Genomic DNA, 56,404 nt, shown 5'->3' on the forward strand with positions numbered 1-56,404 from the left:
TTTTAATAAATGATGTAGAATATATTGTAGAAGAAGGCCTGAGCCATATGAAATTAAGAAGGCGTGACCCCGTGTCGGGTATGAAAGTGGAAAATGTTTTCATACCCGTGCCCGATTCCAGGGAACGCATGGTAAATTTCAAAGCTAAAGCGGCCCAACTTATTCTGGAGGAAATCACGAAGTAGGGGTGCTTTCCATGACCATTCCGGTAGCATCATTATACAGGGTATCGACCGCAAAGCAGTTGAAAAATAACGAGGAAGACAGCATACCGCTTCAGGCAAGCGTAATACGCGAATTTGTTGCACAACATCCGGAATGGGAACTTGTGAAGGAATACGCGGAGGAAGGCGTTTCAGCATTTAAGTACAGCAAAGACGACAGAGACATCCTGCAGAACGTTCTCGCCGACGCGTTAATGGGTAAATTTAAGATTCTGCTTGTATTTAAGGCCGACCGCCTCTCACGCAAAAGCCTGGAGTACCCGATAGTCTTATGGCAGTTTCACCGTGCCGGTGTCGAGGTTATCGCCGTCGCCGATGTACCTGGAGGTAAAAAGCTGGAGCTTAAGGACCAGTATGACAAGCTCCTGCGGTTTATCGAAGGGTGGCAATCGGAGACGGAAAGTGTGAACACCAGAATTCGCGTGTCTCATGTTATGCGGCAGAAAGCCAAACAGGGATGCTGGACCGGTGGCCGCCCTCCATACGGGTTCAGGCTATCCGAGTCCAAAAAAGGTTTGCCGCTGGAAGTGGATCAGGAAGAGGCCGCGGTGATTAAGGAAATGTGCAGACTCTACCTGGAAGAAGGCTTGGGAAGCAAAAGGATAGCCGCTGCGTTGAACGAACAGGGGTACCGCACCCGGGAAGGCAGGTTGTGGACCGACACCCGGGTGCGACAGGTGCTGCAGAACCCAATAATCTGCGGGCTTCCGGCCTATGACAGGACGAAACCGGGAAACACTCCCACTTCCAGGGTTCGCATCAAAGGATATACGGACCTGAACAATTTCATCATTCCCCGGGATCAGAATGGAAACCCGAAGCCGATACCCGAATACTCCATTATTCCCCTGGAAACATGGCAACGGTTGATCCGCAAGATGCAGGAAAATTGTACGTCTAAAACACAAAAGGGAGGAACTCCCAATCCCCGCGCCATGTCCAGCAGTGCACTCCTGACCGGCTTTCTTGTGTGCGGTTACTGCGGCCGCGGCTTTATCAGCTCCGGCCATAACTGGCGCAAACGTAACGGCAAGGTTTACCCCTGTCAGAAAAGGGTTTACCGGTGTGTTACCCACGCCCGGGTAGGTGGGGGAGAAAAACTGTGTGAAGGGCAGGGTTCGTATTCCCAGAAAAAAATAGACCGGATTTTCCTGCAGGAACTTGAAAATTTTCTGTCCGGGTTGAATTATGAAGATCTTTTACAGTATGTTGAACAGAAGCAGGTGGACTACCTGGCTGAAGCGACAAATCGGGTAAAGACCCTGGAGAAGGAGTTAAGCAAAAACAGGAAAATCTATAATGCCTGGGTAAGACGGTTGGATGATTATTTCGCCGATCCGGACGGCAGTTTGTATTCGGAGCAACTGCTGGCTGAAAAAGTGAACGAATACGGCAGGATAGTAGAATCACTTGAGAAGGAACTTGAAGAAGTAAAGTCGCAGGCGCGCGTGGAGAAGCATCGGAGAAGCCAGCTGATGGAATTTTCCATGCGTGCCCCTCATTGGTTCAAGCTGTTCATGGAGGCCCCGGTCGAGACGAAAAAGCAGATGCTCGCCCAGATTATCAGCAAGGTGGTTTTGTACCGGGATAAGATTGAAATTCATTATAATGTCGACCTCGCCGAATTCCTGGGGCGGGAAGAAAAACTGGAGCAGGAAAGGTTCGAACTCAAGGTACTGGCAACGTTTTAACGGGGCGGAAAGTTTCCGTCCTTCGCTCTTTATCAGGGGGTAGCGACATGGGTAGCATCGGGGTGCCGATAGTGCCCTTGTCGCTACCCCAAAGGTTTAGCCTGGTTCTGTAAGAGGCGGAGGATGTTTTCGTAGTTTTCCGCCGGGCACGTAACCCGGGCATTTGCGCTAAACACAAGCTTTAAAACTTTATGAAAGGAAAATTCCTGAATAGGGTGTAGCCCACATTTTTACCACTATGTTTTATCACCATGGGACCTGGGTATATATTACCTTTTGGCTGCAGGTATTGCGGGCGAAAAAATGCGGGTTTTTATTTGCCTTAAAACAGGGAAAAGTTTCTTTTACGGAGAATATATCCCAATTAAGACCTCGTTTGAAAATAGCTCTCAAATATATTACCCTAAAAACTAGGTGAGACCCAATTATGAACGAGCAGATTAATAATTTATTTGCTGAATTACCAAGTGCTTTAGTAAATGAAGTATTACAATGCACCGAAGGTTTGAGCCAGGCATTACTTGAAGGCTTTGAGAAAGTACATGAGCAAAGGGAGCAATGGCGGAAGAAATTAATGAATCTTGGTATTTTACGCAGGGAGTCAGAACTTCCTTATATGCCAATACCTACCACTTGTGGGGTTGATGGTTCTTACGCGATTGAACATCTATTAACCAGTGATTTAGTTGCAGCAGCAGCTGTAGCCGTTGAGGGTCTTACCCCACCTTCTGAAACTCGATATTGGCCTGAGCCACGCCACAAGGTGTTGGTAGAGATGGAGGTTCATGATTCTGGAACTGGGACCATACTAAGGGCCTTTATGATCGGAATGGAACTTGAGCTTGCATCTAATGCTCCGCACGAGCTCGTCTTTATTGATGGCTCACTTACCACACCTCTAATATACTTTAACCAGGCCATGATTAAGACAAAAGAGGCACAGCAACTCAAGATAACACAATATCTTACAACGGGTATTGTTCGCTTCCTACAAGCCTATAGAGTTATCCTTTCTTCTGTCCGAACCGATCGCGCGTGGGTGGCCATACCCAAATATACAACGCGTCGTGAAATTGGTAAAATAATAGGGTGGCCGGAGACGTACGACGACCGCGGTTTACTAAGTTTTTTACTAGAACCGGGTGAATTTACTCAACCACAAGTGCTCCAGGAGCCACAACAACCCTGGCATCTTAATACAGAAACAGTTGCTTTTGAAGAACGCGAGAAAGCTTCCCGCTTAAGTGAAGAAATTATTGATCTATTAACAAACATACAGGTAATCTATTACCGACCCTATTCCTGGCTTCCCGCTTTAAGGCTGGAAGCAAGTCGAACAGTGGTCGAGAATCCTGCCCGTCTAGCTCTTATGCTCCACGGTATAAAACATCAGTGTGGTGCAGCAGCTATAATGGAACCTTTTCCCCTTTACATGGCTGACAGGATGGTAAAACATTTGCCGAAGTCCATTCCAGCCTTTCGTCAAATAACTAGCCAGCGTTTAGCGGAAACCTACCATGGTAATGTTACAGAGGTTTTTATGGGCCTTCACGGCTATCGCACTGAATGGGGGTTTTAACATGGAAGCTAAAGATAAAAAGCTGAGCCAGTTGGTGGATTCGGCAGAGCGAATCGGTATTATTGGCTCACCTTCGTCTACAAGCGAGTTAACCCTAGATATACTTGCCAGTGCTATGAGCAAAAAACTTGTGGGTGAACTGGCAATGTTCCATTATATGCAGGACGGGCGTGAACACTATGCGCTCGGCCAGATAACCGAAATAACTCTTCGCAATGTTTGGCATGAAGATCCAACCATGCGTAGCCTTATTCGCCAGCGTGGGAAAATAGATGCGGTAAGTGAACGCCAGGACACACATACAGGGGAAATGACGATTAGCGCAGTATTTTCCGCGGGGCCAAGCGGTTACCGTCCGAGCATTTTAGGTTCCGTTCCTTCTACCGGTACTCCAATTCATTTAGTAAACAATGATGTATTGGAGGAGTTGCTTTCACCCTACCGGACGCAACTATTCTACCTCGGACATGTTTATGGTTCCAGGCCTCTCCTGCCACTATGGTTTAAACATTTCGATAAAGGTGCTGATGGTGCTGGTGAGGCGTATCATATCGGTATTTTTGGTAAAACAGGATCCGGGAAATCCGTATTGGCAAAGATGATTTTATTAGCTTATACCCGATATCCGGGAATGGCTCTATTAGTTTTAGATCCTCAAGGAGAGTTTGCTAAAGATTTTCAGGGTCGCCCTACTGGCGAATTTCAATTACCATTAAGGAATATTGTTAAGAATCTAGGGAAGCCCGTATATATTTACAGCGTTCGCGATTTGGTTTTGGACAGGTGGGAACTTTTTGCGAAGATATTATATGAATCGTCGTTCTTTCAAGAACTCAGCATGCCCAAAGGCGAAAATCGGGAAGTGGCTGTAGATACCTTAGTTCAGAGAATGGAGCGGGACGGAATTACTTTAAAAGATCTGTATAAACGGTCCGCCTTTGATAAAGCCTGGAACCTTTTAGGCGATGATAACGTACAGAAAATTTTTTATCGAAGTGAATCTTCCAGAGCACGTTTTAAAGATGTTTTTTCCCAAGCCGTTCCTGACTTGTACTACGAGAAGTATTGGCTTCCGGTAGCTCAACTTTTTCGAGAAGATCGTGCGGGTGCTCGAAAAGTGGAAAGCATTTTATTTGGTCTCTTGAAGCCAAGCCAAAAATCCCGTCCACTAGTAGTAATAGATCTTTCTGGCGAACAACTTAATACTATAACAACTCAAGAGTCGCAGGCAAATTTGTTTGGTGAACTAATTGTAGAAGGCAATAAATCTTCGTTTCTTTTTTGGAATGATACCATCCAAGCCCTGGTTATTAGGCGTCTCTTAGAGGGTATCCGTACTGCTGCGGAAGGAGCATACAAAGAGGAACGCAGCCTAAATACATTGGTTCTAATAGATGAGGCCCACCGCTTAGCTCCACGGGAAGACCCAGGCATTGAAGAAAAGAAAGGCATAAGGCATATTTTGATCGATGCTGCTCGCACTACTCGTAAATATGGTGTAGGTTGGATGTTCATAAGTCAGACTTTATCCAGCTTACACCGGGAGATTTTAGATCAGTTACGAATATTTTTCTTTGGTTTTGGATTAGGTATGGGTACCGAGTTTAAGGCTTTAAGCGAACTGGTGGGTGGTCGCAGTAAATCCCTGGAGTTATATCGGCTTTTTAGAGATCCCCATTCTTCGTTTGATGTAGCATCTCGAGAATATTCTTTTATGACAACTGGGCCGGTATCTCCACTTTCATTCGCCGGGACACCTTTGTTCTTCAATGCCTTTAATACGGTTGAGGAATTTGTACAAGCCAATGGTTTGGTTCTTACGTAAGGAGGGGAGTTTAATTGTCAATCTCGGCAAAGGAATTACATAGATTAGTTTTGGAGAAACTTGAATCTGTAGGATTTGATATTGATCAAGACGGGTACCTGACATACTGCGGCGATACAAAGGATGCGCTTCGTCAGCTTCACGAGCCAGCTCGGCTGCTGGAACTTGCAAGACGTCAAGAGTGGCTTGCTAAAAACTTGCCGCGTTTCATTAATTTTTTTGCTGATGGTGTAGAAGTAGTTCCGGAAAAAATATCCCCTGTACTGGTTGAAGTAAAAAATAGAAAACAACATGCTCTTTTCAGAATCGCGCGCTTACTTTGGTCTTTGCCCTTTTCCAAGGGATATGGCCGCCGCTTAAGGTTTCTAGTGTTTGACAATAATAATGACAAACTAATTGGCATTCTGGCTCTGCAATCACCACCCCTAAGCTTTCCACCTCGCGATCGTCTCTTCCGCTACCCCGAGGGTAAGAAGGTTGAACTGGTCAATCAAACGATGGACATTCAAACGCTTGGTGCTGTGCCTCCCTATAACTATTTACTGGGAGGCAAGTTGGTTGCCATGGCTGCAGCATCTAACGAGATTCGAGAAGCTTACCGGCTAAAATACGGTGATCGTATGACTGAGATGGAGAAGCGTCTGTTGCCAGCACATCTTGTTGCTCTAACTACTACCAGTGCTTTTGGTAGAAGTAGCTTATATAATCGGTTGCGTTATAAATCCTTACATATTGCTTACTCATTGGGATATACCGACGGATACGGTAGTTTCCATCTAATGGAACTTTACCCTTTGTTTAAAGAGTTTCTTGAGTCCCAGGGGATTTCAACAAGGGGAGGCTTTGGTGTAGGTCCACGTATAAAGTGGCAAATTATGGTTAGAGCATTGGAGCGTCTCGGTTTTTCTTCTGATTTATTGCGCCATAATGTTAAAAGAGAAGCTTTTTTATTTCCTTTAGTAGATAATCTTACGGATTACATGGAGGGTCGTACTACTGAACCTGTTTACCGGGATTTGCCTTTTAGTGATTTGGCTGACTGGTGGCGGATGCGATGGTTATTGCCACGAGTCGAGAGGACAAAAGAATGGCTTGGTTGGAGAAAAAGCGATCTTTATAACAAATTAATTATTAATACTCTCGAATTTGCTGATAAACAAGAAATAGCAAGCCCGCGGGCTGTCCAGAAGGACGGCCATTTATTATCCGATTGTTTATGCCAACAGCAGCCGGTAGTTTAAAAGACCATTTTAAAACAACCACCCGCGTGACAAATCACGCGGGTTTTTTTTGTGGGCTTCCGGGAGGGAGGTCCAAAACAAAAATGCCATGCGCTCATGCAAGCGTATGGCAAAAGAAAGGAGTTTCTAAGGGTATGATAGTGGAAACCCCGGGCGTTGTCAAGCAGGAAAATGGAAATCCAAACCGTTTTTACGAACTTTACGGCAGAACGATTGCCGAGCAGGGTGTGGCTCCCATTCCCACCGCTTTGTTCCGTTACCAGAGGGAATTGGGGCTTTCCTTCCAGGAGGTGGCTTTTATCTGCCACCTTTTGAGCTACCGGTGGACCGTTAAGGATCCTTATCCCTCCATCAGGGAACTCAGCAAGTTAACCGGCGTGAGTGAAAAGACCCTGCATTCCTATAAAAAAAGCCTGGTTGAAAAGGGACTGATCATTGTCCGCAACAGGTACGATTCCAGCAACGGCCAGTTGAGCAATGAATATGACCTGGCGCCTGTATTTGAAAAACTGCAGCAGATTATTCAAAACGAGCGGGAAGAAACCTCCGATTCCGGACAGGGGTGTGTAAAAAATACAGACCCCCCTCTTACCCGGGTGGATCATGCCGGGGGGTGTGAAAAAATTTCATACCCCCCACTTTCCGAATTTCAGAGGGGGGTCTGTAAAAATTTCACCCCCCCTCTTACCATGGGTTCAGACGAATTAAATAATAATTTTGTTGTTGTTGATGTTGATGTTGATCGTGACACCGTTGATTACCAAAAACCGGGAGAGAATATGCCCGCAGACAACCGCGGCGAAACGCCGGGCGATCCTGTAACGGGCGCCCATCCCTGCCTTAATGCCGCTGTTCTGGGGGAGTTGCAGGCGACAGTGCTGGTGGCCACCGGCGCCCTGGTGCCTTCAGAGTTCCTGGAAGAACTCCTGCTGGAATTTCCAAAAGAAAAGATCAGGGAGAAAATCAAACTTATCAGTGAAATGGGCAGCAGTACGGAAATCAGGAACGTCCCCGGCCTGCTGGTTGCCGCACTCAGGGAAGATTACAGGCACGAACCCGGGCGGCCGCAGGGCCGGGTCGAAAAGAATAAATCAAAAACAAAGAAAGCGGAAAATAAAACGGGTTCTGAGGAACAGGAAAAGCTGAAAAAACGGGAACTGCTCAAATCCCTTTATCTCTCTTGAGTTATCAGCTTTTTCGTCAGTTTCTGGATTTTTCCGCGTCCTGCCGTAACTTTTCACCCCCATGGCAGCATTTTCCTTGCATTAGAACGGGCTTTGTTTTATAATCCATTAAAACATATGTTTGGGGGTGCGCGAAATGGCAAGAGCGGAGAAAGATAAACCGGCCACCAGGGAGGAAGTGCTTGAAAATGTGCTGGCGAAAATCAAGGGGAAATTTGGCGAGGGGTCCATTATGAGGCTGGGAGAGAACCCCAAAATGATGGTTGAGGCTATTCCTACTGGTATACTGTCCCTGGACCTGGCGACCGGGGTGGGCGGTTTACCCAGGGGCCGCATTGTGGAGCTCTTCGGCCCGGAGTCCTCGGGCAAAACCACGGTTGCGCTGCATGTGATCGCCGAAGCACAGAAAGCGGGAGGCATTGCCGCTTTCATTGACGCGGAACACGCCCTGGATCCGGTCTATGCTAAAAAACTTGGGGTGGACATTGAAAACCTCCTGGTTTCCCAGCCGGACTATGGGGAGCAGGCCCTGGATATCTGTGAGGATCTGGTAAAAAGCATGGCGATAGACGTGGTCGTAATAGATTCGGTGGCGGCCCTGGTGCCAAAGGCGGAAATAGAAGGGGAAATGGGGGAGATCCAGGTCGGCCTGCAGGCACGCCTGATGTCCCAGGCTTTGCGTAAACTGACGGCAATAACCAGCAAGAGCAAAGCGGTTGTCATCTTTATCAACCAGTTAAGAGAAAAGGTCGGGGGCAATAACTTCGGCGGCAACATACCCGAGGTCACGCCCGGCGGGAGGGCGCTGAAGTTTTACGCTTCCGTGCGGTTGGATGTACGGAAGAAGGAAACCATAAAAGACGGTAGTGAGGCGATTGGCAGCGAAGTCAGCATCAAGGTGGTCAAGAACAAGGTTGCCCCGCCCTTCCGGGGGACAATTGTAGAAATGTATTATGGCGAGGGCGTTTCCCGCGAACAGGATGTCCTGAACCTTGCTTTGAAATATGAACTGGTCAAGAAGTCCGGTACGTGGTACTCGTACAATGGGGAGCAACTCGGACAGGGAAGGGAAAATGTTCGAAGGTTTCTGAAAGCGCACCCGGAAATGGTGGCCGAACTGGCTCAGAAGGTGGTCGAGAAAATCGGAGCGGAGGCGGCAAAGGCCGGCAGTGTGGAAGAGAGTGCGGCTGAAAGCAACGTAGTGTACCTGTCGAGGGAATGGGAGCAATAAGAGCGTTGCTCTCTTTTGAAAACCGGGGGAGCTGCGTTTTGAATGTCCTTTTTGCGGTGGGAAAGCGAGAATGCGCATGATCCCCCACCCCTGGCCCGGAACCCCCCGTGGAAAAGTTGTAGCATCCGCATAATGAGGTGAAAAAGGGTCCGTTGCTGTGCGGACCTTTCTCTTTGTACACCCGGCCGGGTGAGGACTGGTATAATTAAAGGGTTTCCATAGCCGGCTTGGATGCTCGATATTCTTTTCTATCTTTCGACAAAATTTCCTATAAACGAAAAAAGCCTTTTCCGGCTTCCATCCCTTGGATTACGGCACCCAATCTTCCGGGTCCGGTACTTTATATCCCAGAGCTTTTAACACCTCAGGCCCCCTGACTTCGATTTCCCTGGCCACCACGTCCGCTGCTTGCGGGGACAGACCGTACTTGTCGGCGAATCTGTGGGGGTCGTATTCGCATTCTTCGAAACCTTCCCTGTCCCACAAAACGGCGTATATCAATGCGAAGAGGTGGGCCTCAAGCTCGTATTTGCCGCAGCTGTACCTTATGTATGCGTGGTCCATGAACCGGTTCGTGCCAGGGTGGAGGATCTTGTGGGCCACTTCGTGGAGTAGGATGCCATAACGCTTGAAGCGGGGCAGCAACGGGCTTACGACGACTATGGCCCCATCCGGAATGTCGATGAAACCACCCCGGAGCCGTTTGGTGGGAACATAAAGGACGTTTACCTCGCAGTAATCGGCAAGTTCCCGGGGGTGGAGAAGACCGCAGCGGGAAATGAGATCTGATACTTGCTTAAAAATTCTGCCGAACATCACGTCCAATCACCTTTTGTGAACATAGGTTTCGGATTAATTCTTTCCATCTTCACTTCTGCCGGAAGCCGCTTTTTGCTTTTTCTTTTTCAGGAATTCCAGGATATGGTCAAGCATCAGTTCCAGGTCCTCGATAATTTCCTCATCGAGTTCACCAATGGGCATGCCATCGAACATGACCGTTTCGGACCTGAGAAGTTCTTTGAACGCCTGCTCCAGCTCGATGCGTCTTTGCTGAAGGGATTTTTCTGTTTTTGCGGGGGGTGGAGAAGGATCATCTGATCGTCCCAAAAGGTAGTCAACTGAAACGTTAAAAATATTGGAAAGTTGTAAAAGTGTATCCTTATCAGGAAAATTTGTCTTACTGGGAGCTTCCCATCCGGCGACAGCAGAACGCGAGATTTTAAGTTTTTCAGCCAAATCTTCTTGTGTCCAGCCCTTTTGCTTTCTGAGAAACTTTATCCTTTGACTGAAGACAGTTGATTTACTTTCCAAGGTTTACCGCTCCCGATGGTCTTTTCAGGTACTTTTCATTTAAGTATAACCAAGATGTTCTCTAAAAGCACGTTGCTAAAAAGAACAAAGTAAAGATGCTTTCTTTGAAAAACTTAATAAAACCCTTGACATTGTTCTTGAAAGAGACTATACTGTTCTTACGGGCAACATTGTACTGTAAATTGTTTTTTATAAGAACAATAAAAACGGCATGCACCCCATCGCACGATGTCCGGTTCAACTAATTCAGTAATTCAATAAACTCATCAACGGACATTTCAGCCTTGCGAATTAAACTGCGCAGCAGGCCACGATCCAAAATTTTGTGATCAGGGATTGATAGCGTTGCCAGCATACCTGCTTTAACCATAATGATATGACTGCCTTTTTGCCGGGCAATTTTCCAGCCGGCCTTTTCAAAAGCGCGAACAGCGCGCTTACCCGAAACAACAGGAAGGGAAGCCATATTAGATGGCCACCTCTATTTCACGGAGAGGTAGCGTTAAGGGCAAGCCAGCTTCCTTCCTGACTTCAAGGCAAAGTTCAATCGCTTCCTTGATGTTTGCCAGAGCTTCTTCCTCTGTTCTGCCCTGGGAGATACATCCTGGTATAACCGGACATTCTGCAACTATAAAACCATCTTCACCCGGGTAAAGGGTTACAGGTAAACGCACGGTATTATTACCCTCCTTTTATGTTAGTTTATCATTATTTTCTTGAACTTCAAAAGGGAACCGGTATAAAAACTCGTAGCAATCCGCCCGGTTGGTTAGAAAACACAGTTCCAGCAACCGTCCGTCTTTATCATAAACTTTCCGGGTGATTCGCACCACCACAGGCACTCCGTAGAGGATCTGTTGCTCCTCCGGCGTAGACCCACCGGCAATCAGCGACTCCTCACAGATGGCAGGTTTCATACCAAGTGATTCCATCGCCCGGTACAAGTCTGTGCCGGGGTCGGAAATAAGTGACTTCAGCTCTTTGAGCGGGACGACCTCCGGAATATAAGCATCGGACAGGGCGACGGGAATTTCATCCCGCCACTGGCGGGTGAGATACCTCAGCACCGGCGGATCCATCTCCTTGAGAACCGCTGCCGGCAGCTTTCTGGGACTGCGTACGATCTTCAGCTCCAGGATCTCCAGCCTGGCCCGCGGCCCGAACTCGGTCAGGAAGCCTCCCCGGCGTACCGACCGCTCCAGCAAAGGCCTGACGATGCGGCGCTTGTTGCCGGGGCCGGAGGTGACGACTAATCCTTCCCTGATGAGGGCGTTTACGGCGTTCTGGACGGTGCTTACATAGACGCCGAATTCGTTTATCAATTCCTTGTTGGTTGGAAAAGGTTGTCCCGGTTTCAGTTGACCCGAAAGAATTCTTTCACGCAGAATTGCAGCTATTTCCTGCCAACTAAGTTGCTCAGCCAATTTCAACAAACTCCTTTACCGTTTTTGCTGTTTCTTCCGCCAGGGCATTCAGAAACATAGCTCCCTTTTCGGCAGAAGCTTTTGAAGGGAACCCGATGACTCCGGTTTCGGTATAAGCCCTCATGCCCAGAGTTTCTAGAAGCTGCCGTTCCGGCTGGTCAACATCCTTCATTTCCTGGGAGCGTACAGCCCCGGGAAACAAATACATGATAATGGACGTCTCGCTTTCACCAGCATGCATGTCCCGGGAAGGGGACGAGGATATTCCGGCCACCCGGTAAGCCCTTTCCCAGTGATGGCGGGATGGAAGCAGCAGCACCCGTGGACGGGGATAATTCAATTCCTGGACGACGTTTCGAAGGAGGTGGTTACCCATGTGACCGCTGACGATGACAAGTTTCTTGATACCGGAAAACGCGAGGGATTCCACCACATCGGAAATGATCGAAGCAATAGTCGTCACTTTAAGGGAAACACACCCCGGAAAACCGGCATGTTCAAAAGAGGAGGAGAAGGGAAGCAGCGGCAGCAGGTAGGCCGGCGCAAAAATGTCGGCCAGCCTGCCGGCCAGCGCCTCTGCGATAATCCCGTCGGTACCCAGGGGAAGGTGCGGCCCGTGCTGCTCCAGGGACCCCACGGGCAGGAAAGCAATTTTTACACCCTTCAGGTCTTCCCAGGTAGAAAAGCGGTCCATAAAAATCACTTCCTGTTTTGGTCTAGATTAAGAATAAGCTCAATACTAGTTTACCCCAAAAAACAAGAAAAGTACAGGGCACAAATAAACTAGGGGCTTGACTTTACAAATGATATTGATCTAGACTAAATGTAAGGCCAGCAGGCCGGGGAGGGATAGTTGTTGAGAAAGCCACCCACCTATGTGATAAATGTGAAGTTTGTTCCTGTTCCCGGCTGGGAGCGCAGGTACGAAGAGGGTATGGCTGCATTCCTGAAGATGCTCCAGTATGCCAGGAACGCCTCCGGCGGTTCGATACCGGTGGAGAAGCGTCAAGAAGATCAGTGCCTGCGCGGGTCGTCGGAGCGGCCTACCAGGTAATCAAGGGATACGTCGAAGAAGTCGGCAAGGGCAACAAGAGTATCCACGGAAGGGGATATTACAGCCTTTTCAAACTGCGTAACAGCTCCCTTGCTCTTTAAACCAAGAGCACCTGCAAGTTTCTGTGTGGAAAGACCGTGTTGCTCACGTAAATACCTTAACCTTGCGGCAAAAATTTTTCTATCGAACATGGTTGATGCCTCTTGACGGTTAGTAATACTAACCGATAGAATATATAGTGGTAGCGGTTAGTGACACTGACCGCTGCTTCCTAACGTGGTGATTGCGTCATATGAAACGGACTCGTTTAATTGAGGCTAGAAAAAATGCAGGTTTATCTTTACGACAACTGGCCCAGCAATTAGGAATAAGCAAGTCATTGGTAGTGTCTATAGAAAACTGTCGTTGCAACCCGTCCTGGGAGGTGGCCCAGCGCCTGGAGAAATTCTTCGGCATTCCCGTCGGCGAACTGCTGGCTGTAGAGCCTGAACAACCCGCGTCGCAGGGGAACAGAAATCAGTGCCTGCGCGGGTCGTCGGAGCGGCCGACTAGGTAATCCAGGGATATATCAAAAAAATCAGCGAGACGGATGAGAACGTCAAGCGTGGGAATATCCTTACCTGCTTCGTAATACGAAATTGCTCTTTGAGATACACCAACCGCATTAGATAGAGCTGTCTGACTGATTTTGCGAGATGTTCTAAGTTCCCTGAGCCTGGCACTTAATTTAAGCATGATAATTTTTCTCCGAGCAGGATTTGATAAAAATACTTGATCAGAAGTATCGCTTCTAATATAATGGAGGTGTCAGAAGTAATGCTTCTGGTTGAACAGGGATGAAGTTTTTATGCGTCGGTACCTGATCAATACAAGAAAAACTCTGGGCTACACCCAAGAGCAGGTTGCAAAGGAGATTGGTATTTCGCAGAGAGCTTACAGCATGATTGAGCTGAACCAAATCAATCCCTCCTGGGAGGTGGCCCAGCGCCTGGAGAAATTCTTCGGCATTCCGGCCGGCGAATTGCTGGCTGAGGAGCCTGAACAACCTGCATCGCAGGAGAACAGGAGGTGGACATGACCGGGCAGGAAACACGCACCTACTTCGCCAGCTTCTCCAGCCTGGCGACCCTGGCAACGAGATAACGGGTGTCTGTTTCGATGCTGTCCAGGCGTTCATCGAGGTGTTTTTGCAGCCGTTCGATCTTGGTCGCCCCTCAATGCGAAACCGTCAAAGAGGGCACGCACCTTGTCGATAACTTCGTTTTCGAGGCGAAGCCCTAGCTTGTCCACCTTGTTGTCCACGTTGTCGAGGCGGGTTGCTAGATGGAGCTGGCCCTCTTCAAGAGAATCGAGACGTTTATTAATCTTTCCAAGCTGCTGAAGCACGAGGCTCTGGAATTCCTCATTGGTCATGGCTGTTCTCCTTTCGCCTACAACTTGTGGCTTTTGGGATTGTCAGTCCGGCCAAGTAAGAAATCGATGCTGACGTCAAAGAAGTCGGCGAGAGCGACAAGAGTATCAAGTGACGGGAGATTAACGCAATTCTCAAACTGACTTATGGCCGCTTTACTTTTTAAGTTGAGCGCTTCAGCCAGCTTTTGCATAGAAACATTGTTTTGTTTACGGAGTTGCTTCAAGCGAATGGCAAATGTTTGTCGGTTGAACATTAAAAACCCTCTTGACAGTTAAGTGTTACTTAACTATATTAAAGATGACAGGGTTAAGTAGGGCTTAACCCAAAGGCGGTGGCAGTAAATGCCAAAACGAACCCACTTAATAGCTGCACGAAAAAGTAAGGGGCTATCTGCAGAAAAATTGGCACAGCTACTTGGCGTCAGCAAAGCAATGATAAGTCACTACGAAAACTGCCGGCATGACCCTTCTGCTGAAGTAATTATCCGTATGGAGAAATTCTTCGGCATTCCCGCCAGTGAGTTGCTGGTTATAAGCCGGGACGAAGCTGGACCCGGTGGAGAATGAAACTGACCTATTTGGCCCGCCTTAATTCCTGGATTACAAACTCCTGCTGAGCTGTTTTTCTCACCAGGTAGTTGATGTCCAGAGCTATTGCATCCAGGCGTTCATCGAGATGTTTCCTTAAGTTCTCAATTTCATCGCCTCTAAGATTGTAACCGTCGAAGAGGGCGCGGATCTTGTCGGTAATTTCGTTTTCGATAAGGGCTTCCATTCGTTCCATGCGCCCGGAGAGCTCCTGCTGGCCCTGCTCCAGGTCGCCGATGCGCCTGACGAGTTCCTGTTGCCCCTGTTCCAGGTCGCCGACACGCTTGACGAGCTCCTGCTGGCCCTGCTCCAGGTCGCCGATGCGCTGCTCCATGTTGCCGACGCGTTGCTCTATATTGCCGACACGCTGATTCAGGGCCTTCAGTTCACCAAGGATTTCTTTCAACAGTTGCTCTGACACGGATTATTCCCCTCCCGTTTGATTTTCTTTCGCCATCTCCTTCATGACGGAGATGATCAATTCGCGTTGCAAAGGGGTAAGTTTTCGAGCTACGTCTATCATCTGGCGGATGTCCGGCGGCAGCTCCGGGGCCTGGTCGGCAAAAAACTCGGCCAGGGTGATGCCCAGGGCGGAGCAGATTTTTTCGAGGGTTTCAATAGATGGGACTTTAATTCCACGTTCTATCTCACTGATGAACGGCTGTGAAAGTCCCGTTTGTTGCGATATGTTAAGTAACTTTTGATTGTTTGCTTTTCTAATCTCCCTGATTCTTCGGCCTATATCCATAAGAGTATATTCCCTTCGTTAGCTATGAGCTAATTTTATCAACTCAACGACTCAGAAAGCAAAGAGCATTTATTAGCTGTTGGTTAAATTTTTATTGACGAAACTTAGCTGTAAGCTAAACTTATAACAAAGGGAGTGAGCCGTGTGTTAAAAAATGGTATCAGCTTTAAGATAAAAACACTAAGGGAGTCAAGAGGCGTAAGCCAAGTAAAGCTGGCAAGTGACAGCAAAATTACGGCAGCTTACCTCTGTGAGCTAGAAAGTGGTGTCAAGACAAATCCGAGCATTGATGTACTATCCCGGATTGCCGCCGCCCTGGGGGTAACCGTAGCCGAATTGCTAGACGAGCAGCAGGCAAAAGCAGCGGGAGAGTGACTCAAAACAATATTTCTGTGAAAACATGGAATGACCTTCCAGAAAACAGAAGAAATTTTGTTTCCCGTCCCAGTCTGCCGGAAAAGTGGCGGTAAGGGAGAGAGGATATCCCTGACCTGGGACTGGCAATGCAGTTTGATCATTGAATTAGATCCGGTGGGGGAACGTCGCCGGGAAGAGATTGAAATTTTGTCATGCCTGGGGCAGGGATGGCTCTCGCCCGGGGGATCGGCATTCTGCAGGTGTGTGTGCAGATAACTCTGAGACCTAATCTTCCACTTTTTTGAACACCGGATCGTCTAGAAATTCCGAAATAGTCATTCCCAAGCCATCGCAGATCTTCTTAATAGTTGTCAGACGGGGGTTGCGGCTCTTCCCTTTTATAATGCTGTCGATAGTGGAGTGGGGCAACCCCGAAAGGGTAGCCAATTGGTTTATGGTGATTCCTTTTTCCCGGCAAAGTTCGTAGATTCGCCTTGCAACAGGTTCAGATGATCTCACGTAAATACTTCTCACATGAAACCACCTGTTCGCCGCGTCGTATCTTAGTAAAACTGCGGAGACAATTATTTAGCTTTAATCCTGTTATATTCCGCCCATTCTTCCATCACTTCCAGGATTAACTCACGCTGGCGGGGGGTGAGAAGACGGGCAACTTCCAGGAAACGTTTAAAGTCGTGGGGCAAATCGCCCCGGTCACCCGGTTCAAAATCGAGCAATTCACGGGGTGAAACACCAAGCGCCCTGCAAAGCTTGAGGATCGTGTCCCAGGTCGGCGATGTCTTGCCCAACTCGATTTCACGAAGCGTGGATTGCGCTATTCCGGCAAGTTTGGCCAGTTTTGTGGTGCTGTAATTCTTCTCTTTGCGCAGCTGTACAATACGGTCGGCAATATCCATGTAAAACATACCCTTCTTAACGAAAATCCGTTATCCCAGAAATATTGTAAAACATATTTTTGCAGGACATCTAACGAAATACCATTGACAGTAAACGATAAACCGTTTACCATATAAGCAGACGGAGGTGAAAGAAGTGGACGCAAAAACCTTTGGGGCGAGGCTCCGTTATCTGCGAAAAGAAAGAAAACTGTCACAGCAAGAGCTCGGGCAGATGATTGGTAAACCACAGACGACAATTTCAGACTGGGAAAACGGTAAATTCTTACCGGATATTGACGAGGCGGTGGAGATTGCAAAAGCTTTCGGCCTGACAATTTCGGAGTTTCTGTACAGTGAAGATTTACCGCCAGCAGCCTGTAAATGACCAATAATTTATTACTTAACTAAACAGGTATAAATTTCCTGTTCGCTGGGTAAAAATTTCGTTTCGTTGCATTATCCCCTGTCCCTGGCCGTCAAGCTCTTGGCGGCGCGGGAGAGGGGATAATCCGGGAACCCCTCTGCAAGTTCTGCCGCATCGACTCCTAATACAGCGGCCCGTAGGGGCGTGGGAGAGTGGTTGCGGCAGCACAAATCAGGGGTGCAGCGCAACGCAGTCCACTTGACCCGACCGGCGGGGGGTGAAACCGCCGGGGGGACGACGACGGTCCGGGAAACAGTCGTACCCGCCAGCGAGGGTTAAACCTGGGGGAAGGCGGCCGCCCTGAAGAGCCGCGCCCGCGGCGGGGATGGCGTCCCGCCCGGGTGAAAGCCCTCCACAGACGTACAGGCTGGTGCGCGAATTCTGTGGCGATGTTCCTTGACATAGCCCTTCCCCCCAGCGGCGGTCCGGTCCTGCCGAGCAGGCGCCGCGGCGCAGTCGGTTGCCGCCGGGCCACCGGACCGGAAAACGGGGACCCCCTTGGGGATAACTGGGAGTGTTCTGCGCGACGGTGCATCCCGTAACCCTGAAACCAGGGAGCCGTGCGAGGGGGCTTCTTTCCCCTTTCCCGTTTGGCGCACCCCGGGCGGGAAAGCGTGAGGGTGGTCTGCTCCACGGTGCGTGAGCGCAGCTCCGGGCAAGGTACCGTACATACCGGCGCGAATTACCGCTGCCTCCACGTTGGCGCGCCGGGGGCGCGCGCATGCTCTCTTTTTGCGTGCGGCGAAAAGCGGGAGAAAGGGTGGGTCTTTTGTCTTTGAGCGAATTGAGAAGATATGCCTGGGAATACCGGCGGCAGTCAACACCGGGAGCCAGGCGGGAAATCATAAGAATAGTATGGAGACATGAGAAAGCGGAAGGATTACAGTTGCTGGCCAGAATGCTGGGTGTTACATATGATTCTTTATACAATGAAGGGGACATAAGGGAATTCAAGAGACAACGGAATATGGCACGGCGGCAACGATCAGCCAGGAAGACCGGGAACATAAATGCAAAGGACGTTTCAAGACTGGCCGCGGTGGAGGCCGGCGGGGGTACAATCGCGAATTGTGGTGGAAAACGGACGAAGTGGAAGAACAGCTCCGGCCGTATAAAGAGTGCAGCCATAGGGCAGGCATGGGACGCAAAGCTGGGGGGACTGGGTTAGGCTCGAGTTTGAAAGCTAGAAACTGTTATTTTACCCCCAAAAATCCGCGAAGCCTTGAAAAATGGGCATTTTGTGTTGTAAAGCACTGCCAGAATGGAAAGCAACTGTCAAAAAACCGGCGATTTTTAAAAATGTAGTGCCACGTTGGTAATATATGGCTAGACACTACCCCTTCTCCTGTGGTAAGATAAATGCAGATATTATCCACAGGATGGGATGCCATGTTCATCAGAAAAAAGACCTTTACAAATAAAGACGGTACTACCAGGGAATACCTCCAGCTGGTGGAATCCTACCGGGTAAACGGTAGATCCCGCCAGCGAGTTATCGCTAACCTGGGCCGGCTTGAAGACCTGCAGGGTGGACAGCTGGATCGCCTGATTGAGAACCTGACCAGATTCAGCGAAACCCAATGGGTCAGAATGAACCTGGATGAAACACAGGCCAGCTGGTCCAAACAATGGGGGCCGGCATTAATCTTCCACAACCTGTGGGAAGAAAAGCTGGGACTGGGTCCCTGTGTGCGGCGTATCCTGAATCGCACGGAAAAGACCTCTCCCTTTGAAGAAGCCCTGTTTGCCATGGTTTTAAACCGGTTATGCGATCCGTTATCTAAATTAGGACTCAACGAAAGGTGGTTGCAAAGCGTTTACCACCCGCCCCTGGAAAAGCTCCAGCTCCATCATTTCTACCACGCCCTGGATTTTGTGGCGGAATACAAAGACGAGATAGAGAGCTTTCTTTTCGACCGGGTGCGCAACCTTTTTAACTGCGAACTGGACCTGGTGTTCTGGGATACCACTTCCACCTATTTCGAAGGCTCCGGGCCGAAAGAACTGGCCAAATACGGCTATTCCAAGGATAAACGGCCCGACCGGTTGCAAATCATGATTGGCCTGTTGATGACCAAAGAGGGCATACCGGTGGCCCACCACATTTTCCCCGGCAACACCGGCGATGTCAGGACTTTTAAGGCCGCCTTTTCTGATTTGCGCCGCCGGTTTAATGTCACCCGGGTAATCATGGTGGGAGACCGGGGAATGGTCAGTAAAAAAGTTTTGCAGGAAATCAGTGCCGCCGGGCTCCAGTATATCGTGGGCGTAAAGATGCGCCGCCGGCCGGACATTGACCGGATGCTCAGCTGGAATGCCCCCTATACCCGGGTAAAAGAAAACCTCAAGGTCAAGGAAGTATGGAGCAACGGGATTAGCCGGTACATCCTCTGTTTCAATCCGGAAGGAGCAGAACGGGACCGCAATGCCCGCCGGGAAATGATCATCAAGCTGAAAAGGAAACTGGACAGCGGCAATATCAAGGGCTTGCTTGGTAACAAAGGCTACCGGCAGTATCTCAAAGCCAGTAAAAACGCCGTAACCATCGACCACGATGCTATCAGGCGGGAAGCCCGCTATGACGGCAAATACATGCTGAAAACCAACACCGACCTTCCTCCGGACCAGGTGGTCCTGGCCTACAAAGAGCTCTGGCGGGTGGAAAGGGCCTTCCGGGAACTGAAATCAGGGCTGGAGTTGCGCCCCATCTATCACTGGACCGAATCCCGGGTCAGGGGGCACGTCATGGTGTGTTTTCTGGCCCTGGTCCTGGAAAGCGCCCTCATCCGTTATCTGAAGGAAAAACAGTCGAAAGCCGGCTATCTGCAAGTGATGGCCGACCTGGCCACCCTGCACGCCATCCAGTTTAGCTTCAATGATAAAGTTTATCTTTTCCGGACCGAGCTACAGGGGGATGCCTATGAAGCATTTCGGGTGCTGGGATTAAGGCCGCCGCTAAAAGCACAGATACTTACCCAATTACCACATACAGGAAATATGTAGTGGTACGTCACCCTTTTGTGCCCTGAAGCCCTTGGGGCGCAAGGGATGGGAGATATTGCCTTTCAAACTCGGGTTAGGGGGTGGCGGTGATTTAAAAAGGATGGACAACACGTCCATCCCGAAAACAATTAATGCATCGTTAAGGTGTTTCTCGCGCGTGTTACTTTAAGCTTATTTTGGTTTCTGTTTTAACCAATCTAAAATGAACCTTGCGCATTCAGGGGAGAAACCATAATCAATTCCCGCTATTTGTCCTCCAAAAATTTTTATGTATCGACGAAATACATCATTGTTTTTATCTACGACCATGATTTCAGGCATTTTCCCCTTTATTGCAAATGCTCTCTTAATAAGTTGGATTACTGCAACATCATTCTCAGGTAATGAATAACCGATAAATACAACTTTATCAACAGTTGATAGTAAATTTAAACTTAATGACCATAATTGCTTGAGGGGTGGAATGTCATAATTTTTAAATAATGTAGGAGTAATAAGGACGGGTTGAGTAAAAGAATTGCCACAAAGAGAACATTTAAGCTCATACCTTGTGTCAAATGGATAATCGTCCTCATTATGTATGTCAATACGTTCGCAAAGTGAGCAATATGACCAGTTCAAAGAACCATGTAGCTTAATGAGAATGGGGAATGTACGTGGTGAGATAAAACCGTAATTAAGTTTATTGCAATCGCTCAAACATTTATCTAAAATACAGTCATAATTTAATGATATAAAAATTGGAGATATGGTTCTAGAACGGAGAACTCCATTAAGTAAAGTTTGGTAGGAATTGGAAGAGGAAATCGTCTTGGTTAATGTCTTGCAGATTAGTGAAATTAAGCTTTTTTTTACGATTGATAAACGTTCAGGATTATAAAAAGGGGTTAAAGAAAGGTTATTAGATATTGCATAGTCAATATTAGTAAATACTTCGTCAAGGGCTGGGATGTTTTCGGCAACCTCTTGAGATGTTCTCAGTGGTTTGTTATAATATTCAATCAAAAAATTCCATATATCGTTAGTTAGATCATCAATTGTGTCTCTCCCAAAATCGGGCGGAAAAAATTCGAATGCCTTTTGAAGGAAGTTTTTTATAACGGGAGCCCCTTCTGCAGCGGAGGCCCCCGCACCAAAAATGAGCCCTACGTATCTACTAGTCATTACTTATCACATCTTTTAGAAGTTTAATTACTTCACGATACATGTCGCCGGCACTTTTGCCTATGGTTTTATTGTAAGCGTATGCCAAGCAAAACATTAACTTAAATAATGTATTATCATTTGAAAAAAGGTTGTTAATAACAAGTGGGTGATCTAAATTATAGTAAATCTGTTTAGATACAATTTTACAAGGTTCCTGATCTGCGCCGAAGTTTGAAAAAGAAATTTCATATTCAACCCCTGACAAAGTGATCTTGCCTATGTTCTCTAATATTTTACTAGGAACTTTAGTTATCCAAGAATTTCCTTCATATTTCACTTGAATATTAGGTTCTGATGTTGGTTGTGCACCTGCCTCTATGAGGATATCCTTCATGCTCTTTTTGGGTATGTTTATAGTATCATCTGAATGCTGTATTTCATTATTTTCAGTTTTATTTTCTTCGTGGTATTTTTGAAGAGTTTTGGAAATATCTTGCGTTAATGATTGAAAAGCTGTAACAGTATTTCGAACTTTATTTGCACTTGAATGTTCTGAAGAGCGATTACGCACTTCTAAGAAAAAACTTTCTAATTCACTATCAAGTTTATTGCAAATTAAATGGATATCTGGTAAATCATAGTTAAAAGAAGTTCGATCTAGATTAATTCCAATATTATCATTTAGGCCAAAAATATGTAATTCCCCTGTTACACGCGCACGTTGAGATTGTGCTCCAACTTTCATTGCTAGAAATCCATTTTCCTCTACAGCAACATTTTTAACTCTTGAAATAAAACCTTGTGTTTCTTTTGGTAATTGCCTTCCAGCGTCTATCGCATACCCAATAACTGTTATTGGTTTGCTGTTATTTTCTTTAATTGTAAAGTTTAACTCTTTAATCGCAATTATTTCCTCATCAGATAAATCGCCATAACAGTATCGCTTTAGATCAATACCGTCAACAATTACTTGGCATGTGGGTAACCAAAAACTACTTTGATTTTTTAAATAGATATTATGAAACTCTTGAGATAATTTAGTAAAAATTTTACTTTTTGGATTATATTTTAATGGCAATATTTTCATCAGTTCGATAATAAAGTCATGATACTGCCCTAAGAAATATTCTTTTGTGGTTGTTCTTAATTGGGAAATTACTATTTCTGTTCCGTTTTGTGCATATTTTACATTTTCCATCCTGCCAATTATTTGCTCATGCATTGGTTTTCTTCTAATAGACTCATCTAATAACTTATCAAAATAAATTTCTGCTTTGAATCCATTTCCTTGGTAGGCAGATTTAATTGTTATGATATCGCCTAAACTAGCTAGAGCTAAGAAGCCTACGCCAATTCTACCGATTTTGTCGACACTAGCTTTTTTTTGACTTCCTCCCAGGGAAAGAAACTCTTCCCGTAAGGTCTCAGGGTCCATGCCAAGGCCATTATCAATAACGCTAATGCAATCATTATTAATATCAATATTTATTATTACTTGCGTAGCGCCTGCATCTATTGCATTTGAGACTAATTCTCTAAACCTTCTAGGATAATTCATATACAGCCGCTCAGATAATTCTCGTGCTAATTCAAGTCGAGGTAATAAGTTTAATTCTTGGTATTCTTTCACAATTGACCCCCCGTTTTTCTAGTGTTAAAAAACTATTTTCTACAAAAAATTAACAATCCCTTCCTTTAAAAGGGATTTTGCCACACATATCGAATATAAAAGCTGGAGGGAGTTGTATTGAATATACTTCTAGTAGAACCAAAATATTACACAAAATACCCGCCCCTGGGTTTGTTAAAAATTGCCTCCTATCATAGAAATAAAGGTGATAATGTCCAACTCGTAAGAGGAGCTCAATGGGTAAATAGTTATCCTGATTTAATTTATGTTACTAGCTTATTTACTTACGCTTGGAAGCCTGTTCATGATGCAATTGAATTTTATAAGCAATGGTATCCAAAAGCTCGAATTATCCTTGGTGGTATTTATGCGAGCTTAATGCCAGAACATGCTGCTACAACAGGCGTGGAGGTTTTTACAGGGGTTTGGGAAGAAGTAGATAATTATATGCCTGCCTGGGACTTAGTACCAAGTTGGAAATCTTCGGTATTATTTTCCTCTAGAGGTTGTATCAGACAATGTCCGTTTTGTGGAGTTCGTATCTGTGAACCAAAATTTGTTGCTTTGCAATCAGTCCGTCATTTGATATACCCAGGTCATAAAAAAATTATTTGTTGGGATAATAATATTTTAGCTTCTCCTTATTGGAGAGATATTTTTCAAGAGTTTATTGAATCTGGACTGGAAGTGGATTTTAACCAAGGGTTAGATGCTAGACTTCTTACTGAAGAGGTTGCACATTGGCTAAAGAAGATGAAAATCAAAATAATTAGATTAGCATATGATGAGACTGTTAGCCGACACTTTTTATCTCAAGCGATTAGGAACTTAAAAAGTGTTGGATTTAGATCTAAAGATATTTTTGTTTATGTTTTGTATAATTTTCAAGATAATCCCACTGATTTCCTTGAAAGAATAAAAGACCTTATGGAGTGGGAAGTTGTAGCCTATCCTATGCGTTACGAGCCTATTAATTCTCTTGAAAAGGGCAAATATATTTCTCCTGGATGGACTGCAATGGAGTTGGAAATGGTGGCCAAAGCAAGAAGAGTTATTGGTTATGCAGGGTCTTGGCCAGCAACTGAGGGATTGAAGTGGAAATTTGGAACTGCAACAAATTTTCAAGAAGCATTTGCATTAAGACCTCCTCGATGATTACAGTGTTTGTAGAGACTACGAAAAAAATAGTATTTCACAATAAAGGCAGAGTTATTTAAGATACCTGGAAACTGCCGCTTTCGGGAGGGGCGGTGGTGGCGGGTGTACCTCCCGATTTTTGCGGCCCGCGGGAATGCGGGCTTTTTTATTGCCATCTTCATATATTAAAAGGGGGAATTTACATGAGCCGAAATTCCAGGTATAAGCAGAAAAAACAAGAAGAAGAGAGGAACGCTATCAAGGAAAGTTTAAAAGAAAAAGAAGAAGAACTTCTGAAAAAGCTACGTCATTATGTTGAACTTATGAAAAAATCTATAGGTAAAGATACATACGTATTTTACGATCAGGTAGTTAAAAAAATATTAGAGTGTCTTCGTGACATTAAATGGGCAATTAATACTGATCCCCAATATTACTCATCTGCGAAAGTAAAAATTGCCATGGATGAATTTAGAATTGCTGTACTGGAAGATGTATACAAAGCCATGGAAGAACAAGCTGCCGGATTGCATGAAAGTGAGTTGGAAGAAATAGAACAGTATCTTAAATCTGTGAGTAGAGAAATATGACAGCAGGCTGGCTTATCTAAGGTGACGAGTTAAACATGCGAATACTATACACCCTAACTCATTTGCCCGGTTTTGACCGGGTTCTTCTTTTTGGAGGTGGTGGTAGAAGCGGAGAAAAAAGGAATTTGTATTTCTAGTTTATAGTAGCAAAGTAAAAATATTAAAGAGGAGATGTTTATTCGTGCATAAGAACCCCGGACTTGCGGCGGTGTTGAGTTTTTTGGTTTGCGGTCTTGGCCAGATCTACAACGGCCAGGTCGGCAAGGGCATTGCGCTTTTCGTAGCGGCAGGTATTACCGGCCTGCTCTGCGCGGTGGTAATCGGATTTATTTTGTTGCCGGTCGTGTGGATATACGGCATCTACGATGCCTACAGGACGGCTGAGATAATTAACAAGGGGGCTGGTGAAAATGTTGGCGGGTAAAGCCGGAATCACCCTTCTGCTTTTTGCCGTGCTGCTGGTTCTGGCAGCACCCGCCCTGGCTGACGACCAGCAGGTTCCGTCGGCGGGTTCCACCGGGATCCAGCCGGTGAGCCCGGACCAGTTTGCACAGAAGGTCAATACCATGATTGACGGCGCCTACAAAGCGGCCGGTCCCGTGACCGACGCCGTGGCCAAGATCATGCTGGCTGTGGCGGGCGTGGCCGCGCTGCTGGTACTCTTCAGCGGGATGAAACTCTTCCAGAGGGTGCTGGGCGCGGTCCTGTGCGTGGGTTTTGGCCTGTTGCTGTTCTATGGCGCGCCGTACGTTGTCGGTTTGATCAAGGGCCTAGCCCAATATGCGACGAGGTAAGGGGGGATGATGAAAATGTTCAGTAAAAGGCTCAAGAAATTTGCAGGTGCGCTTGGTACGCTGGCCGCCGGCATACTTTGGGCGGCTGCTCCTGCTTTAGCTGCCGGATTGCAAGAGCAGAACCCCGACCAACTGACGGACAAAATTATCGAACTGGTGAATAAAGTAGGTGTGCCCGTCGGCGGCGCACTGCTATTCCTCTCCGTGTGCGTGGCGGCCATTGAACTGATCATGGCCCGGGGCAGGCCCGAAGAGCGGGCCAGGGTGATGAGCGGCCTGCTGTACATTGCCATTGGGGGGATCATACTCGGGGGCGCGCTGTTCTTTGCCGGAGTGTTCTTCGGTATCGGTAAGAGTGTTTTTGGCGGTTAGGGGGAGATGGTTTTATGCGTCTTTTCCCTGTCCCCATGGACTTAACTGAAGAGGAAAAGATTCTCGGCGGTGTGCTTTCCCTGCGGCAGGTGGTCTACCTTCTGGGGGGCGGCGTGGCCGCCGTTTTTGCTCTGGTGTTTATGAGGCTGCTTCACGTGCCGTGGGTGCTGGCCTTCCCGGCGGGTGTGCTGTGGTTTGCGGCGGGGATATATTTCAGTTTCGGCTCGCTGGCCGGGATGGGTGCGGACGAGTACCTGTTCAGGTGGTTTCTATACCGGCTGCGGAAGCGCCGGTACGACTGGGGGGATGAGCTATAGTCATAGGCTTCATATTCTTTTTCCTGGCGATAGCCGTTGCGGTATCCCTGCCCTTCATCCTGCGCTGGGTTGACAACCGCGCGGAAAGCGGCAGGTGGCGGAAAAACGCGGGCAAGCATGACACGCAGAAAGAAGAGGGTGAAAGCCGCAGGAAGGGCGGCCCCAGCCTGCGCGACCTCTGGGAGATAAAAGACATCAGGGACGGGGTGGTGCACCTCACCCGCTCGCGCTACCGCATGATCCTGCGCCTGACGCCGGTGAACTTCGACCTGCTTTCCGAAGGAGAGCAGCACGTGATCGAGAACGCCTTGATGGCCGTATGCCAGGGGCTGGACTTTCCCGTGCAGTTTTTGTGCACGGCGGAAGTGGTGGACACCCGGGCGGCGATGGCGGAACTTTACAGCCATGCCGCTGGGGAAATGTCCGCCGTACGGCAAAACTACGCAGAGGTGCTCTTATCCTACCTGGACACCCTCATGTCACAGCGGGCAGTGCTGGTCAGGCGCTCCTACGCAGTTGTCGGCTGCGACGGGCAGCCCTATGAAAAGACCCGCGGGATACTGGAACACCGCGCCGCTGCGCTGGCAGGTGCCCTGTCCCGGGCGAAAGTCGCGGCGGTAGTACTGTCCAGTGATGAGATTGTGGACCTGCTGCACCACCTGCTCAACAGGAACAAGGTCGTGCGGCCGTCCGACCTGGTGGGAGCAGGGGCATTGGACCTGTGCGTGAGCGGAAAGGGGGTCATTACAGGTGTTCAAACGGAAAAAGCAAAAGCAAACCTTGCATCAGAGGGAGTACTCGCTGGATGACGGCATTCCGGCGGTGCAGGACCTTTTCATCCCGGACGGGCTCGAAGAGGAGAAAGATTACCTCTATCTTGGCCTGTCCAGGTACTGCCGGATATTTGCGATATCGAAATGGCCACGGGACGTGCACGTAGGGTGGCTGGACGAAATATTCCAGGTGGGCAACGTTGACCTGGCGGTGTATGTACGGCCCGTGCCCGACAGGAAGGTAGTGAAGGATCTCACCGGGAAGGTGGTCTCGGCGCAGTCGCAGTGGATCGTGGAGAAAAACCGGGGCAGCATCATGCGCCTGCCCGAGCTGGAGAACGTCATCAGGGACCTGGAAACCATCCGGGAGGCCATACAGTGCAACCGGGACCGGATGTTCCACGTCACGGTGCTGATAGCCGTCCACGGTACCAGCGAAGAGGACCTGAACATGCGGTGCGAGCGGGTCGAAGACATCCTGGCCCGCCGGGCAACGGAAGTGCGGGCGCTCACCTTCAGGCAACTGGAGGCGCTGAAGAGCGTTCTGCCTGCGGGCAACCTGTGCATTTACGGCCGGGGTACCTTCAGGAACCTTACCCTGGGCGGCACGGCATCGGTGCTGCCCGTGTCCAGCTCCGCCTTCTCCCACCCGACCGGGGCGTTCCTGGGATACACCAGCGCGGGCAGCCCGGTTTTCTTCGACCCTTTCATCGGGCCGCCGTGGCTGCCCAACCAGCACGTGGCCGTCTTCGGCTATCCCGGCAGCGGTAAAAGCGTGACGCTGAAAATCTTCTGCGGCAGGTTGTCCCTGATGGGAGTGAAAGTGCTGATTTTCGACCCGGAAGGGGAGTACAGGGAAGCGGCGAAAAACCTCTACGGCGGCGAGATAGTGCCCGTGGCGGCCGGTGTCCCGGCAGGCATGAACCCGCTGGAAATAGAGGTTGAGCGTGACCCGGATACGAAAAAGGAGTACATCAACATAAGCGACAAGGTGGCGGACGTGCGGGCGCTGGTGGCCACCATTGTGCGCGGGTTTGCCAACCGGCCCCTGGAGCCTGAAGAGATAGCCGTACTGGAGGAAGCGGTGCGCGAGCTGTACGCCGAGCGGGGCATAACCTCCGACCCGGCCAGCCTGTACGAGCCGGGCGGCAGGAAACTGCCTGACGGTAGTTTCGCGGTGGGAGGCGTGAGGAAGCGGATGCCCACGCTGTCCGACCTGCATGCGAAACTGGGGGAAAAGCCCGGGACAGAAAAACTGTGCCTGATCTTAAAACCCTTCCTTAGAGGAAAATCCCTGGGCATGTTCGACAGCGAGACGGAGAGGGACCTCACCGCGCCGGTGGTGGTCTTCGACCTCTCGCGGATCAGGGACGAGTTCACCAAGTTTTACGCCATGTTCGTCGTGCTGACCTGGGCCTGGCACCGGTTTGCGCTGCGGCACACCGGCAAGAAAATGGTGGTGATCGACGAGGCGTGGATGTTCGTGAAGTGGCCTGACTCGGCGCAGTTCCTGGAGACCCTGGCCCGCCGGGGCAGGAAACACGACACCGCGCTGGTGGTAGCCAGCCAGTACGTGGAGGAATTCCTGGCCCGTGAGGAAGGCCGATCGGTGATAGACGGCTGTGCCACGAACATCCTGCTGGGCCAGAACCCGTCCGTTGTGGACCAGGTGGTGGAGGTGTTCAAACTGCCCAAAGGCATGGGTGAAAGGCTCCAGATTTTTACCCAGGGCAGGTGTATAATAAAAGTTGGTGGTAAAACCTTGCAGGAAGCGGGCGGCAACATGGCGGAAGTGCAGGTGACGGCACTGCCCTATGAAATGCCCTTCGTCCGTACGGGAGGGAAGGGGGAACCGCAATGAGCTACGGTTATGGTTATAACTACAGTTGCTGGGAAACGGACGCCGCAGCCCGGGGCCTGGTGTACGACCCCTACACCGGCGAGTATGTGGAGCCCTGGAATGCGTACGGTAACTACGAGGAGGCCGTGGCGGGCGGCGGTGCGCTGGCCATCCTGGCGGCCCTGGAGCTGGTCTGGGGACTCGTGGTCGGAATTATCCTCCTGGTCTCACACATCGTGCTGAAGATATTCGAGTGGTACGACGCCCGGCTGGAGTACAGGCGCCTGCACGAGAAAAAAGAGCCTCTCGGTTACCAGTACGACGCACAACTGAAAAAGTGGGGCACCGGGGTGCGGGAGAGGCTGGTTCTGACGGAATGGGGACTCCTCCCGGAAGAAGAGTTTCAGCTTCGGATGGACTTTCGGAGTTCACGTCCCCCTTCTACTGGGACCGGTGAAAGGGGTCGCTGGCGGCTCGAAGGGAACGGGATGGTTAGGGATGAGACGTAAACTCACTTGCCTGCTCGCATTGCTTTTTATATTTACTTTCACGCTTCCAGCCTTTGCCGTTGACAGTTTCACCGCCGTCCGGAACGAAGACGGAAGCGTAACGCTCAAGTGGTCCGGCGGCGAAACGGGTAAAAAGCTTACAATACAGCGGACCGTTGGTGATAAGGGGATAGGTTACAGCAATCTTGCGGAAGTGCCCCAGACGGATGGGAACTACACCGACCGGACCGCCGACAGAAATACCACGTACACCTACCGCCTGCACTTCGGCATAGGAGCGTTTACGAACGATATCACGGTGCAGCCGTACTCTCCCAAGCCGTCGTCTCCGGGCGATGCACCATCTGGGTCGCCCGGAAACGACATCCGGGACGAAGGCGGCTTTTTTGAAAGAGCCGTTGCTGCTGTGTTTGATGGGTTGTACAAGGTCTTCACGAACCTGACTGGCAGGTTCGGCTTCAAACCGATAGGGGAACTCATCCTGCAGGTTGAGGCCAACGCATACGACCTCATGGCCCCGGCCCCGTTTTTGCCGGAACAGTGGGACACGCAGGATGGACTCTACGGAGGCATGGCGGGTGTTGGCTTGGCGCTATACCTGATCGCTGTGCTTGTGGCAGCAGGTAGGTTCATAGGCGCCGGAATTTCGAGAAGTCCGGAAGCAAGGGCGGAAGCGTCATTGCAGCTCTGGCGGATGTTTTTCGCGCTTATTATCATCGCCGGCGCGCCTGTTGTCGTGCGCACACTATGCGTCCTGAACAACGCCCTGGTGGAGGCCATCAGGACGGCCGCAGGTGACGGGAGTGGGCACCTGACCGACATTTTATCCGACGCCTGGCTTTCGAACCTGCATACCGGATCCGTGCTCGGCACTGCCCTGGTGAAAGTGGTATTCGCCTGGGCCGGGTTCTGGATAAATATCATCTTCTGGGTGCGGAACTGGGTCGTTTTCGTCCTGTATGTCTTCACACCTATAATGGCGCTACTCTGGGTTATGAATAAGAACGTAACCGCGGCAAGCATCTGGCTCGGTGAACTGCTGACGAACACATTTCTCCAATCGGCGTATGCGCTAGCAGCCGTGGTCATTGTGGTTTCCATAGCGAACAGCAACATAGGCTGGCCTCAAAAAGTCTTGGGTGCGTACATGATAATCACGCTTGGGGGCATGTTGCGCAACGGCCTGCAGGGACTATGGACCAGGTGGGCCGGTATTGAGGAGGAAGGCGTTGCCGCGAAAGCCCTCGGCATGTTCGGGCTGGGCGGCATAGCCGGCGTGGGGCGGCTGGTCGCCGCCAGTATTGCGGCCCCGTCCGTGGCGGGAGCTCCCGGCGGCACGGGTGGCACCGGTACCGCAGGTGGCTCTCCTATAAACCTGCAGGGCACCGCGGCACCTCCAGGAACCGCAGGTTCAACGATTACATCTCCAGGCGCAGGTGCCGCCACCGGGGGGCCTCCGGGATGGACAGTATCGCCGGGAGGTTTGTTCGTCCCCGCGTCATCGAGCACTACGCCCGCAGGTATTGCGTCCGGTGCCGGAACGCAGGCTGCTGCGGGTCTGCAGTCAACTGCTACAACAGGCAGCGGGCTCCCCGTCCACCAGAACCCCCTGATCAGGTCGATGGATTACGGCCGGGTGACCAGGAACGTGGTCCAGGGCGTGGTCTCCACTGTAGGAGCGGCTGGCTCGGCCGTTATGCCCGGCGGCGACCGCGTGCTGCGTGTTGTGGCGAAAGGCGCGGGTATGGCTGCGCAGGTTGCCGCCACTGCAGGCGGCATGATGTACCACTCCTACCAGCGTGCAAAACAGGGCAGTGGGGGAGCCGTGGAAACCGTGCGCAGGCTGCCGGGGGCCGCACTCCAGACCCTCAAGGATGGTACCAACGTACAGCAGGGAGGCGTCTACGGGGCTGCGAAGGCGACCTTCAAAGCGGCTACTGCCGCTACGATAGACGCCGTGTCGCCCAATTCCACGCCGGTGGTGGCGAAAAGATTGACCGGGTCGAGCCTGGATGGGTACAGGTTCAGGCCCTGAGCATTATCGCAAAAGTTGGGGTGGGCCGGATAATGATGTCCGGCCCGCTCTTTTTTTGATCCAGGTAAAAATGCCCTTCAGCCTTACAGCCGCAAGGCTTTCCGGGGAAAGGAGGGTTCCCAGTGGGGAAATTTTTGATGATTGTGGGCATGGCGGGTCTGTTCCTGTCGATTACTGGGATTGCGATCTTGTTTCTGCCCGGATGTCCGTATTCCGCGGCTCTTTGGTCAAAGAAACATACTCTTGTATACATGTTGTGCCTGATATCCTGTGGGCTGTGTATCCTGGGTTTGTATCTGGCTGGTTTATTAATTTAAAGCCGGGGGAGAAGGAGTGTTTCCAATGGGGAAATTTATGACTTTTCTGGGTATAGGGGTCTGCTCCCGTCAAGCGTTGCGCTTGCGTTTTGGATTCTGCTTACCAGATGTCCTCATTCCTATCCTCTCTGGTTAAGAAGATTTTGCCTTGTATGCATGTTGTACCTGGTATCCTGTGGGCTTTATGTCCTGGGTTTGTATTTGGCTGGTTGATCGATTTACAGCTCGGGGGAGGTGGTTAGGTGGAATACCTGAAAAAGGTTGCCGGGAGGGCCGTGAAAAGGGCCGCCCGGGCCGGGGCGAGGAAACTTTTGCTCCTGCTCCTCCCGTACCTGGCACCGTTCATTCCCTTCCTGGTGTTCCTCTTTCTGATAGCGGTGCTGGTTGCCGCGACGTACTCTGCCATGGCTCCCGGCAGTTACCTGACGGGTATCAACCCATCCCCGGAAGACAAGGAAATCCAGCGGAAATATGAGCAGCTGTGTAATAAGTACAACATCGCGGACACCTGGCTGGTCAACCCTGGCAAACCATCCAGGCCGAGGCCGGGCAGTCCCAATTACGAGTCCTCCCCGGACAACCCGTTTTACCCGAACCGGGGCAGGAGGGCGAACATTGGGGCGATGGTGGACAGGTACCGCCAGGACTTCAAATTGAGGCTGACCTGGGGGCAGGTTCACGGGGCGTGCCTCTTCCGAAATTACGTCACGGGAGAACAGGAAATAACGGACGAGCAGCGGGAGAAGACGGCGAAGGACCTGCACCCGTACTTCTACTACAAGGAATCCGAAGTGATAGTCTGCGGCAAGGACGGATGCAAGCCGCACACGGTTTACCTCCTGGTTGAGGCGTACACGGTCCAGGGCCACTACCAGTACCACTACGAGTGGGTTACGGAAACCCACGGCGAAGGGAAAAACGCCTACACCGTCACTTATGAAAGATTGAGGGACGTACAGCAGATCCTACCGGACAAGTGGCAGCGGCTCAAGGACTGGATGAAGCAGGAATATAACCTGGAAAACAACGCCGACGAATTGGAACTGGCCCGCACGTGGCTCTGGGAGGCCACCCGGGGGTTTGACGAGCAGACGGAGTGGCTCAACTGGCTGGTGAACAACGTCAGCTACTCCTCCATTGCCTCTTCGGCCATGATCCCTCCGGAATTGATACCGTTCTTCAAAGAAGCGGAGGAGAAGTACGGTATACCCTGGTGGTTCCTGGCGGCAATGGCCTTCAAGGAATCGTCCTTCAACCCCGGGGCGGAAAACCCGGACACCCACTGCTACGGGCTGATGCAGGTCTCCCCGTCGAACTGGGAGCATTACGCCCCCCTGCTGGGGTTTGACCCGGTGATGGACAGGGACAACCCCCGGGCGCAGGTGATGGTGGGGGCTTACCTGCTGAAAAACTACCTGGGGAACGTGGACTGGGAGGGCGACTGGAAGGAGCAGACCCTGCCGGTTCTGGTCAGGTACGGCGGGTTTGTCGAGGTACCTCCTGACAAACCCTACAGTTCTGTCGAGGAGTGGTGCCGGGCGGAGTACGCGTCTATCATTTGGGAGCTGGCGGAAAGTTTCCGGGACGTGTCGGGTACCTGGCCGGTGCCTGGTTACGAAACAATATCGTCCTATTTCGGCTGGCGCATCCGTTTTACGGGCGAAAAGCAGTTCCATAAAGGTATAGACATACCGGCACCTGAAGGGAACCCAGTGGTGTCGGTTTCCGGCGGCGTGGTGACCTTTGTCGGGTGGGAGAACCCGAACGACCCGGGTCAGGGGTACGGCCTCTACGTGACCGTCCGTGACGGGCAGCACCTGTACCTGTACGCACACCTGAGCCGTACGGATGTGGTAAAAGGCCAGACCGTCCAGCCGGGCCAGCAGGTAGGCGCGGTGGGCAACACGGGTTCCTCCACCGGGCCGCATCTGCACTTCGGAGTACAGGATCTGAGCGGTGGCAATTGGATCGACCCGCTGCTGGTGGTGCAGCCGCAGTAGTTGCCGGGCATACGCCCGGTTTTTCTTTTTGGGGAGGTGCTCGTATTGGGAGACAAGAATCTGAAGCGGATTAAGATCGTAAGTAGATGTACAGGTTTGCTGCGGCGTGCCTGGAACTTTCCGCCACCAGGGATATATCACAAGGAGTATGAGAGAGACTTTGGACCGCGGCTTGGTTTCAGGTTGTTTCTTACTTCAGTAATAGGAATGCCGCTTTGCGTATTGCTTTGGAAAGTTTTGGGTTTAATTTCATGGGTCAGCGCAAACACTCGATTTTGGGTTTGCGTCTTGGCTCTTCTGTTCTGGTGTGGTTTCTATTTTGTTTATTGGGTCTGGAAGAACGAGCCTTAAAATGGAGGTGATGTTTGATGATAAGGCGGAATTTGCGCTTCTCTGGGCTTCTGGATAGTTACCGGTTCTGTGATCTTGACATCTGTTGGTCCCGCGACTCTGACATCTATGGTCTTGCGTCTGAATTGAGGAGTGGAAGCAAAACATGAGAGGATGAGGTCGGTTGACTGTTTACCGTTTACTGGAAAGATTCAACAAACTTCTATCTGAGCTGAAGGCAACAAAAGGTAAGCTGAACAGGGCTTGCAAAACGGCTGGCGTCAGACCGGTGACACCGGTTTGCCGTAATTGTTTGGGAGTCCGGGTCAACCGGGCGCGGTCGAATCTGCCCGGGGGGATGCGCAGGCGTGGGTTTTGAAATAGGAGCAAAGAAACCCGTCCGGCCCTGGGAGCCAATTGCCGGGTATATTCCCATCGCGCACTGAACCGAAAACTTCGCAGGAGTGTTTGATTGGCAATGGACTGTATTCAGAGGCATTTAAGAAGAATGAGGCTGTTGAGAATATCTCTGCTATTGATGGCAACTGGTTTTGGACTTGGTTTTGCAGGTTTGAAACTACTGGCCTTAATAATTCTGATTATGGGGTCGTTTTTGTGGATAGTGGTGACGGTTTTATTAATGTTGAGGTTGTAGATTTCTAACCCGGGCCTGGCATTAAACCATTTTTGGTGCCTGGGGGGGGAGGAGGTGGGCTGATTGCGCGTTCTAACGGCTACGGGTCTTGAAGAACTTGACAGGGACATTTCGGCTGGTTTGTCCGGGCGAGGAAAAGATACCGCCGGTGAGTGCTATTACCGCGAGGGTCTGCTTTCTCTTGCAAAAGACCGCGGGGCGGACGTGGTGGTTCTCTCCTTCCACCTGCCCGGCCAGGCAGACATGGTGGATCTGGTGAAGGAGCTCCGCATGGCCGGCCTGCGCGTTATACTGCTGCCCGGTCGCCGGAACGATAAAAAAGCGGTGGACCTGGCCCGGAAGGCCGTGGCCCTGGGCGTATATGATCTGGTCTGGGATCCGGTAAGTCCGGAGGCGGTAGTTAACCGGGTACTGAACCCGGCCACGCTGGCTGAAGCGGGCTTTGAGCCGGACGAAAATGTTGTCAGTATTCCGGCTGTGAAGGAGCATACCGAAGTGAAAGGTATGCTGGGGAAGCTGGCCGGCAGGTTCAAGCGCGGCCGGAAACGGGGTTTGGAAAAGCACCAGGAAGAACCGCTGTCCCATAAAACATGGAATGGCCCTGAAGGACAATTTATAGAACCCGACCCGGAAATGCTGCATATAAAAACAGCTCTCCCGCAGCTACCTCCGGACTTCGCAGTTCTGGGAAATATCCCCGGTGCCCGGTGTTACGACAATGCTCAGGACATTGTTGCAGCCAGTCCAACAGCAGTGGTAATCCCGGCTGATCGACAGGACCTGGTTGAAACAATTAAATCTCTGCGCCGGGACTTCCGGTTTCTGACATTGCCTGTTGTCATCCTGGGGGATTGTGACACCGCCTGCTGTTACCGGGCCGGCGCGGACGAATGTATTACCGTGCTGGACGGTCCGGCCATTGAGCGTATACGCGCCCGGGCGACAAGAATGAAGGAAATGTGGGCACAGGCCGAAAGGGACCCTTTAACCGGCCTGTATAACCGCCGGTTCCTGGAAAAGTACCTGGCCGAGCAGGAACGGCGCTACCGGGAGACCGGGGTGCCGTTTTCGCTGATGATGGCTGACCTTGATCATTTTAAAGCCGTCAACGATACTTACAGCCATGATGCCGGGGACGCGGTTTTGCGCGAATTTGCCAGCTTCCTGGCCAGCGGCGTAAGACAAACCGATGTAACGGTCCGGTATGGCGGGGAAGAATTCATTGTCGTTTTCCCCGGTACCGGCGATGCCCGGGAAATAACCGAGAGATTATGCCGGAGCTGGGCCGGACGCCGGATAAAGCTGCCGGATGGTCAGGTAATCCAGAGCACTTTTTCGGGCGGCCTGGCCGTGATAGGCCGGGATGGGCAGGATGCAGAGGCGCTGATCAGGGCTGCCGACCAGTCCATGTACCTGGCCAAACAGACCGGGCGAAACCGGGTGGTAGCAGCTGGGGACCGGGTTGAGGTGGTAGAAAAAACGGCGGTGCACCAATCCATTACCTCCCGGGCCGCTAGTTTGCCCAAGCTAGGTGATATGCCCGAAATGGCCTTGCCCCGTCCGGTTCTGCCAGTTAAAAGGAAAGAAAAGATTCATATTAAACTCCCAACATGGCGGCCGGAAATACCTAAACCGAACGTCAGCCGTATACTATCAAAAATCGCCCCGGCTCCCAAAGAAGACATTCCCAACCTGGTCGCCGTGTGGAGCCCGGCCCCGGCCGGCAAGACATTTACGGCGGTCAACCTGGCCGCGGCCTATGCCCTCAAAGGGTACCGGACGGTGCTGGTAAGCCGGGATGCTATTTCCCACTCGGGTGAAGTACACGGGCTCACCGTGCTGGATAAGGGAGAGTACCGCAGGCTGGCTGAAGAGTTCGAAGTTGTGGTGGTAGACGGCTACAGGGACGCTTTACGGTGTGCCGGGCAAATAATGCTCGTTGTGAATGTTACCTACCTGGATGCCATTACGGAGAGCCTGGACCGGGATGAGCTGGAATGGAACAAGGTATGGGTGGTGGCCAACGGTGTACCGGATGAGGAAAGAGGGCGGGTTGAAGCCGCCCTTCAGCTGAAGGTGGACTATATTGTGCCGTACACTGAAGGCAGACCGGCAACAACATTGTCGGGGCCGGGATTGGCCGAGGTGTTCAGAAGTGCCGCAGTGATTTAAGATGATGTTGTGGGATTATTGCCTGGTATTTTCCAGGCTTTTTCTTTTTTCAAGAGAATGCTACAGGCCGTCCAATAACAGAACGGCGGTCATTTGGCATTTATAAGCGATTTTTTGAACATCTTTTGGTTTAAATAGTTTATAGCTGAATCTGGAGAAAACTAAAGTCCATATTATTGTAGCAAATATAAAAAACCCAGCTATTATCGGTTTTCTTAATAAAATTTCACGTATAATTTCAAATAAAAGAAACAAGGCAATAACTGTACCTGAAAAATGAATCATTCTTTTTGTCAAATAAATAACACCACCTTGAAAGGAGGTTAAACACAATGGATAATGTTCCGAAAATTGGAGCCGTAGTACTAGCTTTGCTTCAAATTGGTATATTTGCAGCCATGAAAATAAAAGCATTTAATTTATTTTTGAAATCTATTCCCCTGTTTGATAAAATTAGTAGTTTTGGTAATAACCAAATGTTTACAGTGGTAATGATTATTGCTACAGAGATTTCTGCGGCAATAATTGTTATAGGTTTAGGCGGATATCTTCTACATTCTGTAATACGTCATAATTCCAGAAGATAAGAAAAAATCCTCTTTTCCTTATAGTATGTATTCCGACAGATCTCGCGCTTACTCGACGTTCAGAAGGGCGGCAGTGCTTTGAAAGGGATAACCAATACTGAAAGGGATAACCAACAGCCCGGATACGTCCATCCCGAAACCGCTGGCAATTTTGCGGGGAACGGGTTATAATCAACTAAAGGGCCGGTGATGATATTGCAGGAATACGACCTTATCATCAAAGCTCTCGTTGAACGGTACTCATCCCACTTTGTCCAGTTGGTGCGGGGAATACCTGCGGATAGGGTTGAGCGATTGGAAAAAGAGGCTGTAGCGGTGAAGCGGGAGTCGGACGTGCTGCTTAACGTTTGTGAGGACGGGTATGAATACATTATGCTCATAGAAATCCAGACCCGGCCGGACAGGGAAATGCCCCTGCGGTTGCTGGAGTACACGGCCATGCAGCACCGGGAATACAGGAAGCCCGTGTACCCGGTGGTGCTCAACCTGACGGGCAGGCCGCAGGAAGGCGAATACGGTTTTGACTGTCTGGACCTGACCGTGATAGCCTTCAGTTATCGGGTAATCAACCTAGCCGACTTGCCGGCCGAGGACGTTTTAAGGTATGGGCCGGTGGGGATTGTACCCCTGGTGCCGCTGATGCGGCGGCAGATGCCGGACGAAGAGCTGGTAGCCAGTTGCGCGAGACGCATAAGGGAAGCCCCAGCGGAATGGGTACCCGATCTGTATGTCGGCCTGGCTCTGTTCGCTCATCTGGGAAAAATTCCGGACGAAATCATTTTGAGGAACATCGAGGTGAGCAGGATGGAAGCGTCCCCGCTGTTTGAAGGAATCAGGCAAAAGTGGGTTAATGAAGGTATTCAGAAAGGGATACAAGAAGGGATTCAGAAAGGGTCAAGAGAAGACCGTATCGAAGCAATTCTTGAAGTTCTGGAAGAAAACACCGGGCGATACCCGGGTGAACTGGCAGTAAAACTGCGGGCGATTGAGGACATGAATACGCTGAAAATGCTTTTCCGCCGCGCAGTAAGGGTGAAAAGCCTAGAGGAGTTTCAAGCTGTTCTAAGTGACGTTCTCCCTTCAGCGAACTGAAAGATGTGCTGAGTTGAGCAAGATGGAAGCGCCCCCGTTGAGGCAGGAATGCTCACAACATCGGACGCAATCCAGATCGTAATAGTGGTCATTCTACTGCTTACCCTCGTCGTCCACATAACTGACCGGCGCAAGTAGTTGAAAACCCTTGGAACCGCCGCCTCGGTTTCCAAGGGTTTCACTAAAAGCCTCGGCAGTATGAGGCGCTCGTGCCGTCCTCTGGTGGGATTAAAACCCTCTAAACTGTGCCAGCAGTTTAGAGGGTAACCTAAAACCTCGGCAGGTCGAGGTCTCCACGCCGTTTGTTATGGTATTCCTGTTTTCACTCTAACATACGGCCTCCATAATGTCAAGGAAGTGGACTGCCCGGCACTGCCGGGCTTTTTGTTTGTAAGAACGGTTGTAATTTCTGCCTTATAGAGTATATAATAAGAGAAACTCTGAAAGGTGGAATTCCGTATGTCTGAAAGGATAGTAACAAAGCGAAGCTACCCCGTTGTTAAAAAGGTGCGTGTCTGGGGAAAGGGTCAATTTACCATCCCGTCCGAGATGAGAGAACGCCTGGGAATCAACGAGAACACAATCCTGGAAGTTTTTCAGGCCGGTAAGGCTATTGTGGCTACCCCGGAAAAGATAACGGTTAAGGAACTGGCTGCTTCCGTCCGCAAGGAAATGGCCAGAAACGATATCGACCTGGAAAAACTTTTAGCCGAGTTAAGAGAGGGTAGCCATGAGTATAAGACAGATTAAGGTGTTTCTGGATAGCAGCGTTATTATAGCTGCCCTTGCCTCAAGTACGGGTGGTTCACATGAAGTGCTGGCCCTGGCCGAGTTAGGGATAATTGTTCCCTGTATATCCGAAGACGTAGTGGGCGAGGTACTGAGGAACATTCAAAAGAAGTTGCCAGGTTGCTTGGACAGCTACTACGTCCTGTTTAAGACATTGCCGTTCAAGATAGTGGACGCAGCCAGTGAGGATCTGGAGTACGCCAGTTCATTGATCAACGAAAAGGATGCTCCAATACTGGCGGCGGCTATATCCGGTAAGGTAGATTGGCTGTTAAGCCTGGACAAGCATTTCCTGAACAGCGATTTGAAAGGGAAGGTGAACTTTGCTATCGGTACACCCGGGGATTTTCTACAAGAGCTGGTGTCTTTTCTAAAAGGAAATGGTTAACTAGGAACCTGCCCGGCTCTGCCGGGCTTTTTCTATTTTGGGGCTGCCTTCGCCCCGGCCCGTGCTATAATATTCCAGAAGGTGGTGGTTCATGGAACAAAAGTTCCTGTTCGGGCGTCAAGAGACATGGGGAGTGGTATTATGCTGAGGTTCTTCTTGTTCGTCATCATGCTGGCCCTTTTCATCATCTTCATGCCGGGAATGCGCCCGGTGTAAAAAATCAAAAAAGGAGTGGTTTTATGATTAAGCGCAGGGCATTAATTTCCATACTGGCCATTCTTCTGCTCGCCGTCCTGGCCCTCCCGGCCCTGGCCCAGCAGGAGAAAGTGGACATCTACGAAAACCAGAAGCTGGTCAAGTCCGTGGTCTTCGTGGTCGGCACCAGGGAATACTTCGTCAACGGCCAGACCCCCGGCGTAAAAATGGACGTGGCTCCTTTCGTGGAAGCCGGACGCACCTTCGTCCCCGTGCGTTTCCTGAGCAACGCCCTGGGGGTGGAGGACAAGAACATCGGCTGGAACGAAAAGGCCCGGCTGGTGACGCTGAAACAGCCGGGATATCCGGTGGTGGAGCTGGTGGTCGGCAGCAGGCAGCTCAAGTCCAACGGTAAGGTTACGAATATGGACGCGTCCCCTCTGGTCAGGAGCGGGCGCACATTCCTGCCGGCCCGGTGGGTGGCCGAGGCCCTGGGCTATCAGGTGGAGTGGGACGCCTCCCTCGGCCTGGTGGTGTGCTGGCCAAAGGGCGAGCCGAAGCCGGACGTGAGTGCGGTGAAGGAATACCTTCAAAAAACCACCAGCGAACAGGGCAGCTGGGTAGTGATTAACGGCTACAGGGTGCCCAACCCGGACGACAAGGAGATAATTTTTGATAAGTGGTCCCAATATGTGTGGATCACTAAAGCCGGGTTAAAGGTGGATACCGAGAAAACAGATCAGTCCGAATTGCAGCTCTACATCTACCCCCTCAACGCCGAGGCCTTCGAGCAGGCCAGGGAGGTGCTGGCCAGCAAGTGGGGAGATGAATTAGCTGACCAGGTAATTAATTACGCCATGCAGAAGAAGACGCGGAATACCCCGCTGCCGCTGAAGAGCTTTTTCACGCCCAACGGTCAGGAGATCTATGTTGTTGGCGACAAGACTGATGGTGTAGCCATCACAGTTTGGTTAATCTGATATGGTTTATCAAAGTTTCGTTAATGTGGGGTGTTTCCCAATGCTGAAGAAGCTAAAAAAGGTGGTTGTCTTTTTTCTTTGCACACTGATGATCTTCAGCATTCCTGCAGGTCCGGCTCTGGCCGGGCCTCCTGCTTCTCTTGAGGAGGCGAAGGCAGCGGCCAACCAGGAGCTGCTGGAGAAGTTCGGCGTACCCGACTACTTTACTGATACCAATATAAGCGGCAAGCCCCTGCGGCGGCATGAGCTGGCGGAGCCGGGTTACGGGTACTACGTCCTCACGTGGGGCGACCCCCACGGGGACATCAAAAACGGCCACCGGCGCTACGTGGGGTACACATACAATGACGAGGACTTCACCAATCCAACTTTCCCCCACGACGCCTGGGCCGGGGGCAAGCTGGAGGACAGGAACTGGATAAAACGTCCATGGGATAACAAGGAGTTGCAACAAAAATACAACATTGTACCTAACAACTTCGACGGTAGCCCCAAGCTTCTCTGGCACATCCAGGCCGGGCTGATCATCAAGTACAGCGACGTTAGCCTGCTGGCCCAATCCCCCATGTGGGAGCACTGGCACGAATACGTCCACATCATGGTGCCTCCCACGCAATACTCCTGGGGCATGGGCCGGATGTGGCACAAACGCTCGGACGGGAGTATCTGGTACATCTCCATCCCTCTGGCACCTAAAGCCCTGGACACCGAAAAGCCGGACTTCTCGGTAACGCTCGATAAGCACCAGGTCCAGGCCAAAACCGGCGATACCATAGAGTTCGTGGCCACCTTCGCCCTGAACGCCGACCACCCCAGGGCCGAAACAGCGAAGCTTACAGCTTTCCACGTGGTGGGCAGCAGCCAGTTCCAGGTGACCCTGGAACCGCTGGGTCCCGCTGATAAGCTGAACAGCGACGGCACCATAGGGTTCCAGCCCGGAGAGCAAAAGAAATACAGGGTAAGGGTGACCGCCCAAGGGCAGAACAGCAAGGTAGTGGTCAAGATCAACCCCTGGAGCGTGGCCTACGACGCAAACTGGGCCAACAACAGCGACGAGGCCCTGATCATGCTTGAGCTGCCCAACAACCTCTCCGTCCAGATAACCAACTACCCGGAGGAAGTATACTCCGGCGACCCCATCCCGGTGACCGCCCTGGTCAGGAACACCAGCGGCAAGTACGTGATGACGGACTTCCGGTGGAAGGTTGACGGGGCGGTGGTCAGGGAATACAACAACTTCGACCTGGTGACCAGCCAGGGGACCACATACACCATGACCGCCCCCAAAGTAGATGAACCACGGCTTATAACCTTCACGGCGGAGGTGAACTACAACCATAACAGGCCGCCGGACGAAGCGAGCTGGGACGACAATACTGCCACCGTCATGGTGAAGGTTTTACCCCATAAGGAGGCAGTATCCGGGGACCTGAATATGTGGATTGAAGCGCCATCGTTCGTGAACAACAGCCCCCTGCCGAAGCCCTGGACGTTCACGGTGTGGGTGAAGCCGCCCTACATACCCGAACCGCCACCGCCCCCGCCGGATGCGGATCCGCCACCGCCGCCGGTGCTGACGGTAAAGGTGACCACCGCTGGGGGCCTGCGGGGAGACAAGTACGAATACTCGACGGGGCAGCAGAACATCGTGCCGGTAGAACCCACTTTCAGTGACAGCACCACCGTACCCTACGAGGACGAAACGCCGATACCGTTCACCTTCACATTCCCCTGGAGCGGCGTATGGGGGCAGAAAACACTGGTGCACATTCACGCATCCGGCCACCTCACGGCCTGGTGCGGGGAATGGTCCGGTGAAGCCGGTAAGGACGTGACAATCGGCGAGATACCCATTCCGGGGAAGAAGCAGATATTGACCAAATAAAGATAAGGCCCGGTTAACGCCGGGCTTTTGTTTTTTAAGGAGGGGCGCGACATTGAAACCAGGTCATTGCCTGTTGAAGAGATGGATGAGATTCGCTGTTCAGCATTATATCGAAAACCCTTTTGGGAATCCGTTGATGGGTATGGAAGTGTATTTCCTTTTTCTCGGTGCGGCCGCAGCGGAAGCAATAATTACAAAATCCTACGGAGTTTCGCTTACATTCGGTGGTGTAAAAATAGAAGAACGATTTTTACCAATGCTGTTCGTTACATTTTCTTTTATTACTTCTTTGGTTTGTTTTGGAATTACCGGCTTGTTATTGTCATTAACGAAGAAGAAGATAATCATTCCGCCATATTATAAAGAACACGAAAAAGTCAATAGTGAAAAGGTATTGCTGGATGTTCTGGTTTATAAACAGTTAAAGAGATATACCACAATAAAACTCAATTTTGGAGGTTGGCTAAAAGGCGATTCAATAAGCAAGGTTTTGCTGTTTGATAAAGATGTTTATGAAAGAGTAAATAAAAAAACTAAAAGAAATAATGAGATACAGGATATGGATCATTTTAAAAGTAACAACTGTTCCTCGCGACGGCGCCGTGTTGTAGCAATTCTTAATATAGTGAAAACCGCGTAGTTTAAAGAGGCAACCTTTTGCGATGCAGAGAACAGCCTTGCCATCGCAGTAATCAGCCTTTGGAACAATGCCATCTATGGAAAGAATCATCAAAAAAATATAAATTGGAACTGCCCATGGGTATCTAAAGAAACGCAAAAATATAAAAGCCAGAGTGGAAAGACTTATAGTGGTAAGTGTGCCTGCAATGTAGAAAACGAAGGCCTTGAAAGCGGAGTTGAAGTCAGGCATTTCGTGTCCGGCGTTTCCGCATTCTCCTCGTCTAATCAGCGGGCTGATTTTAAAAACGGTGTTATTCAGAACGATAGCGAAGGACGGTTTACAGCCGCCGATTATAACTCTCTTAGCTTTGTAGCCGAGAAAAATGCCAGCAATGTAGTGACCTGTCTCATGTGTGACCAAAAGAACGAATGCGCAAAGATAAGCCACGATAATCAATGCCAGGAATTTAAGAGTTTCCTGAAGGATGATCAATTTCCTCTTCCTTTCCGTCTTGCCATTTGGGTAATGATCGGCTTTTGGTTTCCGCTTTATTTAATGTCAAACAGGAGGGATATGGTGAGGGTGTTTTCGGTGGATGAGTACGTATTATTTCGCAGATTTGGCGAAGATTCTCCTTACGCTGCACAGAAATCTTTTCGCTGGCGCCTGGTTGGGTTCCTTTTTTCGTCTGTCATTTTTCTGATTGTTGGGGCTGTTTTGCTATAAAAAATCGGCGGGGTGTTTATGAAAAAGTTAAGCGAAAAAGCCATAAAAAGTAATGGCCCGGGTAACCCGGGCTTTGTTTTTTTAGAAATGCAAGGGGGGGTTAGAATAGTGTAGGAGCTTAACCAGATGCATCACTAGTTTTTACTTGTGGGACAAGGTAGTATAATGCCCGATTTTTTCAAGAAAGCCACGGCTTCAGCAAGTGTTGCGACTGGTTGTATATGAAGTGCAGATGCCTTAATTTGTTCCGCCGTTTTTCGGGCAAGGATTTCGTTAGAATCCCCGAATGACTGTGATCGAGGTACAAACAAAATGGTAGAGTTCGCTTTATTAGCGGCAATTACTTTAAAGTCAATCCCACCAATTTGACCTACATAACCATTTTCGTCTATGGTGCCCGTGGCAGTTACTACAGTATCGCTTTTTATGGTCTGGTTGGTCATCTGGAGATAAAACAAAATCGCAACCGCCAGTCCAGCTGAAGGACCTTGGTCGTTGGGAGTATCTTTTATGTTGATTGGTGGTTTTTCAGGAAAAGCATATCTAGTTAGCAACTGCGGAGGGCTCCCAAAATCAGTAACGGAGGTATCCAATGTCAAAATTCTACCTTTTCTTTTCACGTTTATCGTAGCGTTAATATTTCTATGATTTCGTAAAATTGTTATAACGTCGTTAGGAGACTTAACCACTTGGTCACATACCGTTAGAATTTCGTCTCCCCTTTCCAGTTTATAACGTGGATCTTTTTGACCATTAGCAGAAAAGATTAGTTGTCGCTGATATTCAATATCTTTGCCTGCCAATCGGGATGCTGCAATAAAGGCGGCGTAATATGATTGAATTCTGGATTCCCTGTTCCTCCATTGGAAGTCTTCCGCAGTAGGTAACTCGCTTTTCATTGGTGTTTCCACTACACGAAAGGGAATTTTTGCAACTTTCCAGTACATTGAGTAAGCTGCGAAGGATAGGGGATCTAAGGAACTAGAGGTAACTGAAACACATTTTACATTATCTGGTCCTTCGGAATCTGGCTTTAAAGTCACCAAATGTACAACTGGTTGACATATTCCCGGCGTATCGACCTGAATCTTGTCGGAGAGAAAAAACGCCGTTAAGAAAAAAGTAATAATCAAAACCAAGTACAGTATCCCAATTATTCTTAAAGTCCTTGAGAGTTTACGAATATATGCTGATATTTTCTTTGCGAATATGGTATTGGTAAACATTAAATTTACCTCCATTATTTAAAAGGGGGCTGAAATAATGAAAAAACATGATCTAATAGGCTGTTCCTGTAAGAAGTACAAGTGTCCTGGATTTCTTGCATACTACGCAATGTTGGGGGCGGGGGCTGCATTTGGGATATTTGGATATAGCAAACGTACAGAATCGGTCGAAAGCATTGCCTGTTTGGTAATAGGCCTTTTGGTGGTGTTCTTGCTGGCAGTTGGTCTATCATTTCGCTTGCGGGGCACTCCAAAATATGCCCAATGGGCGCGGGTTCTTGAATGTCTGGCCGTGATAGGTTTGTTGGCTGGATTTTATTTTCATATGCGTGCCCTGCCTGTCATCAACAATTGCCCCGGAGGAGATGTTTATGACTTTTCGACAACTTTCTTTTCAGAGTCTGCACATTAAAGGGTGTGCGCGAAACCAGTTGAATATATTTACCTTTACACTTGCCACAATCTTTTCCCCTCCTTACTTAGAAGCCGTGCCTCTCATAAGTTTCAAACCGGGATTAGAGGCATGCCTTGCTTTCGTTTTTAAAGTTGGGCTTGTAATAGCGATCACATTACTGGTTGTGTGGTTTCTAAAAAAAAGGGGCGTAGATTTAAACAAAAGCATTCTTGCTCAGATATTAATTGCCATTGCAGGCATGACCTTAGTCATATATACTGCTAATTTTATCTGGACGAATCAAACAGTGTCTGGGTGGGGAGTTGCCAATTTTTAGCCTGTAAGATTACAGTGAATTAATAAAAGCAAATGAAAAGATGCAATAATATTTACCTTGGCACTGGTATTAACAGGAATATTAATTAACTTGCTGGCGACCAGATACTTCCGGTGATTGAAAGACCTTCGCCGGAAACACACGATACTCCTGCAAACCTCCAAGTATTTCGAAATGGCCCGGGTAACCCGGGCTTTGTTTTTTAGGGAAATAGGGAGTGCGAGAGGTGGGAAATCATGAAAAGATATCCGTTTATAGCGGCAGTCCTATCGGCAATCCTGCCCGGGTCAGGCCAAATCTACGGCGGGAGGAAATGGCGTGGAATAGCTATATTCAGCTCTTTGATCATAAGCATCCTTGTTGTAAGCAAATTCATACTCCTGTTAGTGGAACACGGTCGCATACAGGAAGCTTCGGAGTTGCTTTACAACTTCATAATGGCCGTACTTTACTTCAATACCCTGATAGCTCTTGACGCCTACGCGGTGACCCGGGGAATCAGGATACTGCCTTCGTTATTAAAAGCCCGGGAGATGTTAAAGCTGTTCAGACAATCGGGCATAACGCTGTTTGCCAATAATTTTTACGCCCTGGACCTGCAGGATGCCGTGTATAAGCCGCTGAGGCTGGTGGTTGTCGCAGTGCTGGCATTATTCGTCCCCGTCCAGGCGGGACTGGCGTTTTACCTGATTTTTTTGCTTTACGTCCTGCTCCAGTTGTTCTCCCTGATCTATGAAAAGCACCGGTCGCATAAAATGGGGCTGCGGTTTTTCGTCATCCGTAAGGGGCCGCCGTTCATCCTCACCCCGTTACTGCGGAAGCACGGGGCACCTGCAGGTGAGAAGTACCTTGAACTGCACGTCCGTATCAGGAAATATCCCGACCTGGACACCTACAACCGGGATATGGAGCACGACGCCCGGCTCCTGCGCCGGCTGGTAGATGAAGGAAAACTATCCGGCACCCTGGTGTTCAACAGCTTCAACCGCCGTGCTGCGGGGGTATTGGAGAAAGCGTTCACTGGGTACGCGATGTTCAAAAAGGAGGGGATTTGCCTGGCCAGGGTAAACCTGACCGGCTGGGAAGGCAGAAGGTTCCAGAAGATGCAGAAGAAGATGTTCGGTAAGGTGCTGTCTAAAAGGGATGTGGGCAAACCCGAGGAGTGGGATTTACTGATCATAAACCCTGCCTGACGCCGGGCTTATTTTGACGCATATATAGTGGGTGATGCTAAATTATGCGGTTTGCTGACCTGGTAGGCCGGATAGGGATTTCGCTGGCCCGTTCGCGACGGATAACCGGGGTCTGAAGCCCCGGCCCGGATGGGCGGCGGGCCGACTTCCCCCAAAAATTCCTCCCCTTTCCTTTCGCCCGGCTCAGTGCCGGGCTTTTTTATTGCTATCTTCATGTATTAAAAGGGGGAATTTACATGAGCCGAAATTCCAGGTATAAGCAGAAAAAACAAGAAGAAGAGAGGAACGCTATCAAGGAAAGTTTGAAAGAAAAAGAAGGAGAACTTCTGAAAAAGTTACGTCATTATGTTGAACTTATGAAAAAATCTGTAGGTAAAGATACATACGTATTTTACGATCAGGTAGTTAAAAAAATATTAGAGTGTCTTCGTGATATTAAATGGGCAATCAATACTGATCCCCAATACTACTCATCTGCGAAAGTAAAAATTGCCATGGATGAATTTAGAATTGCTGTATTGGAAGAAGTATACAAAGCCATGGAAGAACAAGCTGCCGGACTGCAGGAAAGTGAGTTGGAAGAAATAGAACAATATCTTAAATCTGTGAGTAGAGAAATATGACAGCAGGCTTGCTTATCTAAGGTGGCGAGTTAAACATGCGAATACTATACACCCTAACTTATTTGCCCGCTTTTGACCGGGTTCTTTTTTTTGGAGATGGTGGTAGAAGCGGAGAAGAAAGGAATTTCGATTATATCCGGGGCTCCTTGGGACGAAAAAAGGAGGCACGGCTATGTTCAACCGCTGGTTCAGGTTCGCCCTGTATACTTCGCTGGAATCACCGGTGTTTCACAACGCCTGTCACGAGATTAACGATCTGGTCATGGTGAAAATGGGGTTCCTTTCCTTTTTTAGTTTTGCGTGTTTGTACATTTACCATCTATATTCCGGCGTGCATGGACAGAATAGCGGTTACATGCAGTGGCTGATACTGTCGGCGTTTGCGTGCAAAATCTTTCTTTGTGCCGGATTGGTTGTGTTGTGGCTCGATTTACTGGAAGTTGTGCAAAGGAAAGTATTTTGCAAGATTAACGGCTGTAGATATCCCGTTGATCCGTACCGCCCGTACCGGGAGAAGAAGATGCTCTGCGGCGTGGTCACCAGCGATGATTGCCCTTACTGCGGCATGATGCCGGGATTGAGACTGAACCTGCGCGGCTGGTTGCGCGGCGGGCCGCTGATTCAGCCGGCTGTTTACCCCGGTCCGTACTTGCATTACCCCGAGCGCCTCTGGATCGGCTTTTTTGTAAATGACCCAAACTACTACAAGGGCCAGGAAGGCGACAACAATAAGCGTCACAAGAAATTTAAGAAATATCGCAGGGAATTCCTTAGCAAATTCGTCATATTCAACCCAGATAGACCCGGGCAGTGGCTTTCCCGCAAACTTGTTTTTGACCGCGAGGAGCATTACCTTACCGTCGCTACCCAGCGGAAGAAGGTTTGTAACACCTGTGGCGAGGTTGATAACGGCAAGAACCTTGAAAAAATCCCCGTGGAGAAAGTAGGCCGCGCCCATCATGAGATTTGCAACGGTGCCGGCGGAATAGAAGAGAAGTACGGTGCTGGTTCGGGGAATATTTTCGACAATACACCGGGGAATGTCGCAGCGACCACAGAGAAAAAAGTCCGCCTTGATTCTAACAAATATACCTCCGACCTGGAAAAAATAAAGTTCGTAGCTTTTTCCGCGCCCGAACTCGATACTCCTGACCGGAAGACCGTAAAACCTCGCTACGGTAAAATGGGCGAGTTCGTGGACGATGACGGCCAGAAGGATGGAGACGAGCAGGTAAAGCATTATTACCGGGAGATTATCGAAAACATACATCATGCCGCTCACTCGCTCACGATTTGGGACCGGTTGTTAATCGTGATTACCTTCCCTGTATGGTTTGTGCTGTACCTGTTTTCCAACCGGGGTCCGGTGAGACCGCTGAACGCTCAGGACTTCAAAACATTCGCGTTTTGCTCGACCGGCAACAACCCGTTTCTGGTTGCGATGGTGGAACAAAGTAAACTGGTGGTCGCACTCCATTCGTTTGCAATATACCACCTCCTTTCCGGCTTCTCCTTCTTTCATGACCCGCTGTCTTTTAATAACGCCCTGTTTCTAATCGTGTCCTCGGGCTTGCTGGTAATTTGTGGTGCGAGATTCGGCCTCCACTGGAACGTGCCGCCGAAACATTCCATCCCGGCCTGACGCCGGGCTTATTTTTTTGCCGGCACTTTTTGCAAAGGAGGCGATAAACCTGTGCTTCCCAATGCGCATACTCCGTGATCAGAGGGGGACCATCACCTCTTATGCGGCGATCCTGCTGACCTTGATCCTGCTGTTCACCGCCCTGGGGCTGGACCTGGGCCGGGCCTTCATCCTCAAGCACCAGCTGCAGGCCATGTGCGACGCGGCTTCGCTGGCCGGGGCCAGCGCGGTGCACGCCGAGTTTCTTTATGACGACTACGGCGGCATCAAAGGCCAGATACTCGTGGTTACCGTACCCCTGTGCGACGAATACGCCCAGGACACCTTCAACCAGAACATCGCCGCGGCCGGGTTCGACCGGGAGGGGGTGACGGTAACCAGCTACCACGGGTGGCCGTTCGACGCCAACGGTGACGGCTATCTGGACAGCTACCATGCGGAGATCACGGCGGAGATCCGGACGCGCCTGCTCGGACCCATCATGGGCATGGACACGATAACCGTTTTCCGCAAGGCGGAAGCGGCGGTCAAACAAAAAGAACCCCTAACTTAGAGAAAGGAGTGTCAGCACTGGATACGAGCGTAAAAACCCTTGCCAAGAAGAGGAGCAGCAGTTTTTACATCCTGGCCTTCGGCATACTTTTCGGGCTGGTGGCCGCCTACGGGGCGGTGCAGATAATCAACCGTGCCACCAGCTCGGTGCCGGTGGTGGTGGCGGCAACAGACATCCAGCCGTTCACCCGGATTACCGAAGCCCAGCTGAAGGTGGAAATGATGCCCCGGGCGGCCGTAAGGCGCGGCATGTACCCCAGCGTAAAAGGGGTGGTGGGCAAGGTATCGAAGACCGAGATTCCCGAGGGCTGGCCGATATGGGCAGGCGCCCTGGCCCAGAACACCCCGGGCAGCGTGCTGACGGCCCGGATCTCCGAGGAGAACAACCCCGACCTGCGGGCCGTGCCCTTGAAACTGGACCACATCAGCAGTCTGGGCGGCAGGATCGAGCCCGGGGACAGGGTTGACGTGGTGGGCGCGATGAAGCTGCCTGCCGGCGGCGGCAGCGCCGTCCAGCCGGTGTGCCGGATCATCGCGGCAAACGTCAAGGTGCTGGACGTGATCCGGGGGGAGAAGCAGACCGAGGGGGTGATTCTGGCCATGACCCCCCAGCAGAACCAGGAGGTGCAGTTCGCTCTTTCCTCCGGAACCATCTCCCTGGCACTGAACCCCTATGAAACCAACGTAAACGCGGCCAACACCTCACCGACCACGTCTTTGAGCTTCGTAACCAAGATGCTTTCCGGCACCCCGGTACAAAACCAGAATGACACTGAAAACAAACAGCAAGGTGGTGAAAAGTAATGCACGTCGTTTTTTGCGGCCTTGTGCCTCCGGATCTTCCCCCGGGGCACCGGGCCGTACAGTGCTCAAGCGTCAACGAATTAAACGGCCAGGCGGACATAACCGTGGTGTCGGACTCCGTGCCGGGCTGGCAGGACGTGAGAATCGGGGGCAGGAGCTACCTGGTAAGCGATAATCTCTCCCTGGAGATAATCGAGGCGGCGGAGGCCGCCGGTTACGCCGGGGTGTGGGCGTCATCCGAACTCCCGGTGCGCCTGGCGGCGTTGCTCCGTGCCGGGGAAACCGGGGAGGTGCGGCCACTGCGCCGCCCCCTGGAACGAACAACGGTCGTGCCCGACGATGCGCCGTCTCAAAGCAGGGGAGTGAACCGGGACGATTTTTACGGAGATGGACATCAACCGATTAGATGGCCGGAGCCGGTCCGCCACCGGAACGAAGATGGATATCATCCGGCTGTACGGCCGGAGCCGAACGGCCACCGGAAATCCGCTCGCTTCCGGGAAAACGCTCCGGGTGATGATTTACAGGTAATTCCCCAGCAGTACGTGCCGCGCCAGACCATTGCGTTCAACTCCGCCGGCGGCGGGAAGGGGAAGTCCGTACTCACCGCCGCCACGGCGGTCATGCTGGCCACGGACCCGCGCTTTCACGCCAGCGTGGTGGCAGTGGATCTCGACCCCTTTGCGGGCACCCTGGCCAGGAAACTCGGGGTTTCACCCCGGTTTTCGGTTCTGGACTGGATAAACGGTGCGGTGGACGATATAACCCGCTGTCTCACTCCCGTCCCCCTGCCGGGAGCGAACGGAAACAGCAGGCTGATGGTGCTGTCCGGCCCGGAAAGAGAGGAGGACGGGGCGGTGATAACGGCCGAAGTGGCCCAGAACCTCCTGACCACCCTGCAGCGGCGGTTCGACATCGTGCTGGTGGACACCCGGCCCGAGATGATGGACGCGACACTGGTGGCCCTGGAAAACGCGCAGCACATATTCCTGATCGACGTACCCGACGTCACTTCTTTGCGCAACACCATGAAGCGGGCGCACATACTGGCCGACCTGGGGATGCTGAACAAGCTCCACATGGTGCTCAACCGGGTCCCGAAGCTTTCCGTCATGCGCATGGACGTGGTGGACGAAATCCCATCGGCTACGGAAGTGATCGTGATACCGGAGGATATTGGTGTCCAGGTGGCGGTTAACAGGCTGGAGCCGGTGGGTTTAAGCCGGAGGACCAGAAAGTTCACCAGAGCCATGAACAGCATTTTAAAACAGATCGTCCCAAACTACATCGAGCCCGGGAAGAATACCGGGCGGTTCTTCAGCTTCTTCCGCAGGAGGGTTGCCTTTTGAACAACAGCATGAGCCTTTTAAGAAAGAGACTGATGGAAAAGGGCGCCACCGTGGCCACCACGGGGACGCTCGGGGAAAGGGAAAAAGCGGAGATCAGGCAGAAGGTCCTGCTCAAGACCGATTCCATCGACCGGAAGTTCTTTGCGGAATTTGAAAACCGGGATACATCCTACGAGCGCCGGGAACAAATCAAGGAATCCGTGTACCGGATCATATACGGCTACGTCCGGGAAGCGGCCGCAAACCTGCCCGGCGTGGTGGACCCCGCCCTGGCCGAACTGGCGCGGGAAATCACCGACGAAGTGCTGGGGTTCGGCATAATCCAGGTGCTTCTCGACGACCAGAACGTGACCGAGATCATGATCGTGGGGCCGAAGATCTGGATAGAGAAGGACGGGATAAAGTTCAGGTACGTCAGGGACTTCCAGACGATAGAGCAGATCTACCTGCTCATAGAGCGGATCCTGGCCCCCCTGCCGGGCAGGCGCGTGGACGAAGCCAGCCCCATCGTGGACGCGCGGCTGCCCGACAAGTCCCGGGTGAACATCGTCGTCCGGCCGGTGGCGGTCAACGGGCCTTTCATAACAATCCGCAAGTTCAAGCGGCACATGAACATCCACGAACTGATCAAACGCGGCACTCTTTCCCACCGGGTGGCCGGGCTTTGCAAGGCGCTCATCCGGGCCGGGTTCCACATCATCATTTCCGGCAACACCGGTTCCGGCAAGACCACCACGGCCAACGCCCTGTCCGGGTTCATCCCCAAATGGCACCGCATAGTCACCATCGAAGACGCCGTGGAACTGCAGTTACAGCAGGAGCACGTCCTGGTGCACGAATCGCGCCCCCCGAACATAGCGGGGGAAGGTGAGATCACCATCCGCTACCTGGTGAAAAACGCCCTGCGCGAATACCCCGACTGGATCATCGTCGGGGAGGTGCGCGACGCGGAAGTGGTGGATATGCTCCAGGCGGCCAACACCGGCCACAAGATAATAACCACCATCCATGCCAATTCGCCGGCGGAACTGCCCTCCCGGATCGAAGGCATGTTCCAGAGGGCTTTCACCAACGGGGTGAGCAGCTCTTTCGTGGCCAAGTCCATCGTGGACGGGCTGGACCTGGTGATCCACCAGGACCGGCTGGAAGAAACCGTCCAGGGTGCCGAAACGGTGATCGATTTCGACAACTGGGACGGCGAAGAGAGCGAAGAGGAAGACGTCCCCCGGGAAGTGAAGCGCCGGATAACCCACATAACCGGTATAATCGGGTGCCAGGGTGAAAGCGTGATCATGCAGGACATCCTGCGGTACGACCGCGACCGGGACGCCCTGGTGGTAGCTCCCGGATGGGAGAAGTGCATTCCGCTGTTCCAGAAGCACCGGCTTACCTTCCCGGACTGGTTCAGGGAAGGAGTGGTGCTGTAATGTACTACAGCCTCATGGTGGGCGCAGGTACCTTCCTGTGCGTGCTGCTGACGGTGGTTGCCACCGTTTTGATGCAGAACAGGGAAAGGAACCTGCAGTTCATGATCGTCACCGGGCGGGATGAGGTCCCGGTAAAGAAAAGGGAAAAGGGGCCGAAGCTTGAATTTCTGGTGCGCCTGGAACACCTGGCCCGTGGTGCGGGCTGGCAGCTGGGCGGGGTGGAGGTCCTGCTGATCATGCTTTTCTGCGGCGGGGCTGGGTTCGCCCTGCTGATGGCGCTGTTCCATCACGCCGGGGTGGCCTGGGTGGCCGTCCCGGTGGGCATGTACATGCCGGTGTTTTACATGAAGGAGCGGGCTAAAAAGCGCGGTTTCGATATGGTCCTGCAGCTGGCCGACGTGCTGACCCGGATGGGCAACCTCCTGCGGTCGGGGGCCACGCTGGCCCAGGCGGTGACGGCCTGCGCGGACGGCGTGGCGGAGCCCCTGGGGCCGGTGCTGCGCCGTATCCGTGACGGGATCCAGCGCAACAGGCCGGCGGTGAGGGCTCTGGAAGAGGCCATTCCGGACATCCCCCTGGCCGAGTACAAGACCGTGTGCGTCGTGGCGGACATCCACACCCAGCTGGGCGGGGATATGGCCGCTTCCTTCGACGACATTGCCACCACCCTGAAGGACGTCCACGCCATGCAGGAAAACCTGAACACCCAGACTTCAGCCATGCGCCTTTCCGGCATTATCGTCGGTATCGTCCCCTTCGGGGTTGTGGTGGCCCTCCAGATCGTCTCCCGGGGCACTTATTTCAACGACTTTCTCAAAACCATATCCGGCCAGGTGGCCGTCATTTTATCCCTGCTGTCCATCCTCTTCGGCTGGTGGCGCATTTACAAAATGGCGGAGTTCAAAATGAATTAGGGGAGTGGAAGTCATGGAGTTTCAACCGTGGCACGTCGGCCTGGCGGTATTCTTCATGATCGCGTGTTTCATATCCTGGTGGGAGGTTGAGAAAAGGCACAACAGCAGCAGGCTCGCGGCTTACATCAGGGGGGAGCTGCCGCGTGACGAACCGCTGGACATAAAACGGGGGTTCATCAACGCGGTGCTCAAGCTCACCAGGCCGCTTTTGCCGAAACCGCAGGTGCTGGAAAGGTGGGAGCTGATCATCTACCGCGCCGGAATGGAGATCAAGCCCGAAGAACTGTACGCCCTGCGCTGGACGTCCGGTGTGGTGATGGGGGCGCTCACAGGCCTGCTCTTCACTCCCAATTATACGTGGATGCTGGCGGCGGGAATTTTCAACGGGCTCATGTTTTACCTGCTCCCGGCCTCATATGTCAAGGGCAGGGCGAAGATGCGCCAGGCCAGGGCGCAGGATGAAGTCCTCAAGTACGTGGGGATGCTGGAGAAAGTCTGCCGTGCCGGCCTGGACATCAGAGCCGGGGTGAGGCGCGTGGCGGACAGGATGCCCGGAGTGCTTTCGGCGGAGTTTGAAACGGCCTTCGACCAGACGCGCCGGATGAGGTTTTCGGAAGCCATCGAAAGCCTCAAAAAGCGTATCGGCGTGAAGGACGTGGACCTCCTGGTTGACGCCCTCCAGCAGGCCGAACGGGGGGCGAACATTGTCACCATACTTCAGGACCAGGCGCAGCGGATCAGGAGGTCCACCTGGGAAAGGCACGCCCAGGCGGCCCAGAAAGCCCCTTTGAAAATGCTGGCCCCCCTGTTCCTGTTTATCTTCCCGCCCCTGTTCGTGCTCATGCTCGGCCCGGTAGCGATGAATTTAAAAGCAGTCTTTACCATGTAGGCCCCAAGCCGGGGCTTCTTTTATTTTCAAAAGGGAAAGGAGGTGGTGACGTTTGAGGGTACTGCGGAAGTTAAAGCGCGATGAAAGGGGGGTGCTTTCCGGCGAGTTTTCCATCCTGACGGCGGTGGTCTGCACCGCCGCCCTGGCGTCGTTGCGCATACTGGTGCCGCACATCATCAACGCCTACCAGCAAATTGCCAGCACACTTTCCGGCTAAAAGGCGGGGGGTATGCCCCCGCCCCTCAATCCAACTAAATTGATGGGGTGATTTCTTATGTTCGGCAAAATAGCCACTGCCTTAGTCGAATGCTTCAGGGATGAGCGCGGCTCGGACCTGCCGGTGACGGCCATCCTGGCAGCCGTACTGGGTACTGCCGCATTGGGAGCGGCGGTATACGTGCTCGGCAAGGTCAAAAGCACGACCACAAGCACGGGGCAGACCCTGGACGATGCTGCCGCCCAGACTTATTGATATGGCCGTTTACCTCGCGGCCGCCTCCCTGATATTCGCCGTGAACCGGGACGAAAGGCATGAATTTTTGCTTTTCGTTTTAGCCTTCGTCCTGGGAATCCTGGGCGCATATTCCGGCGGCCCGGGCGGCGCGATGTTCATCCTTGCCATGCTGCTGGCCTGTGCCGCCAGCGTAGACGTAAGCGAACGTTTGATACCCAACAGGCTCGTTTTCCCGGCGGTCTTGCTGGGCCTGCTCGAAAACACACTGGGCAGGCCCGGCGGCCTGGTATTTTCCCTGGCGGGAATGGCGGTCGGTTTCGGCGTGATGTTCTGCCTGTTTCTCTTCGGCGCCGTGGGAGGGGGTGATGTCAAGCTGGCGGCGGCGGTCGGCGCGGTGGCCGGGCCGTGGTTCGCGGTGGGCGCCGTCGCCTGGGCCGTGCTGTTCAGCTCCGTTTCGGGAGTTGCATTCATGGCGGTCCGGGGGAGGTTAATCGAATTGCTCCGTTACACCTGGCTGTATTTC

67 protein-coding genes and 1 pseudogene (1 of these 68 cut by a window edge) are annotated in these 56,404 nt (G+C 51.1%); 48 read left to right on the forward strand and 20 right to left on the reverse strand.

Features of this window, described 5'->3' with window-relative positions:
* The 7 genes from G7K71_RS18460 to recA form a co-directional block, all read left to right on the forward strand.
* Positions 1-185: hypothetical protein (locus G7K71_RS18460; RefSeq protein WP_207713068.1), on the forward strand; the 185-nt coding region annotated here is incomplete at its 5' end.
* 11 nt (positions 186-196) lie between these two features.
* Positions 197-1,915 carry a recombinase family protein gene (locus G7K71_RS18465; RefSeq protein ID WP_166346282.1) on the forward strand — a complete coding sequence of 573 codons (1,719 nt, stop codon included), beginning with the start codon at positions 197-199 and terminating at the stop codon, positions 1,913-1,915.
* Between the two features lie 427 nt (positions 1,916-2,342).
* Positions 2,343-3,494 carry a DNA double-strand break repair nuclease NurA gene (locus tag G7K71_RS18470; protein ID WP_166349653.1) on the forward strand — a complete coding sequence of 384 codons (1,152 nt, stop codon included), beginning with the start codon at positions 2,343-2,345 and terminating at the stop codon, positions 3,492-3,494.
* Between the two features lies 1 nt (position 3,495).
* A complete protein-coding gene (locus tag G7K71_RS18475; protein ID WP_166349655.1) occupies positions 3,496-5,319 on the forward strand; it encodes an ATP-binding protein in 1,824 nt (607 codons plus the stop codon).
* Between the two features lie 14 nt (positions 5,320-5,333).
* Complete coding sequence (locus tag G7K71_RS18480) at positions 5,334-6,560, forward strand: Druantia anti-phage system protein DruA (protein ID WP_166349657.1); 1,227 nt, start codon at positions 5,334-5,336, stop codon at positions 6,558-6,560.
* Positions 6,561-6,694: 134 nt separating this feature from the next.
* Positions 6,695-7,744, forward strand: a complete 1,050-nt coding sequence (locus G7K71_RS18485) for a helix-turn-helix domain-containing protein (RefSeq protein ID WP_166349659.1) — start codon at positions 6,695-6,697, stop codon at positions 7,742-7,744.
* Between the two features lie 136 nt (positions 7,745-7,880).
* Complete coding sequence (gene recA / locus G7K71_RS18490) at positions 7,881-8,975, forward strand: recombinase RecA (protein WP_166349660.1); 1,095 nt, start codon at positions 7,881-7,883, stop codon at positions 8,973-8,975.
* A gap of 309 nt (positions 8,976-9,284) precedes the next feature.
* Here recA and G7K71_RS18495 read toward each other — a convergent pair whose 3' ends face one another.
* From G7K71_RS18495 to G7K71_RS18520, 6 genes are all read right to left on the reverse strand, one after another.
* Positions 9,285-9,791, reverse strand: coding sequence for an ImmA/IrrE family metallo-endopeptidase (locus G7K71_RS18495; protein WP_072870850.1), 507 nt, complete (start codon positions 9,789-9,791; stop codon positions 9,285-9,287).
* 36 nt (positions 9,792-9,827) lie between these two features.
* Positions 9,828-10,286, reverse strand: a complete 459-nt coding sequence (locus tag G7K71_RS18500) for a helix-turn-helix domain-containing protein (RefSeq protein WP_072870851.1) — start codon at positions 10,284-10,286, stop codon at positions 9,828-9,830.
* Positions 10,287-10,527: 241 nt separating this feature from the next.
* The gene (locus G7K71_RS18505) at positions 10,528-10,752 is read right to left on the reverse strand and encodes a type II toxin-antitoxin system HicA family toxin (protein ID WP_072870853.1); all 225 of its coding nucleotides are present in this window, start codon (positions 10,750-10,752) and stop codon (positions 10,528-10,530) included.
* 1 nt (position 10,753) lies between these two features.
* A complete protein-coding gene (locus G7K71_RS18510) occupies positions 10,754-10,960 on the reverse strand; it encodes a type II toxin-antitoxin system HicB family antitoxin (protein WP_013823543.1) in 207 nt (68 codons plus the stop codon).
* A gap of 18 nt (positions 10,961-10,978) precedes the next feature.
* Entirely contained in the window at positions 10,979-11,710 is a 732-nt protein-coding gene (locus tag G7K71_RS18515; protein WP_166349662.1) for a GntR family transcriptional regulator, read from the reverse strand.
* Complete coding sequence (locus G7K71_RS18520; RefSeq protein ID WP_166349665.1) at positions 11,703-12,404, reverse strand: creatininase family protein; 702 nt, start codon at positions 12,402-12,404, stop codon at positions 11,703-11,705. The genes G7K71_RS18515 and G7K71_RS18520 overlap by 8 nt, the downstream gene beginning before the upstream one ends.
* A gap of 162 nt (positions 12,405-12,566) precedes the next feature.
* Between G7K71_RS18520 and G7K71_RS18525 the strand changes: the two genes are divergently transcribed.
* On the forward strand, positions 12,567-12,764 hold the full coding sequence (locus G7K71_RS18525) for a hypothetical protein (RefSeq protein ID WP_166349668.1): 198 nt from the start codon (positions 12,567-12,569) through the stop codon (positions 12,762-12,764).
* Here the strand turns inward: G7K71_RS18525 and G7K71_RS18530 are convergent.
* On the reverse strand, positions 12,725-12,955 hold the full coding sequence (locus G7K71_RS18530; RefSeq protein WP_013823539.1) for a helix-turn-helix domain-containing protein: 231 nt from the start codon (positions 12,953-12,955) through the stop codon (positions 12,725-12,727). The two genes, G7K71_RS18525 and G7K71_RS18530, sit on opposite strands and share 40 nt — an antisense overlap.
* A 101-nt stretch (positions 12,956-13,056) precedes the next feature.
* Between G7K71_RS18530 and G7K71_RS18535 the strand changes: the two genes are divergently transcribed.
* A complete protein-coding gene (locus G7K71_RS18535; RefSeq protein ID WP_166349671.1) occupies positions 13,057-13,320 on the forward strand; it encodes a helix-turn-helix transcriptional regulator in 264 nt (87 codons plus the stop codon).
* On the opposite strand, the gene G7K71_RS18540 is transcribed toward G7K71_RS18535, so the two are convergent.
* Positions 13,281-13,499: a helix-turn-helix domain-containing protein gene (locus tag G7K71_RS18540; protein ID WP_166349673.1), complete on the reverse strand. Its 219-nt coding sequence runs from the start codon at positions 13,497-13,499 to the stop codon at positions 13,281-13,283. The genes G7K71_RS18535 and G7K71_RS18540 overlap by 40 nt on opposite strands.
* A gap of 112 nt (positions 13,500-13,611) precedes the next feature.
* Here G7K71_RS18540 and G7K71_RS18545 point away from each other — a divergent pair, with 112 nt between their 5' ends.
* Entirely contained in the window at positions 13,612-13,842 is a 231-nt protein-coding gene (locus G7K71_RS18545; protein ID WP_243175174.1) for a helix-turn-helix transcriptional regulator, read from the forward strand.
* A 95-nt stretch (positions 13,843-13,937) separates the two neighbouring features.
* On the opposite strand, the gene G7K71_RS18550 is transcribed toward G7K71_RS18545, so the two are convergent.
* Positions 13,938-14,177: a hypothetical protein gene (locus tag G7K71_RS18550; RefSeq protein WP_166349679.1), complete on the reverse strand. Its 240-nt coding sequence runs from the start codon at positions 14,175-14,177 to the stop codon at positions 13,938-13,940.
* A gap of 17 nt (positions 14,178-14,194) precedes the next feature.
* Positions 14,195-14,431 carry a helix-turn-helix domain-containing protein gene (locus tag G7K71_RS18555; RefSeq protein ID WP_013823534.1) on the reverse strand — a complete coding sequence of 79 codons (237 nt, stop codon included), beginning with the start codon at positions 14,429-14,431 and terminating at the stop codon, positions 14,195-14,197.
* A gap of 88 nt (positions 14,432-14,519) precedes the next feature.
* Here G7K71_RS18555 and G7K71_RS18560 point away from each other — a divergent pair, with 88 nt between their 5' ends.
* A complete protein-coding gene (locus G7K71_RS18560) occupies positions 14,520-14,744 on the forward strand; it encodes a helix-turn-helix domain-containing protein (protein WP_166349682.1) in 225 nt (74 codons plus the stop codon).
* Between the two features lie 7 nt (positions 14,745-14,751).
* Here G7K71_RS18560 and G7K71_RS18565 read toward each other — a convergent pair whose 3' ends face one another.
* Positions 14,752-15,186, reverse strand: a complete 435-nt coding sequence (locus G7K71_RS18565) for a hypothetical protein (RefSeq protein WP_166349685.1) — start codon at positions 15,184-15,186, stop codon at positions 14,752-14,754.
* A gap of 3 nt (positions 15,187-15,189) precedes the next feature.
* Positions 15,190-15,513 (reverse strand): helix-turn-helix domain-containing protein, encoded by a 324-nt coding sequence (locus G7K71_RS18570; protein ID WP_166349688.1) that lies wholly within the window; start codon positions 15,511-15,513, stop codon positions 15,190-15,192.
* Positions 15,514-15,657: 144 nt separating this feature from the next.
* Between G7K71_RS18570 and G7K71_RS18575 the strand changes: the two genes are divergently transcribed.
* The gene (locus G7K71_RS18575) at positions 15,658-15,888 is read left to right on the forward strand and encodes a helix-turn-helix domain-containing protein (RefSeq protein WP_165859270.1); all 231 of its coding nucleotides are present in this window, start codon (positions 15,658-15,660) and stop codon (positions 15,886-15,888) included.
* A 267-nt stretch (positions 15,889-16,155) separates the two neighbouring features.
* Here the strand turns inward: G7K71_RS18575 and G7K71_RS18580 are convergent, their stop codons facing one another.
* Entirely contained in the window at positions 16,156-16,404 is a 249-nt protein-coding gene (locus G7K71_RS18580; RefSeq protein WP_313885038.1) for a helix-turn-helix transcriptional regulator, read from the reverse strand.
* Positions 16,405-16,454: 50 nt separating this feature from the next.
* Positions 16,455-16,796: a helix-turn-helix domain-containing protein gene (locus G7K71_RS18585; protein ID WP_166349691.1), complete on the reverse strand. Its 342-nt coding sequence runs from the start codon at positions 16,794-16,796 to the stop codon at positions 16,455-16,457.
* A 127-nt stretch (positions 16,797-16,923) separates the two neighbouring features.
* Here G7K71_RS18585 and G7K71_RS18590 point away from each other — a divergent pair, with 127 nt between their 5' ends.
* The 3 genes from G7K71_RS18590 (at position 16,924) to G7K71_RS18600 (ending at position 20,196) form a co-directional block, all read left to right on the forward strand.
* Entirely contained in the window at positions 16,924-17,154 is a 231-nt protein-coding gene (locus G7K71_RS18590; protein ID WP_013823524.1) for a helix-turn-helix transcriptional regulator, read from the forward strand.
* Positions 17,155-17,914: 760 nt separating this feature from the next.
* A complete protein-coding gene (locus tag G7K71_RS18595; protein WP_166349694.1) occupies positions 17,915-18,361 on the forward strand; it encodes a hypothetical protein in 447 nt (148 codons plus the stop codon).
* Between the two features lie 221 nt (positions 18,362-18,582).
* Entirely contained in the window at positions 18,583-20,196 is a 1,614-nt protein-coding gene (locus tag G7K71_RS18600; RefSeq protein ID WP_166349697.1) for an IS1634 family transposase, read from the forward strand.
* Positions 20,197-20,367: 171 nt separating this feature from the next.
* Here the strand turns inward: G7K71_RS18600 and G7K71_RS18605 are convergent, their stop codons facing one another.
* Both G7K71_RS18605 and G7K71_RS18610 read right to left on the reverse strand, forming a co-directional pair.
* A complete protein-coding gene (locus tag G7K71_RS18605; RefSeq protein WP_166349700.1) occupies positions 20,368-21,360 on the reverse strand; it encodes a hypothetical protein in 993 nt (330 codons plus the stop codon).
* Entirely contained in the window at positions 21,353-22,972 is a 1,620-nt protein-coding gene (locus G7K71_RS18610; protein WP_166349703.1) for an ATP-binding protein, read from the reverse strand. Before G7K71_RS18610 ends, G7K71_RS18605 begins: the two co-directional genes overlap by 8 nt.
* A gap of 117 nt (positions 22,973-23,089) precedes the next feature.
* Here G7K71_RS18610 and G7K71_RS18615 point away from each other — a divergent pair, with 117 nt between their 5' ends.
* From G7K71_RS18615 to G7K71_RS18700, 18 genes are all read left to right on the forward strand, one after another.
* Positions 23,090-24,127, forward strand: coding sequence for a cobalamin B12-binding domain-containing protein (locus tag G7K71_RS18615; RefSeq protein WP_166349706.1), 1,038 nt, complete (start codon positions 23,090-23,092; stop codon positions 24,125-24,127).
* Between the two features lie 98 nt (positions 24,128-24,225).
* A complete protein-coding gene (locus G7K71_RS18620) occupies positions 24,226-24,699 on the forward strand; it encodes a hypothetical protein (RefSeq protein WP_166349709.1) in 474 nt (157 codons plus the stop codon).
* A 181-nt stretch (positions 24,700-24,880) separates the two neighbouring features.
* A complete protein-coding gene (locus G7K71_RS18625) occupies positions 24,881-25,123 on the forward strand; it encodes a hypothetical protein (RefSeq protein WP_166349712.1) in 243 nt (80 codons plus the stop codon).
* Positions 25,110-25,493, forward strand: a complete 384-nt coding sequence (locus tag G7K71_RS18630) for a hypothetical protein (protein ID WP_166349714.1) — start codon at positions 25,110-25,112, stop codon at positions 25,491-25,493. The genes G7K71_RS18625 and G7K71_RS18630 overlap by 14 nt, the downstream gene beginning before the upstream one ends.
* 15 nt (positions 25,494-25,508) lie before the next feature.
* Positions 25,509-25,865 (forward strand): hypothetical protein, encoded by a 357-nt coding sequence (locus tag G7K71_RS18635; protein ID WP_166349717.1) that lies wholly within the window; start codon positions 25,509-25,511, stop codon positions 25,863-25,865.
* A gap of 14 nt (positions 25,866-25,879) precedes the next feature.
* On the forward strand, positions 25,880-26,182 hold the full coding sequence (locus G7K71_RS18640) for a PrgI family protein (protein ID WP_166349720.1): 303 nt from the start codon (positions 25,880-25,882) through the stop codon (positions 26,180-26,182).
* Between the two features lie 206 nt (positions 26,183-26,388).
* Complete coding sequence (locus G7K71_RS18645; protein ID WP_166349722.1) at positions 26,389-26,991, forward strand: hypothetical protein; 603 nt, start codon at positions 26,389-26,391, stop codon at positions 26,989-26,991.
* The gene (locus G7K71_RS18650; RefSeq protein WP_166349725.1) at positions 26,933-28,816 is read left to right on the forward strand and encodes a VirB4 family type IV secretion system protein; all 1,884 of its coding nucleotides are present in this window, start codon (positions 26,933-26,935) and stop codon (positions 28,814-28,816) included. The genes G7K71_RS18645 and G7K71_RS18650 overlap by 59 nt, the downstream gene beginning before the upstream one ends.
* Positions 28,813-29,304 (forward strand): hypothetical protein, encoded by a 492-nt coding sequence (locus G7K71_RS18655; protein ID WP_166349727.1) that lies wholly within the window; start codon positions 28,813-28,815, stop codon positions 29,302-29,304. Before G7K71_RS18650 ends, G7K71_RS18655 begins: the two co-directional genes overlap by 4 nt.
* Positions 29,305-29,983: 679 nt before the next feature.
* Entirely contained in the window at positions 29,984-31,339 is a 1,356-nt protein-coding gene (locus G7K71_RS18660; protein WP_166349730.1) for a hypothetical protein, read from the forward strand.
* 559 nt (positions 31,340-31,898) lie between these two features.
* The gene (locus G7K71_RS18665; RefSeq protein WP_166349733.1) at positions 31,899-33,656 is read left to right on the forward strand and encodes a M23 family metallopeptidase; all 1,758 of its coding nucleotides are present in this window, start codon (positions 31,899-31,901) and stop codon (positions 33,654-33,656) included.
* A 798-nt stretch (positions 33,657-34,454) separates the two neighbouring features.
* Positions 34,455-34,649, forward strand: coding sequence for a hypothetical protein (locus G7K71_RS18670; protein ID WP_166349736.1), 195 nt, complete (start codon positions 34,455-34,457; stop codon positions 34,647-34,649).
* A 55-nt stretch (positions 34,650-34,704) separates the two neighbouring features.
* On the forward strand, positions 34,705-36,813 hold the full coding sequence (locus G7K71_RS18675) for a diguanylate cyclase (protein ID WP_166349739.1): 2,109 nt from the start codon (positions 34,705-34,707) through the stop codon (positions 36,811-36,813).
* Between the two features lie 332 nt (positions 36,814-37,145).
* Positions 37,146-37,400: a hypothetical protein gene (locus G7K71_RS18680; protein WP_166349742.1), complete on the forward strand. Its 255-nt coding sequence runs from the start codon at positions 37,146-37,148 to the stop codon at positions 37,398-37,400.
* A 189-nt stretch (positions 37,401-37,589) separates the two neighbouring features.
* On the forward strand, positions 37,590-38,492 hold the full coding sequence (locus G7K71_RS18685; RefSeq protein WP_166349745.1) for an Rpn family recombination-promoting nuclease/putative transposase: 903 nt from the start codon (positions 37,590-37,592) through the stop codon (positions 38,490-38,492).
* Positions 38,493-38,951: 459 nt separating this feature from the next.
* The gene (locus tag G7K71_RS18690; RefSeq protein WP_166349748.1) at positions 38,952-39,242 is read left to right on the forward strand and encodes an AbrB/MazE/SpoVT family DNA-binding domain-containing protein; all 291 of its coding nucleotides are present in this window, start codon (positions 38,952-38,954) and stop codon (positions 39,240-39,242) included.
* Positions 39,223-39,669, forward strand: coding sequence for a putative toxin-antitoxin system toxin component, PIN family (locus G7K71_RS18695; protein ID WP_166349751.1), 447 nt, complete (start codon positions 39,223-39,225; stop codon positions 39,667-39,669). The genes G7K71_RS18690 and G7K71_RS18695 overlap by 20 nt, the downstream gene beginning before the upstream one ends.
* A gap of 239 nt (positions 39,670-39,908) precedes the next feature.
* Entirely contained in the window at positions 39,909-40,844 is a 936-nt protein-coding gene (locus G7K71_RS18700) for a copper amine oxidase N-terminal domain-containing protein (protein WP_166349754.1), read from the forward strand.
* A 95-nt stretch (positions 40,845-40,939) separates the two neighbouring features.
* Here the strand turns inward: G7K71_RS18700 and G7K71_RS20315 are convergent, their stop codons facing one another.
* Entirely contained in the window at positions 40,940-41,002 is a 63-nt protein-coding gene (locus tag G7K71_RS20315; protein WP_166349849.1) for a hypothetical protein, read from the reverse strand.
* An 89-nt stretch (positions 41,003-41,091) separates the two neighbouring features.
* Here G7K71_RS20315 and G7K71_RS19670 point away from each other — a divergent pair, with 89 nt between their 5' ends.
* On the forward strand, positions 41,092-42,729 hold the full coding sequence (locus G7K71_RS19670) for an Athe_2463 domain-containing protein (protein ID WP_395858293.1): 1,638 nt from the start codon (positions 41,092-41,094) through the stop codon (positions 42,727-42,729).
* Positions 42,730-42,781: 52 nt separating this feature from the next.
* Positions 42,782-43,369 (forward strand): hypothetical protein, encoded by a 588-nt coding sequence (locus G7K71_RS18710; protein ID WP_166349757.1) that lies wholly within the window; start codon positions 42,782-42,784, stop codon positions 43,367-43,369.
* Between the two features lie 63 nt (positions 43,370-43,432).
* On the opposite strand, the pseudogene G7K71_RS20320 reads toward G7K71_RS18710, so the two are convergent.
* Both G7K71_RS20320 and G7K71_RS18720 read right to left on the reverse strand, forming a co-directional pair.
* Positions 43,433-43,798, reverse strand: a pseudogene (locus G7K71_RS20320) (site-2 protease family protein); the annotation flags it as partial.
* Between the two features lie 413 nt (positions 43,799-44,211).
* The gene (locus tag G7K71_RS18720) at positions 44,212-45,303 is read right to left on the reverse strand and encodes a S16 family serine protease (protein WP_166349763.1); all 1,092 of its coding nucleotides are present in this window, start codon (positions 45,301-45,303) and stop codon (positions 44,212-44,214) included.
* A gap of 37 nt (positions 45,304-45,340) precedes the next feature.
* Here G7K71_RS18720 and G7K71_RS18725 point away from each other — a divergent pair, with 37 nt between their 5' ends.
* From G7K71_RS18725 to G7K71_RS18735, 3 genes are all read left to right on the forward strand, one after another.
* The gene (locus tag G7K71_RS18725) at positions 45,341-45,715 is read left to right on the forward strand and encodes a hypothetical protein (RefSeq protein ID WP_166349766.1); all 375 of its coding nucleotides are present in this window, start codon (positions 45,341-45,343) and stop codon (positions 45,713-45,715) included.
* Between the two features lie 555 nt (positions 45,716-46,270).
* Positions 46,271-47,227, forward strand: coding sequence for a hypothetical protein (locus G7K71_RS18730; protein ID WP_166349769.1), 957 nt, complete (start codon positions 46,271-46,273; stop codon positions 47,225-47,227).
* 236 nt (positions 47,228-47,463) lie between these two features.
* Positions 47,464-47,850 (forward strand): hypothetical protein, encoded by a 387-nt coding sequence (locus tag G7K71_RS18735; RefSeq protein WP_166349772.1) that lies wholly within the window; start codon positions 47,464-47,466, stop codon positions 47,848-47,850.
* Positions 47,851-48,280: 430 nt separating this feature from the next.
* Here G7K71_RS18735 and G7K71_RS20325 read toward each other — a convergent pair whose 3' ends face one another.
* Positions 48,281-49,123: a site-2 protease family protein gene (locus G7K71_RS20325; RefSeq protein ID WP_395858291.1), complete on the reverse strand. Its 843-nt coding sequence runs from the start codon at positions 49,121-49,123 to the stop codon at positions 48,281-48,283.
* A 30-nt stretch (positions 49,124-49,153) separates the two neighbouring features.
* Between G7K71_RS20325 and G7K71_RS20330 the strand changes: the two genes are divergently transcribed.
* The 10 genes from G7K71_RS20330 to G7K71_RS18785 all read left to right on the forward strand — a co-directional run.
* Positions 49,154-49,492, forward strand: a complete 339-nt coding sequence (locus tag G7K71_RS20330) for a hypothetical protein (RefSeq protein WP_395858292.1) — start codon at positions 49,154-49,156, stop codon at positions 49,490-49,492.
* Between the two features lie 61 nt (positions 49,493-49,553).
* Complete coding sequence (locus tag G7K71_RS18745) at positions 49,554-50,045, forward strand: Tad domain-containing protein (RefSeq protein ID WP_166349778.1); 492 nt, start codon at positions 49,554-49,556, stop codon at positions 50,043-50,045.
* Between the two features lie 8 nt (positions 50,046-50,053).
* Positions 50,054-50,848, forward strand: a complete 795-nt coding sequence (gene cpaB, locus G7K71_RS18750) for a Flp pilus assembly protein CpaB (protein WP_166349781.1) — start codon at positions 50,054-50,056, stop codon at positions 50,846-50,848.
* Entirely contained in the window at positions 50,848-52,197 is a 1,350-nt protein-coding gene (locus tag G7K71_RS18755) for a hypothetical protein (protein ID WP_166349784.1), read from the forward strand. Before cpaB ends, G7K71_RS18755 begins: the two co-directional genes overlap by 1 nt.
* Positions 52,194-53,624: a CpaF family protein gene (locus G7K71_RS18760; protein WP_166349787.1), complete on the forward strand. Its 1,431-nt coding sequence runs from the start codon at positions 52,194-52,196 to the stop codon at positions 53,622-53,624. Before G7K71_RS18755 ends, G7K71_RS18760 begins: the two co-directional genes overlap by 4 nt.
* Positions 53,624-54,538: a type II secretion system F family protein gene (locus G7K71_RS18765; RefSeq protein ID WP_166349790.1), complete on the forward strand. Its 915-nt coding sequence runs from the start codon at positions 53,624-53,626 to the stop codon at positions 54,536-54,538. Before G7K71_RS18760 ends, G7K71_RS18765 begins: the two co-directional genes overlap by 1 nt.
* Positions 54,539-54,551: 13 nt before the next feature.
* On the forward strand, positions 54,552-55,427 hold the full coding sequence (locus G7K71_RS18770; RefSeq protein WP_166349793.1) for a type II secretion system F family protein: 876 nt from the start codon (positions 54,552-54,554) through the stop codon (positions 55,425-55,427).
* Between the two features lie 52 nt (positions 55,428-55,479).
* A complete protein-coding gene (locus tag G7K71_RS18775; RefSeq protein WP_166349796.1) occupies positions 55,480-55,644 on the forward strand; it encodes a hypothetical protein in 165 nt (54 codons plus the stop codon).
* Between the two features lie 57 nt (positions 55,645-55,701).
* Positions 55,702-55,899 carry a hypothetical protein gene (locus G7K71_RS18780; RefSeq protein ID WP_166349799.1) on the forward strand — a complete coding sequence of 66 codons (198 nt, stop codon included), beginning with the start codon at positions 55,702-55,704 and terminating at the stop codon, positions 55,897-55,899.
* On the forward strand, positions 55,877-56,404 hold the 5' portion of the coding sequence (locus G7K71_RS18785; protein WP_166349802.1) for a prepilin peptidase. It continues 189 nt past the right edge of the window; the window shows 528 of its 717 coding nt (coding positions 1-528); it begins with the start codon at positions 55,877-55,879; its stop codon lies beyond the right edge, outside the window. The genes G7K71_RS18780 and G7K71_RS18785 overlap by 23 nt, the downstream gene beginning before the upstream one ends.

It is taken from the genome of Desulfofundulus sp. TPOSR, assembly GCF_011393055.1.
GTDB lineage: Bacteria > Bacillota > Desulfotomaculia > Desulfotomaculales > Desulfovirgulaceae > Desulfofundulus > Desulfofundulus kuznetsovii.

Bases quoted from the DNA above. Each gene is read 5' to 3' on its own strand.
- G7K71_RS18465 (WP_166346282.1), top strand. From the start codon at position 197: ATGACCATTCCGGTAGCATCATTATACAGGGTATCGACCGCAAAGCAG.
- G7K71_RS18470 (WP_166349653.1), top strand. From the start codon at position 2,343: ATGAACGAGCAGATTAATAATTTATTTGCTGAATTACCAAGTGCTTTA.
- G7K71_RS18475 (WP_166349655.1), top strand. From the start codon at position 3,496: ATGGAAGCTAAAGATAAAAAGCTGAGCCAGTTGGTGGATTCGGCAGAG.
- G7K71_RS18485 (WP_166349659.1), top strand. From the start codon at position 6,695: ATGATAGTGGAAACCCCGGGCGTTGTCAAGCAGGAAAATGGAAATCCA.
- recA (WP_166349660.1), top strand. From the start codon at position 7,881: ATGGCAAGAGCGGAGAAAGATAAACCGGCCACCAGGGAGGAAGTGCTT.
- G7K71_RS18495 (WP_072870850.1), bottom strand. From the start codon at position 9,791: ATGTTCGGCAGAATTTTTAAGCAAGTATCAGATCTCATTTCCCGCTGC.
- G7K71_RS18505 (WP_072870853.1), bottom strand. From the start codon at position 10,752: ATGGCTTCCCTTCCTGTTGTTTCGGGTAAGCGCGCTGTTCGCGCTTTT.
- G7K71_RS18520 (WP_166349665.1), bottom strand. From the start codon at position 12,404: ATGGACCGCTTTTCTACCTGGGAAGACCTGAAGGGTGTAAAAATTGCT.
- G7K71_RS18530 (WP_013823539.1), bottom strand. From the start codon at position 12,955: ATGTTCGATAGAAAAATTTTTGCCGCAAGGTTAAGGTATTTACGTGAG.
- G7K71_RS18535 (WP_166349671.1), top strand. From the start codon at position 13,057: ATGAAACGGACTCGTTTAATTGAGGCTAGAAAAAATGCAGGTTTATCT.
- G7K71_RS18540 (WP_166349673.1), bottom strand. From the start codon at position 13,499: ATGCTTAAATTAAGTGCCAGGCTCAGGGAACTTAGAACATCTCGCAAA.
- G7K71_RS18545 (WP_243175174.1), top strand. From the start codon at position 13,612: ATGCGTCGGTACCTGATCAATACAAGAAAAACTCTGGGCTACACCCAA.
- G7K71_RS18550 (WP_166349679.1), bottom strand. From the start codon at position 14,177: ATGACCAATGAGGAATTCCAGAGCCTCGTGCTTCAGCAGCTTGGAAAG.
- G7K71_RS18555 (WP_013823534.1), bottom strand. From the start codon at position 14,431: ATGTTCAACCGACAAACATTTGCCATTCGCTTGAAGCAACTCCGTAAA.
- G7K71_RS18560 (WP_166349682.1), top strand. From the start codon at position 14,520: ATGCCAAAACGAACCCACTTAATAGCTGCACGAAAAAGTAAGGGGCTA.
- G7K71_RS18570 (WP_166349688.1), bottom strand. From the start codon at position 15,513: ATGGATATAGGCCGAAGAATCAGGGAGATTAGAAAAGCAAACAATCAA.
- G7K71_RS18585 (WP_166349691.1), bottom strand. From the start codon at position 16,796: ATGTTTTACATGGATATTGCCGACCGTATTGTACAGCTGCGCAAAGAG.
- G7K71_RS18595 (WP_166349694.1), top strand. From the start codon at position 17,915: ATGCTCTCTTTTTGCGTGCGGCGAAAAGCGGGAGAAAGGGTGGGTCTT.
- G7K71_RS18600 (WP_166349697.1), top strand. From the start codon at position 18,583: ATGTTCATCAGAAAAAAGACCTTTACAAATAAAGACGGTACTACCAGG.
- G7K71_RS18605 (WP_166349700.1), bottom strand. From the start codon at position 21,360: ATGACTAGTAGATACGTAGGGCTCATTTTTGGTGCGGGGGCCTCCGCT.
- G7K71_RS18630 (WP_166349714.1), top strand. From the start codon at position 25,110: ATGTTGGCGGGTAAAGCCGGAATCACCCTTCTGCTTTTTGCCGTGCTG.
- G7K71_RS18635 (WP_166349717.1), top strand. From the start codon at position 25,509: ATGTTCAGTAAAAGGCTCAAGAAATTTGCAGGTGCGCTTGGTACGCTG.
- G7K71_RS18640 (WP_166349720.1), top strand. From the start codon at position 25,880: ATGCGTCTTTTCCCTGTCCCCATGGACTTAACTGAAGAGGAAAAGATT.
- G7K71_RS18655 (WP_166349727.1), top strand. From the start codon at position 28,813: ATGAGCTACGGTTATGGTTATAACTACAGTTGCTGGGAAACGGACGCC.
- G7K71_RS18680 (WP_166349742.1), top strand. From the start codon at position 37,146: ATGGATAATGTTCCGAAAATTGGAGCCGTAGTACTAGCTTTGCTTCAA.
- G7K71_RS18685 (WP_166349745.1), top strand. From the start codon at position 37,590: ATGATATTGCAGGAATACGACCTTATCATCAAAGCTCTCGTTGAACGG.
- G7K71_RS18690 (WP_166349748.1), top strand. From the start codon at position 38,952: ATGTCTGAAAGGATAGTAACAAAGCGAAGCTACCCCGTTGTTAAAAAG.
- G7K71_RS18695 (WP_166349751.1), top strand. From the start codon at position 39,223: ATGAGTATAAGACAGATTAAGGTGTTTCTGGATAGCAGCGTTATTATA.
- G7K71_RS18700 (WP_166349754.1), top strand. From the start codon at position 39,909: ATGATTAAGCGCAGGGCATTAATTTCCATACTGGCCATTCTTCTGCTC.
- G7K71_RS18720 (WP_166349763.1), bottom strand. From the start codon at position 45,303: ATGTTTACCAATACCATATTCGCAAAGAAAATATCAGCATATATTCGT.
- G7K71_RS18725 (WP_166349766.1), top strand. From the start codon at position 45,341: ATGAAAAAACATGATCTAATAGGCTGTTCCTGTAAGAAGTACAAGTGT.
- G7K71_RS18730 (WP_166349769.1), top strand. From the start codon at position 46,271: ATGAAAAGATATCCGTTTATAGCGGCAGTCCTATCGGCAATCCTGCCC.
- G7K71_RS18735 (WP_166349772.1), top strand. From the start codon at position 47,464: ATGAGCCGAAATTCCAGGTATAAGCAGAAAAAACAAGAAGAAGAGAGG.
- G7K71_RS20325 (WP_395858291.1), bottom strand. From the start codon at position 49,123: ATGATGTATGTTTTCGATAATCTCCCGGTAATAATGCTTTACCTGCTC.
- G7K71_RS18745 (WP_166349778.1), top strand. From the start codon at position 49,554: ATGCGCATACTCCGTGATCAGAGGGGGACCATCACCTCTTATGCGGCG.
- G7K71_RS18755 (WP_166349784.1), top strand. From the start codon at position 50,848: ATGCACGTCGTTTTTTGCGGCCTTGTGCCTCCGGATCTTCCCCCGGGG.
- G7K71_RS18765 (WP_166349790.1), top strand. From the start codon at position 53,624: ATGTACTACAGCCTCATGGTGGGCGCAGGTACCTTCCTGTGCGTGCTG.
- G7K71_RS18770 (WP_166349793.1), top strand. From the start codon at position 54,552: ATGGAGTTTCAACCGTGGCACGTCGGCCTGGCGGTATTCTTCATGATC.
- G7K71_RS18780 (WP_166349799.1), top strand. From the start codon at position 55,702: ATGTTCGGCAAAATAGCCACTGCCTTAGTCGAATGCTTCAGGGATGAG.